Raw genomic sequence first — 57068 nt, forward strand, 5'->3', positions numbered from 1 at the left:
GAACACCTGCGCCGCGCCTGCGAGGACTCCCTGCGCCGGCTGGGCCTGGAGGAACTGCCGCTGTACTTCCACCACCGGCCCGACCCCAAGGTGCCCTACGCCGAGAGCATGGGCGCGCTGCGCGACCTCCACGAAGCCGGGCTGATCCGACGGGCCGGGATCTCCAACGCGGACCCTGAACAGATCCGGCTGGCCCACGGCATCCTCGGTGACACCCTGGTGGCGGTGGAGAACCAGTTCTCGCCCGCCTTCCGCTCCAGCGAACCCGAGCTGGCGCTCTGCGAGGAACTGGGGCTGGCCTTCCTCGCCTACGCCCCGTTCGGAGGGATGCGTCAGGCCAAGGAACTCGGCGCGCCGTACGCCCCCTTCGAGGAGGTCGCGCGGGAACGCGGCGTCAGCCCCTACCAGGTCGTGCTCGCCTGGCAGTTGCACAGGTCGCCGACGGTCATCCCGATCCCGGGGGCGAGTCGGCCGGAGTCGGTCCGGGACTCCGCCGCGGCGGTGCGGCTCGACCTCGGTGCCGAGGAAATCGCCCGGCTCGACGGCGTGGGGACGAACGAGGCCTGAGACGGAGCCGGGACGACCGGGGGCTACGGGAGTCCCGGTCGCCGGGGTCGACGACCTCAGGGACGAGGGGCCGACGGATCCGGAACCTCCACGAGTTCGACCCGGACGCGGTCGGGGTCGAGCACATAGACCACACGCCGCCCCTCCAGCGGACCCTCCCCCGCGGTGATCGGCTCCGAGAGGATCGGGACTCCCTCCGTACGCATCCGTTCCAGGACCTCGTCGAGCCCCTCCACGTCCACAGCCAGGTGCACAGAACCGGCCCGGCCGTGGTCCGGGTCGGTCACCACCGTCGACCCGCCGACGTACTGGAGGAGTTCGACGAGCGCCACCCCGAGCGGGAGACGGACGAAGGCCTGGCGGACCACGACGCCCCGGTACCCGGTCACCGCGTCGATCCTCGGACCGCTGCGCTCCCAGACACCGACCGTGGTGCCTCCGAGCACCCGCGCGTAGAAGTCCAGCGAGCGCTCCAGATCACCGACGGTGATTCCCACATGGTTGACGGAACGGGTCACGGCAGCCTTCCTCATCCGGTCCGGCGTGAACGCCGTAAGCGTACCTATCAAACGCTTGGTCAAACCCTGTCTTCCGGAAACGGGCCGCCGAGCCGTAATGTCAGCTAACCAAACAGTCGCTTGTTTCAGTTCCGGAACGGCCGGGAGGAGCCGCGTGATGGCCGGACCTTTCATCGACCTGCGGGACAAGGTCGCTTTCGTGACCGGAGCCGGGCAGGGGCAGGGCGCGGAGCACGCTCGGACCCTGGCCGGGCTCGGCGCCCGGGTCGTCCTCACCGATCTCGACGAGCGCGGCCCCCGTGCCGTGGCCTCGGAGATCGGCGGCGAGACCCTGGTCTGCCCGCTCGACGCGGGCAGCGCCGACGCCTGGAGCGAGGCGATGAACCGGGCCGGCGAGCGGTTCGGCCGCGTCGACGTGCTCGTCAACAACGCCGGCATCAGCATCCGGGAGCCCCTCGCCGAACTGACCGAGGAGAGCCTGACGGCCACGCTCCGGGTCAACCTGGTCGGCGCCGTGCTCGGTATGCGGGCGGTCATCCCCCTGATGCGCGGGCGAGGCGGCTCCATCGTCAACATCGCCTCCACCGCGGGTCTGGTCGGCTACCCGGGCGGCCTCGCCTACTCCGCCTCCAAGTGGGCGCTGCGTGGGGCGACCAGATCCGCGGCCGGCGAACTGGGCGCGCTCGGCATCCGGGTCAACTGCGTCTGCCCCGGCGCGATCGACACCGCGATGATCTCCGAGGAGACCAGGGCGGGCGGCGGAGCGGTCGCGGGACAGCCGATTCCCCGCGTCGGCACGCCCTCCGAGGTGGCCGCGATGGTGGCCTTCCTCGCCAGTGACGCCGCTCGTTACTGCACGGGCCAGGACTTCGTGGTGGACGGCGGACAGACGTCGTAGCGTCGAGGAGGGAACCGGGTGGGGCAGCGAGAGCGGGAGCGGCTGGTCGAGGCCACGCGGTCACTCGTCCGCGCCGTGGCCGTGACGGAGGTGGCCGCCGAGGAGATGGAGCGGGTCACCGAGGCCCTGTCGTCCCTGACCCGCACGCTGGAGAAGCGGGCCGGGGAGCGGTGCGTGCCGCTGCCGGTGGCGGAGACGGTCGGGGTGGAGCGGGTCGTGCTCGACCGTTACAACCCGGTGTACGTCCCGCTGGAGGTCAGCTTCTCGCGCGGCACGGCGGAGGCCACCGTCGTGCTCGACGCCCTCCGCGAGGGCCCCACGGACTCGGTGCACGGCGGAGTGAGCGCGCTGCTGATGGACAACATGCTCGGCATCGTCGTGCAGTCCACGGGGCTGCTCTGCGTCACCGGCACGCTGACGCTCCGCTACCTCGCGCGCACCCCGCTGCAACGGCCGCTCCGGCTGCGTTCCGAGATCGCGGCGCACTCCGGGCGGAAGGTGACTGTGCGCGGGTGGATCAGCCACGAGGAGGTGCGCACCGTCGAGGCCGAGGCCGTGTTCGTCGAGGTGTCCCGCCGCTGACGTGATCAGAGCACCGACAGTTCCTCGGCGAGGGCACGGAGAGTGTCCTTGGGGAACGAAGCGCCTGACATGGCGGCGAGGGATATCAGTGACGTGGTCCCGATCATCTGGAGCAGTTCCGTGTCGACCAGGGTCGGTGCGTGAGTACGAAGAACCTCGACGGCCGCAGGGTCCGAGACCAGTGCGGCGAGCGGAGTACGCAGGGAGAAGCGGCCGCTTGGATAGTCCTCCGGCCGGGGAAGGGGCTCCTGGGCCCGCTCGGCCTGGTCGCGCTGTGCCCGCACCAGGAGGTGGGCCTTGGTCGCGGGCCCTTCCGTGGGCAGTCCGAGCCGCTCGTACTGGCTGGGCGGGGCGTCGTTCGCGCGCAGCAGGTCGAGGAGGAGGTTCGCCATCCGCAGTTCCTGCACGTCGTCGACCACGGGGGTGCGTTGCCCGGGATCGGTTCGCAGGTCGAACAGGAGCGTGCCGAACTGGAAGGGGTTGAAGAACGTCCGCCCGGCCACCCGAACGGTGCGTACGCCTTTGGTGAAGGAGAAGGGCTCCGCGAGTTCGATGTCGGCCAGTTCGTCGGGGGTGAAACGGCCGCGCATGTGGGTGGGCATCAGCGTGTGCTCGAAAAGCGGTGCGTTGTCCGCCGAAACCGGTGCGCGCATGTAGACGTACCGGCCGTCTGTGACGTTGACGTGTCCGCCATGGATTCCGAACAGGCCGGCTTCGCGCACGGGTTCGTCGGCGGCGACCGGAAGGGGCAGACCCTGCATGTCGGCGGGCCGGTCCACGCCGAAGAACTCCAGCAGTGTGGGAGCCAGGTCGATGGTCTGGACGAGCGAGTCACGGCGTTCGCCGGCGCCGCCCGTTCTGGGGTCCCAGACGAAGAGCGGGAGGTGTACGAGCTCGTTGTACCAGGGCTGTACCGACTTGCCCCACCAGTTCTTCTCGCCGAGGAGCAGACCGTGGTCGGTGTTGACGATCAGCAGCGTGTCGCGCCACAGATCCAGTTCGTCCATCAGGTCCAGCACACGACCGAGTGATCTGTCGCACATGGACAGCAGCGCCGCGTACTCGAACCGGGCGTGCTGCACCTGCTCGTCCGTCTCGGCGACCTGCCGGTAGTCGGGCCAGTCGAAGTGCGGACCGGCGTAGTCGTGCGGGTAGAGGTCCTTGTACTGCTGGTGGCTGAAGAACGGCTCGTGCGGATCGAAGGTCTCGATCTGGAGGAACCAGCGGTCCTCGTCGTGGTTGGTGCGGATGAACTCCACACCGGCGTCGAAAGTGCGTGTCTGTGGGTGACGGTCCTCGGTCTGCATGTACTGCCGGTTCACCCAGTCCTGGCGGTAGCCCTCCTGCCGGAATGTCTTCAGGTCGTGCTCCGGCATGGGTGGTGCGGCGACCTGTCCCTTCCAGGCGTCGCCTTCCTGACCGCGGAAGAACTCCCAGGTGTTGTAGCGGCCGTGGTAGGTCGCCCCGCCGTCCTCCCAGTAGTGCGGGTGGTCGCTGGCCAGATGGGTGTGGACACCGCCGCGTTTGAGGAGTTCGGGCATGGAGTCGTCGAACGGCTCCAGCGGGCCCCAGCTGCGGTGCAGGAAGTTGTGGCGCCCGGTGTGGATCTCCCGCCGGGCGGGCATGCAGGGCATGGAGCCCGCGTAGGAGTTGTCGAAGGTGACGGCCCGTTCGGCCAGCCGCGCGAAGTTGGGGGCGTGGGTCCAGTCACAGCCGTACGGCGGCAGCATGTGACGGTTGAGACTGTCGAACATGACCATGATGGCTTTCATGCCGGGTCGCTCCTACGGTGGTGGATCGGTCGTGCTTGGTCGAGTCGGCTGATGTGCTCGCGGTGTGCGCCGTGAACGACGGCCCTCGCGGTCCGCGCGTCGGCGCCCCTAGCTGTCCGCAGCACATCGGAATCCGGTGTTCCCGCTGGAGGCATCGGGCTCGTTGGCGGTGCGTGCGGCTACCCGGTAGCGGTTGCAGTAGGACACGTGACACAGGTAGGAGCCCCCGCGCAGCGCCTTGGCCACTCCGTGGGAAGGCCCGGCCGGGTTCACGGCCGGACCGCGGCTGTGGTCGGCTGCCCACCAGTCGGCGCACCACTCCCAGACGTTGCCCGCGACGTTGTACAGACCGTGGCCGTTGGGCTCGAAGGCGTCCACCGGGGCGGTGCCCCGGTAGCCGTCGGCGGCGGTGTTCTTGGTGGGAAACTGTCCCCGCCAGATGTTGCAGCGGTAGGAACCGCCCGCGTCGAGTTCGTCTCCCCAGGGGTAGCGGGCCTGCTCCAGACCTCCGCGGGCGGCGTATTCCCACTCGGCCTCGGTCGGCAGCCGCTTGCCCGCCCAGTGCGCGTAGGCGGCGGCGTCGTTCCAGGAGACGTGCACGACAGGGTGGTTCCCACGGCCGTCGAGTCCGCTGCCCGGGCCCTCCGGACGGTCCCAGGTCGCCTCACCGACCGCGCACCACCACGGGACGCCGGGCGGGCGGGGCGACACTCGGCGCAGCCGTCCCGGGAGGAACCCCGCGAAGACGAAGGACCAGCCGATGCGCTGCGCCTCGGTGGTGTAGCCGGTCTCGGCGACGAACCGTGCGAACTCGTCGTTGCTGACCGCGTGGGCGTCGACCCGGAACGGGTCCACCCGCACGCGGCGCACCGGTCCCTCACCGTCGCCGGGAAACCCCTCGGCGTCGTCGGTGCCCATCAGGAACTCGCCGCCGGGCAACTGGAGCATGGGGGCGGGATCCGAGCGGTGGGCACGTTGTCCGGGCAGGACCCCGGAACTCCGCCCGGGTCGTTCCGGGCGCCTCGGCGTACAGCAGCCCGGACCGCGGTCCTCGTCGCTCATCCCCGGTTCTCCCCGGCTGGTACGGCCGGGTGGCCGTCGACCGTCACCACGGCTGCGAGCCGCCGGGAGACGGCCGCGATCCGCTCGGGTGGGAGGAGATCCGGCAGGAATCCGCTGAGGAGGGACAGCGGAGCCTGACAGCAGCGCTCGAATTCCGCAAGGGCGACCAGGTCCGGGAGTTCCTCCTCCAGAATGATCCTTCCCTGGCCGTCGGCGTAGATCTCGCCGAGCAGGGTGTTCTCCACGGACCAGCCGGCATCCGGTTCGGGCTCCTCGTCCGGCGTCATCGTCGAGGCCCAGTCACCCCAGGGACTCTGCGCACTGCCGACACGCTGGGTGGCTTCGTAGTAATGCGCCAGGCCGTCACGGCGCAGATACTCCTCACCGGCGAGGAACTCGTCACCGAGTCGCTCCAGCCACCGGTCCAGTTCTCCGTCGAGACGGTCGCGCTCGGATCGCGCATCGGCGCGGTGACACAGGTTGTTCATCTGGTACGGATCGGCCACGTTGTCGTAGAGCAGCCACGGCCCGTTCCGGGTCCGCACGTACGTGTACCGCTCGTCGCGGACTCCTCGGTACTCGCCGAAGCCGTACTGCCGCATCGTCGCGAAGGGAACGGGTGCGCCGAGGAAGGCCGAAGTCGGCTGAGGTGCGCGCCGGTCCAGCACATCGGTGCCCTGGACTCCGGCGGGCACCGGCAGGCCGGCGAGCCCGAGCAGGGTCGGCATCAGGTCCGGCGAGTTGAAGAGGACCTGGCTACGGGCCGGCGGAAGGGTACCTGCGTGACGAATCAGCAGGGGCACCCGTACGGCCTCCTCCCAGGGGGTGAGCTTGTGCTCAAGCCCCTGGGAGAACAGCATGTCGCCGTGGTCCGAGGTGAAGACCACGATCGTGGACCGGTCCTGGCCCGTCTCCTCCAGCGTCGACATGAGCAACCCGACGCAGTCGTCGACGGCGGCGATGTGGGCGTAGTAGCCACGCAGGTCGGTCTCGGCCTCCTCGCGCCGCGCGTCGGGAACGTTGGCGCGCAGCGTGATCGGCCGGTCGCGGTACCTGGTCGCGTACGGGGCCGGTGCGGAGTCCAGCGGGAAGTGCGGAGGGCCGTAGGACACCACCATGAAGAACGGTTCGTCGTCGGTGCGCCGCCGCAGGTAGGCGCAGGCGTCGGCGGTCTGCGCGATGGCGTCGTACCCGTCCCAGTAGCGCCGGGTGTCGTCGTCGCCTTCGAAGTAGACGGAACGGTTGTAGTCGTGCGTGCACTCCGCGGACTTCCAGTACCGGAAACCGAACCTCCCTTCCGGCGGGATGTAGCTCTCCCTGCGCTCGAAGCGTCCGCCGGGACTGCCGTGCAGATGCCACTTGCCGATGTGGGCGGTGTCGTAGCCGGCGGCCGCGAACACCTCGGGCAGGGCCCGGGTGGCCGGTCGCAGGGGGACGTCGTTGATGAAGACGCCGTGGGTGAGCGGGTACTGGCCGGTCAGGAACGACGCCCGCGAGGGGCAGCAGATCGGCGTCCCGGCGATCGCCTGGTCCAGGCTGAGGCTCTCGGACGCGAGCCGGTCCAGGTGGGGCGTACGCGCGTTCTCGTCACCGGCATGGCCGAACGCCTGGGCCCGCCACTCGTCCGTGATGATCAGGAGGACGTTCGGCCTCTGTCCGGTCATGGTGCTTGCCTTGCCTCTCGTGACGGCGGAGCGTGGACAGGTCCTGCGGTTCGGCCGACCGGCAGATACCCGAACAGAGGCTTCGTTCGGTTCACGCCGGGGCGTCGCGGCCTTCCCGTAGGCGGACACAGTGCCCCCGGCTCCGTCGTCACGGGTGGCGCCGGGTGTCCGTCAGGCCAGGAGGGCACGGTGGCGGCGGGGGCCGCACCGAGATTCTCGATACGGCCTTTGCGACAGGAAGGATCGGTACCGGCGTCCACGACGCCCCTGTGGTGCGCGAACCCGTTGGTGAGACCGCAGAAGCGGGACCGGTCGGCGGCGGGTCGTCGCGATCCACCGCGTGAGTTCCACCGGGCCATCGGGACGCCGGCCACGATCAGGACGCCCTGGTGACGGCGGCGGTGAGTCGTATGTCGGCGGAAGAGCGCCCCACGCTCAGCCAGTGCGCTTCGGAACGCGCAACCCAGCCGCCGTCCGCCCAGGCGGCGAGCGTCCGCGCCGACACTCTCAGGGTGGCTACGACGGCCTCGCCCGAGCCCGCCTCGACAGTGGCGAAGCCGACCAGTCGCCGTGGCTCGCTGCCGTCGGCAGGCTCCAGGTAGGCCTGGACGACCTCGCGACCGGCCCGCCCACCGGCGTTGCGGACGGTGACCCGGACGGTGAGTCCTCGGGCCAGGTCACCGGTGAGGACGAAGTCCTGGTACTCCCAGGTGGTGTACGACAGTCCGTGGCCGAAGGGGAAGAGCGGTGCGGCACGGTCGGCGTCATACCCGCGGTAGCCGATCCGGCCGCCCTCCGCGTAGTCCAGAACTCCGTCGACGGGCTGGGTGGACAGGACCGGCACATCGGCCTCGGCAGCCGGGAAGGTGGTGGGGAGCCGGCCGCCGGGTTCGGTGCCGGTGAGGATGTCGGCGATGGCGTCGCCGCCTTCCTGACCGGGGAACCACGACCACAGGAGCGCGGCCGGCCGTTCGGCCCACGGGAGGAGGAAGGGGGCGCCCGCGTTGACGACGACGGCCGTACGGGGGTTGGCGGCGCAGACCCGTTCGACCAGTTCGTCCTGGCGGCCGCGGAGGGCGAGCGTCGTACGGTCGGCGTTCTCGGCTTCCGTGTCGGCGTCGCTGCCGACCATGAGGATCACGACGTCCGCTTCCGCAGCGGCGGCGACGGCGGCGTCCAGCTCCTCCTCGTCGGTCCCGCGAGGCGTGTCGTACCCCAGGCCGAGCAGGGTGATGGGGTAGGGGAGGTTGCGCTGTGGAGCGACCCGCAGCATGACCTCCGTCTCACCGCGAACGGCGGGGAAGGTGAAGGTGTGTGACGGGGGGTTGAGCAGCAGCGCGGCAATGTCGTCGCCGTCCTGGAGCTGCTCGTACGTCTGCGGCGGCTGCCCGGGGACGTGCAGGGTGAAGTGTCCGGTGCCGACGACCGACAGCCGGTGGGTGCCGGAGTCGTCGAGGCTGAGCCGGGTCCGCACGACCAGGTGGTCGACGTCGTCTCCGAGAATGACCGGGAACCAGACGTTGGCGGGATCCCGGTGTTCGTCGGACAGCAGACCGCCGTCGGCGGCCCGGTACTCCAGGCGCACGCCGGGCTCGCCGTCGACCGGGTCGGTGGCGGTCGTGCCGTCGAGCGTCAGGAGCTTGGCGTGCGGGAAGACGCCCTGGTGGACAGTGATCTCGACGTCTTCGCCGAGCACCCGGCGCAGTCCTTGGAGCGGCGTGACGACGCGTTCGGGTGTCACGTGGGCGCTGCCGCCGCCCTGCGCGGCGAAGCGGACCGCGTTGGGGCCGATGAGCGCCACCTTGCGCAGGCCGGAGGGGTTCAGGGGCAGCAGTCCGTCATTGCGCAGCAGGACCGAGCCGGTGACCGCCAGATCCCGCATGCGGGTGTGCACGCCTTCGGGAACCGGTGCCGCCTCCGGTGCGCGGACCCCGTCCAGGGCCCCGGTCCGGGCCGCCAGCCGCAGGATCCGCAGCACCTTGTCGTCGATCACCGTCTCGGGCACCTGCCCCTTTTCGACGGCGGCGATCAGCGCGTCGCCCCAGGGGCCGTCCGGACCGGGCATCACGAGATCGAGCCCGGCCAGGGCGGAGGCCTCGGTGGAGCGGACGGCCTGCCAGTCGGAGACGACGACGCCGTCGAAGCCCCACTCCTCCTTCAACACCCCGGTCAGCAGTGCCCCGTTCTCGGTCATCGTCGTGCCGTTGACCGAGTTGTAGGCGGCCATCACGACCCAGGCGCCGGCCTCCTGCACCGCCGCCTCGAACGGCGCCAGGTACGTCTCACGCAGGGTCTTCTCGTCGATCCGGGCGTCGTACGTCATACGCTCGGTCTCCGAGTCGTTGCCCACGAAGTGCTTGACGGTGGCGGCCACGCCCGTCGACTGCACGCCCTTGACGAAGCCGACCGTCGTCCGGGCGGTGAGGAGCGGGTCCTCCGAGTAGCACTCGAAGTGCCTTCCGCCCAGGGGTGAGCGGTGCAGGTTGACGGTCGGGGCGAGCAGGACGTGGATGCCCATCTCCCGTGCCTTCAGCCCCATCAGCCGACCTGCCTCGTACGCCGTGTCCTCGTCCCAGGCCGCGGACAGTGAGCTGGGGCTGGGGAAGAGCAGGGCGGGCGGTGTGTCGCCGCCGAAGGACGTGCCGCGGGGGCCCACGGGCCCGTCGGACAGGGCGAGGGAAGCGAGGCCGGCGGCGGCGACCGGTGTCAGGGTCCAGGCGTCGCCGCCGGTGAGCAGGGTCACCTTCTCCTTGAGGGACATGGCGCCGAGGCGCCTGGTGAGGTCCGCTTCGTCGACCGGGTTCCGAGGGGTCATGAGGGGACGTGCCTTTCGTGTGACGGGTGAAGATTCCGGGACCGCCGTAGCGGGGCAGTGGTCGCACGGCGGTCCCGGGGTCCGGTGGGGCGCTCAGCCGGTGACGGCTGCTCCCTCGTCGACGTCCTGTGCCTTCCGCAGCCGCGGCACGAGCGCCACGGCGAGCAGTCCGAGCACCGCGAGGCCGGCGGCGAGGAGCATGGCTCCGCGGTAGCCGTCGTCGAGATAGAAGCGGGTGCCCTGAAGGACGGTGCTGTGCTTGGCGAGCGTCACGTAGACGAGCTGGGTGATGACGGCCGTGAACACGCCCTGGATCATGCCCTGGAGTCCGTTGGCGGTGGCCTGCTCCTCGGGTGTCACGGCTTCGATGATGAGGACGGGCGCCGACGAGACGATCATGCCCAGTGCCAGGGCGGTCACCGTGCCCAGCAGCATCAGCTGGGTGTCGCTGTAGTGCCACTGGCGCTGGAGGAGGAAACCGGCCGCGGCGAGCAGGGCACCGAGTCCCAGGGGGAGACGGGCATCGAGTCTGCGCAGGGCCACGCCGGTGCCGAAGCCGGTCAGAAGGATGAGAACGCTGGACGGGATGCCGATGACCGCGTAGTGGGTGGCGGTCATCCCGAGGCCGTCGGAGACCTGTGGGATCTTGGGGAAGAGGACCAGCAGCTGGCCGATGATGCCGGTACCGAAGACGGCGGCGGACACCAGGGCGGTAGCCAGCAGAACGCTCCACACGGAACGCCTGGCCATCATGCCGAGCTTGAAGAGCGGGTGCGCGCTCCTGATGTCGCTCACCACGTACAGCAGCACGGCGAGGATCCCTCCGATGATGAAGGCGAGGGTGGTGGAGTGGGTCCAGCCCTGCTCGCCGCCCTTGCCGACGCCGTAGGTGAGGGCAGCCGCGCCGCCGCCGAGGAGGGCGCCGCCGAGCCAGTTCACCTTCGTGCGGGCCACCCGCTGCGGGGTCTCGGGCACCACGAGGAACAGCAGCAGCAGCCCGACGGCCGTGGCGCCGGCCAGGGCCCAGAGCACGCCGCGGAAGCCGAAGTCGTCCAGCAGCCAGCCGGTCAGGAAGGGACCGCCGAGGGCGACGAAGGCGATGCCGCCGCCGATCATGCCGCTGGCGGTGCCGACCTGCTTGGGCGGGAAGATCTCGCGGACGGACGCGTAGGCGAGGGCGCCGATCGGACCGTAGAAGCCCGCGATGCCCCGGCCGACCAGGAGCACGCTGTAGTTGGTGGCGAGAGCGGCGACGATGTCCCCGACGAGGCCGAGCAGGGTGATGACGATCATCACGTTCCGCTTGCCGTAGAAGTCGGAGAGTTTGATGACGAACGGGGCGACGACCGTGGCGGTCAGCGCGTTGACCAGGATGAACCAGCCGATCGCCGTGGTGTGGAAGTGCTGGGCGACGGCGGCCTGGGCGTTACCGCCCAGCAGGCCGGCGAGGGACAGCAACTGGGTCGGCCACATCAGGGCGAGCGCGATGAGTGCCAGCCGGACGCCGAGGCCCCCGCCGCCGGAGGAGGACGCGGCCGGCGCCGATGCGGTCACGGGGGGCGGGGAAGGAGTGGTGGAAGAAGACACGGCTCTGTGACCTCTCGTCGCGGGGCGGGACCGCGCGGCTCGGCGGTCTCGCGAAGGTGATCGGGCCGGGCGGAGGGAAGCCCGGAGACGACATGCGGTCGGCACGGGAGCGGCCATGGCGGCACCCGCTGCGCTGTCCGGGAGCGCGGAGGGTGAAGCGCCCTGGGACATTGGAACCATTCAGTTCCATGGCAGCCATGGCAGGGAACCGGAACCCCGGCCGCCCGCCCGCCCCACACGGTCGTTGCCGTGTGCGGTCGGAGTGGACGGTGCGGAGCGCGCTTCCCCGTACCGAACACCCGGACCGTTGGGACACATGACGAGCACCTGGTTCACATTTCAGAAACCTAGCGACGTTCGGGATTGATGGCTAGGGTTTCGGCCAAACATTCTGAGCTGTTCCGCGGAGGGCCGACCGCCATGGGCGGGCCGGCGAACAGGACGAGTCCCTCGACGAAGAGCGTGTCGGCGACGAACAGCAGGTTCTCCGGCCTGTGGTCCGGTTGGCGCCACTCGTTGGCCGCCCGGTGACGGGGATCGCCGAGCCCGCTGCCCCGGGCCTGGTCAGCGGGGACTTCATGGCGCCCTCTCCGAACCGGCCGTGGGGACCGACCCGACGATGATCCCCACAGGCGAGGGACCGCTGCGGCTCTCGGCGATCCGTGCCGCATCCCGCCGGGTGCCGGCCTACGAGCCCTCCGTCCGCACGGACGCGGGCCGGGTCCGCACCACGTCGGATACGCGCTCGCGTCCGCAAGGCCGAGCCCGGATGGCTCATCCGTCATGCCGACCACGACGGCCGACTCGGACGCGACGACCGGTCGTCGCGTACCGCTGACGGTCCCCCCCGCCGGCGGTACGGGCGTCTGCGGCGCATCCGGGTATGGAGGGACGGCGGCGGATCAGGCGAAGGCGGCCACCGAACGGACGATGCTGCCCGGGACCAGGCCGGCACCTCGATCCCCGGCAGAACGAACCGGGCGCTGTCCGATGGTTCATGACGGCCCGGAGCACCCGCCCGGAGGGCCACCCCTCACTCATCGGTCAGGAGGGCATGGATCTCTGCGGCCTGTTCCGTGCTGTGCTGCGCCACTTGCTGGTAGTAGCCGGTGCGGGCGATGCGATACTGCCCGACGGCATTGAGGCTGGCGAGCATCTCCGCCTGTTTGACGGCCATGATGTTGGGGTCGATGACCGAGATGCCGCGCAGGCTTTCGTCCTTCGCCGCCGTGATCTCGTAGCAGGCGGAGACGATGGTGCAGGCGATGACTATCGTCTCCGCGCCGGCTTCCCGCATGATGCGGAGACTGGTGCCATAAGCGTCCTGGGCCACTGCGGCCGGACTCTTGATCATGTCGTCGATGAACCAGCCGACGTGCGAGACGGCCAGGCAGTTCTGTTCCTGGCCGTAGATCCGGACGCGGTCGGCTATCTCGGTGGCCGCCTTGTGATGGCCGGTGACGACGGCGTAGCGGTGGCCGAACGGGCGAGCGTTCATGATCGAGGCTTCGAGCGGTCCAACGACGGGGATGTCGACCAGTTCGCGACACTGGGTCAGACCCGGGTCGTAGCAGCAGCCGATGACGAACGCGTCGAAGCCGTCCCTCTCCGCCCGGATCGCGGCCTTCATGATGCCGACCTCGACCAGATGCTTAGCCGCGAAGTAGTCCATGTTCTCCGGGACGATGTCGAGGTTGCGGACTTCGACTTCGGTGCCGCTCTGGAGCGACGGCGTGAGCACGTCATGGATCAGCTGGTTGTAGGCGGGTGTGCCGAACGGCTTCAGGAAGCAGATACGCATGGTGGATTCCGTTTGATCCGAAGGAAGATGAACGGTGTGTGCCACGGATCGTCACCCGGTCTCCGCCAGGAGCCGGGCCTGCCGGTCCGGACGCCGCGGCTGGACTCCGGCGCATTCGGCCCTTGCCGGTGAGGTGAGGCGGCGGTCGTGGTCCAGTCCCACGACCGGGACCGCCTCGTCGGACGGCGACGGCCTCTCCGGCCTCGGCCTCCAGAAACAGCCGGGCCGGATCGGGGGAACTCATCACGGTGCCACTTTCTTCAGAGGCCGCCACCGAACCGGCGGGTGCGGGCCAAGTTAGCCGCCCAGGGTTCCGACGATGGATTGGTCGGATTCCCGTTCGTGGGGCCCATCGCTGTGAGATGCCCAAAAGGGTCTCAGAGTGGTTCACGTGGTGCGTTGCTCCGGTCAGGCCCCCGGGGCAGAGCCGCTCCGGCGCCTGCCACCAGGCTCGAACCGGCTCGGACCTTGCGGGCACCAGGTGGTGGACTCAGTTCCGCCGAGGCCGAGTTCGACTCCGTACGAGGCCGAAGGCCATCGCCGGATCTCGGACACCGGGATCCGGGGAGGACGTGGGCGGAGGTGGCGGTGCGCAGACCTTTCTCCGCACCGAAGACGCCGAGGACGAGCCGTGCGGGGAATGCGTCCCGGCCGCGCGGGGTGTGGCCGGGTGCGTCGTTGTGGTCGAGGAACGGCCGGTACTCGAACCGGGTCGCGGGGTTCTCCTACGGGAAGGCGACCACGGGGCCCGCGTTGTCTCGATGCGCGTCCTGAAGGAGACCAGGTGCGACACCGAGAGCGGAAGTGTCTGGTCGAGGTCATCCGGCCCCTGGTCCACGCCGTGCCTCAGACCGCCGATGTTCCCCGAGCGCCACTCGGCCGGATCAACCTGGCGCACGTCCTTATGGAGGCGGTGAACGACGGTATACGCCCACCGTTGCCGGGCGTTCCCGTCCAGCCGACCCGCACCCCGCCGCACCGACCGCCGCGGTTGCGCGCCGAGGGCGTGGGGTGCGCCGGTCGCGCGCCCACCGCCGGAAGACGGATCACGGGCCGGAATCTGCGCACCGCCGAGGCCGTGTTCGTCGGGGTTCCACACCGACGACGCACAGGAGGGGCCGTCATCGAGGCGCCGCGCCGAAGGTCTGCCGGAAGAGTCGCTGCCGGTGCTCGTGCGGCTGACCGAACAGCTGGGAGGTGGCATGCGCCCGCTTGAACAGCATCTGGGCATCGTGTTCCCAGGTGATCGCGATCCCGCCGTGCAACTGGACGGTCTCCGAGGCCACCTTGTTCAGAGCCTCGGAGCACCAGGCCTTCGCCAGGGCTCCCCTCGCGGGCAGCTCCGGTTCCCGCCGGGCCGCGGCCCAGGCGGCCGCCCAGGACACCGACCGGGCCGTCTCGACTTCGACCAGCATGTCGGCCATGCGGTGCTTCAGCGCCTGGAACGATCCGATGGGGCGGCCGAACTGTACGCGGTCCTTGCTGTAGGCCACCGTCATGTCCAGGGCTCGCTGTGCGGCGCCGACCTGCAGCGCGGTCACGGCGACGGCGGCGATGTCGTGCAGCGTCGCGAGCCGACCGGCCGCATCGAGGGCGAGCGCGGTGGCCGGTGCGCCGTCGAACTCCACCCGGGCCAGACTCAGAGTGGAGTCCATCGCCGGAGTGGACGTACGACGGACCCGGTCGTCAGTGGCATCCACCTCGAAGATGCCCACCCGTCCCGGTCCGCTCGTGGCGACGACCAGGAGGGTGTGGGCCGCCACCCCGTCGAGGACCAGCGTGGTCGTTCCGGACAGCGACCACGTGTCCCCGCCGACCGCACGCACGTCACTGCGATCGGTCCGCCATCGGCCGTCCTCCCCAGCCCAGCACACGGCCGCCAGCCGGGTGCCCTCGGCGATGCCGGGCAGCAGCCGGGCGCAGGCCTCCCCGTCGCCGCTCAGCAGGAGGGCCTGGGCGGCGAGTACGCCCGAACCGAGCAGCGGGGAGGGCGTGAGCGCGGCTCCGAGCTGTTCCAGTACAACGTGTGTCTCGACCAGGGTGAAGCCGGCGCCGCCATACGCCTCAGGCACGGCCAGGCTCGCCGCGCCCACCTGCTCGGACAGTGTGCGCCACAGGCCCTCGTCGTATCCCGGGGCCTGTGCGACTGCCGCGCGCACAGCCCCGCTGCCACTGCGGCGGGCCAGCAAGTGGCGCACCGTCGCAGCTAGTTCGTTCTGTTCCTCGGTGAGCGCGAACGCCATCCGGACGCCCTTCGGGTCGGTTCCACAGCGGGTGTCGGCAGTCGGGTCTCACGCGCTTCCCGCGGCCTGCCGGCCCGAGTCCCGCATCGCCCTCGCGTCCAGGCCGGCCAGGGAGTCGACGTCGACCTCGGCGTTGTGGGCGTGCGCGGCGTGGTGCAGGCCGAACACGGAGTCCATGCCGGAGCGCATGCCCTGGAGGTCCTCGGCCTGGTTGATCGCCTTCTTGGCCAGGGCAAGGCCGAAGCGGGGCATGGCGCTGATGCGCTCGGCGATCGCGAACACCGTGGACTCCAGCTCCTCGCGGGGCACCACGTGGTTGACCATGCCCAACTGGTGGGCACGCCGCGCGTCGAAGCGGTCCCCGGTGAACAGGAACTCCTTGGCCGCGCGCGGGTTCATCACCCAGGGGTGGGCGAAGAACTCGACGCCGGGAATACCCATCCGCACCACGGGGTCGCAGAAGAAGGCGTCCTCGGAGGCCACGATGAAGTCACAGGACCAGGCCAGCATGAGTCCGCCCGCGATGCAGGCGCCCTGCACCATGGCGATCATCGGTTTGGGGATCTCGCGCCAGCGCCGGCACATCCCCAGATAGACCTCGGACTCGCGGGCGATCCGGGAGTCCACGCCCTGCTTGTCGGTGTGGTCCCACCAGATGACGGCCTTGCGCTCGAAGGTCTCGTGGATGTCCCGGCCCGGCGTGCCGATATCGTGCCCTCCGCTGAAGTGCTCACCGTTGCCGGCCAGGACGACGACCTTCACCCGGTCGTCGTCGACGGCCCGGGTGAAGGCGGCGTCGAGGGCGTACGTCACCTTCGAGTTCTGCGCGTTGCGGTACCGGGGCCGGTTCACCGTGACCACGGCGACCGTTCCGCGCACCTCGTAGGTGACGACCTCCTCATCCGCCTTCCCGGCTTCCTCTGCTTCCTCTGCGGTACGGCTCTCGGCAGTGGACATGCCAGCTCCTTCACAGGGACCCTGAGCGTTGACCAAACAAGTGCTTGGTGGGGTAGTGTAGGCGACACCCCGCTCCCCGACCAGCAGCAAAGGGAACCGACGGCCTCTTCGAGGGGGAATCGTGGATCTGGCCCACTCAGCGCAGGACGAAGCCTTCCGCCTTGAGGTGCGGGACTGGCTGCACAGCGAACTGTCCGGCGACTTCGCCGGTCTCCGGGGGCGCGGCGGCTCCGGCCGTGAGCACGAGGCATACGAGGAACGGCTCGCATGGGACCGGCACTTGGCCACCCACGGCTGGACCTGCATCGGCTGGCCGGAGGAGTACGGGGGCCGCGGACTCTCGCTGACCCGGCAGGTGGTGTTCCACGAGGAGTACGCCCGTGCCGACGGCCCCGCCCGCGTCAACCACCTGGGCGAGGAACTGCTCGGCCCGACTCTGATCGCATTCGGCACCCAGGAGCAGAAGGACCGGTTCCTGCCGCGCATCCGCGCGGTGGAGGAGCTGTGGTGCCAGGGCTACTCGGAGCCGGGTGCGGGGTCCGACCTCGCCTCCGTGTCCACCAGGGCGCGGCTGGAGCCGTCCGGCGACCCGGACCTGCCGGACCAGTGGGTGATCGACGGCCAGAAGGTGTGGACCTCGCTGGCGCACCTGTCCGACTGGTGCTTCGTCGTGGCCCGCACCGAACCCGGCTCCGTACGGCACGCGGGGCTGTCCTACCTGCTGGTGCCGATGCGGCAGGACGGCGTGGACGTACGGCCGATCAACCAGCTGACCGGCACCTCCGAGTTCAACGAGGTGTTCCTCGACGGCGCCCGCACCGACGCCTCGCTGGTAGTGGGCGCGCCCGGCGACGGCTGGAAGGTGGCCATGGCCACCCTCGGCTTCGAGCGCGGTGTCTCCACGCTGGGCCAGCAGATCGGCTTCGCCCGTGAACTGGAGACGGTGGTGGAGCTGGCCCGGCGCACCGGGGCGATCGACGACCCGGCGATCCAGGACCGGATCACCCGCGCCTACATGGGACTTGAGGTGATCAGGCTCAACGCGCTGCGCATGCTGGCGGATTCGGGCTCGCGGGGTCCTGAGGCGTCCATCGCCAAGCTGCTGTGGGGGACCTGGCACCGCGGCCTGGGCGAGCTGGCCATGGAGGTGGCGGGGGCCTCCTCGTTGACCACCGAGGGGCCGCCGTACGAACTCGACGCGTTCCAGCGGCTGTTCCTGTTCAGCCGGGCCGACACCATCTACGGCGGCTCGAACGAGATCCAGCGCAACATCATCGCCGAGCGGGTGCTCGGCCTCCCCAAGGAGCCGAAGGCATGAACCCGAGAAGAGCGGAGCAAGCGCCGCCCGCGTACGTACCCGGACACGGGCTGCTCGCGGAACGGACCGTGGTGGTGACCGCCGCGGCCGGCGCGGGCATCGGCGCCGCGGTGGTGCGCCGTTGTCTGGAGGAGGGGGCGCGGGCGGTGGTACTCGGCGACGTGCACGAGCGCCGGCTCGCCGAGTCCCGGGACGAACTGGCCAAGGAGTTCGGCGCGGACCGGGTGGCGAGCGTGGTCTGCGATGTGACCGACGAGGCGCAGGTGACCGCGCTGCTGGACGCGGCCGAGCCCTTCGGCGGGGTCGACGTGATGGTCAACAACGCGGGCCTGGGCGGCACCCGTTCCGTCCTGGAGATGACCGACGAGGAATGGTCCAGGGTCCTGGACATCACCCTTACCGGCACCTTCCGCTGCGTCCGGGCGGCCGGCAAGCGGATGGTCAGGGCCGGACGGAAGGGCGTGATCGTCAACAACGCCTCGGTGGTCGGCTGGCGCGCCCAGGAGGGACAGGCGCACTACGCGGCGGCCAAGGCCGGGGTGATGGCCCTCACCCGCAGCGCGGCGGCGGACCTGGCCGGGCACGGCATCCGGGTCAACGCCGTGTCGCCGAGCCTGGCGATGCACCCGTTCCTGGCGAAGGTCACCACCCCGGAGTTCCTGGAGGAACTCAAGGGCCGGGAGGCGTTCGGCCGGGCCGCCGAGCCCTGGGAGGTGGCCAACGTGATGGTGTTCCTGGCCAGCCCTTACTCCTCGTACATGACCGGTGAGGTCGTCTCCGTGAGCAGCCAGCACGCGTGAAGTCCCGGATCACCCGAAGACCACCGGAGAGAAGATCACCGGAGAAGGAGGAAGACCGTGGCCGAGGCCTACATCATCGACGCCGTGCGCACTCCTGTGGGGCGGCGCGGCGGTTCGCTGTCCGAGCTGCACTCGGCGGACCTCGCGGCGCACGTGATCGGCGCTCTGATCCGGCGGACGGGTGTGGATCCAGGCGCCGTGGACGACGTCATCCTGGGCTGCAACGACACGATCGGCTCGCAGGCCGGAGACATCGCCCGGACCGCCTGGCTGGTCGCCGGGCTTCCCGACCACGTGCCCGGCGTGACGATCGACCGGCAGTGCGGTTCGAGCCAGCAGGCGGTGCACTTCGCGGCGCAGGGCGTGATGTCCGGCACCGCGGACCTGATCGTGGCCGGCGGGGTGCAGAACATGTCCGCGATCCCGATCTCCGCGGCGATGACCGTCGGCGAGCGGTACGGCTTCACGACGCCGTTCGCCGAGTCACCGGGCTGGCGGAAACGCTACGGCGACCAGGAGATCTCGCAGTTCCGCGCCGCGGAGATGATCGCCGAGAAGTGGCGGTTGACCCGGGAGGAGATGGAGTCCTTCGCCCTGCGCAGTCACCGGCGGGCGGTGGCCGCCATCGAACAGGGGCGCTTCAAGAGCGAGACCGAGCCGGTCGGGGAGTTCGACACCGACGAGTGCCCGCGCCGTGACACCTCGGTGGAGAAGATGGCCTCGCTCGCTCCGCTGCGCGAGGGCGGACGGATTACCGCCGCGCTGGCCTCGCAGATCAGCGACGCCGCCGCGTCCCTGCTGGTGGCCTCCGAACGGGCCGTACGCGAGCACGGCCTCACACCGCGCGCCCGTGTCCACCACCTGTCGGTGTACGCCGACGATCCGGTGTGGATGCTGACCGGCCCCATCGCGGCCACCCGACGCGCCCTGGACAGGGCCGCGATGACGGTCGAGGACATCGACCTGTTCGAGGTGAACGAGGCGTTCGCCTCCGTGGTGCTGGCCTGGGCCGCGGAGACCGGTGCCGACCTGGACAAGGTCAACGTCAACGGCGGGGCCATCGCCTTGGGCCACCCCATCGGCGCGACCGGCACGCGGCTGATGACCACGCTGTTGAACGAGTTGGAGCGCACCGGCGGACGCTACGGCCTGCAGGTGATGTGCGAGGGAGGCGGCCAGGCCAACGTCACGATCCTCGAACGCCTCTGACCGGAGGACGACCTGTCCGGGGCCGGGCTGCGGGGGAACCCCGCACACGGCCTCCGGCCCGGGTAACGGCCAGGGGGCACCGTGCCGTTGCACGACGGCCGACGTGTCGGCACGACGGCACGACGAGCGTTGACAGGCCCGGCAGGGCACGCCGTCGGTTTCGCTCAGGCGGCGTGCGGGACATCCAGCGGCGCCTCGGCCGGGTAACCGCGAGGGGCCATGGCATGGACATCCGTCAGCAGCGCGACGAAGTCGCGGTCGTTCATCGGGTCCGAGGGCGTGGTGAACCGTACTCCGCGTGCCTTCAGGTCGGCGATCAGGATCTCGAAGACCTGGTCGAACGTGAGGTCGTCGGTGTGGTCGAGATAGCGGGTCACGTCGGCCAGGTCGTCGAAGACGAGCGCGGTGTAGTGGAACAGCGAGCGCGAGTCGCGATGCGCGAACCGCGTGATCTGTGTGTCGCCGTCCTTGACGATCCAGTCCTCGCCGTCCGCCGACAGCAGTGAGCCCATGGTGAGGGCGGGCAGGTCACGCCGGTCGCGCGGGCCGCCGGCCTCGCGGCGGTGGTACATCCGGGAGTTGTCCGAGAGGACCGCCGTGTTGTGGAACGGCGCCGGTATCCGGCTCGGCGCCTTGTCCGGTCCCTGCGGCCAGTAGGTGAACCCGCCGTCGGTGCCGGAGTCGTAGAAGTAGGTGATCACCTGGCCCGACCTGACCTCCCAGGCGTCGAACAGACCCGATTTGGCCATGACGCTCATCAGCCATGTCGGGGCGTTGACCGAGCTGATGCCGCGCCAGTTCCCGCTGTCGAAGTGCCCGGCGTCAAAGCTGTGCGAGGGGCCGCACAGGTTGAACAGCATGTGGTGGGCGAAGCCGTAGCGTGCGTTGTGCAGCCGCAGTACCGGGTCGAGGAGCCTGCGGCTGAAGTAGATGTCGTGGACGGCCTCGTGCAGTACCGCGCCCTCCCTGGCGAGGTAGCCCCGGAAGACGGGGGCGGTGAAGTCCGAGAGCCTGGCGCCGGGACGACGGTCTTTGGCGCCGGACACCGCGAGGTACTCCTCGGCGGACGAGAAGTGGTGAGCGAGCACGAGCGGCCAAGGCCCGTCCCGGCGCACCACACCGAAGAGGGTGTCCACTTCTTCAGGGGTGTAGAAGTCCTGGATGATCTCGGGCGGGGCGACGGGCGTCAGGGGGTGGGCTGGTGCGGTGGCCATCGGCGGTCCCTTCCCGAGGGTGGTGTACGGACGGTACGGCCCCGGCGGTGCCGATCGGCCGCCACCGCCGGGAGCCGTTCACAGCGGCTGGACGAGTTCGAGCCGATGCCCCTCGGGATCGAGCACGAAGGCCACCCGGATCCCGAACCCGGCAACTTCTCTGGGCGGCTCCGCCACACTGCCGCCCGCCTCGACCACCCGCCGCACGGTGTCATCGAGATCGGGCACGCTGAATCCGAGGACGGCCTCGCCCGGCACCGGCTTGGGCCGGTTCGGGTAGCACAGCAGCACGAGCGTGGGGTCGCCGCCGCCGGCCTGGGTCATGATGATCTCCTCCAGCGCGTCGCCTTCCTCGCCCTGGCTGAAGCGGTACTTCTCGGCCATTCCCAGCACCGCGGAGTAGAAGGCGAACTGTGCCTCCGGGTCGGTCACCAGGATCTTGCTGAAGTGGAACGGGGATCGTTGCTCATGGCGGCCCTCCTTCCTTCGGAGTATGGCCGCCCCCCAGAGCCACAAACAAGCACTTGCTCAGTTTTGCCCGAGCCGTTGACGCACCGCACACCCGACCGGAAACTAACCAAGCACTTGATTGGTCAGGCGAGCGGTGACCTGCCGGTGCCGTTCCGCCCTCCCCTTCTCCGCCCCGTGTCCATTCCCCCGGCCAAGAGCCTGGGGCGTGCTCCGGTCCCGCCATGGACCGCCGGTACGTCCACCGGGAGCGGACCAGATCTCTGCACCCGCCGCGCACCGTCGCGGCGCGATCGGAAGGCGAGTTCGATGAGCGGACAAAACACGGGCGGACACGCGCCCGCCGAAAGACTGACGATCCGCCACCTGCTGAGCATCGTCGCCGTGTCCCTGGTGATCGGCAACGCCAACTTCGAGTTCACCCTGATCACCGGCGGACTGCCGGACATCGCGGCGGAGTTCCGCACGACCGAGGTCGTCCTGGTGATGACGGTGGTGTTCGTGGCGTCACTGGTGTTCCTGCCGATCACCGGCAGACTCGCGGACCTGTACGGAAAGAAGCGCATCCTGCTGGTGGTGAGCGCCGTGTTCATGGCCGGCTCGGCGCTCTGCGCCCTCACCACCGTGTACTGGTTGTTCCTGGCCGGCCGTGTCCTGCAATCGTCGTTCGTCGTCGCCTACGTCGCCGGTTACGGCCTCATGCGGGACATCCTTCCCCCGCGCCTGGTGCCGCTGGGCGTCGGCGGCATCACGATCGGCACCGGTGTCTCCGTCTTCGTGGGCCCGCTGCTGGGCGGCTGGCTCATCGACAACCACGGCTTCCGCAGCGCGTTCTGGTTCGAACTGTGCTACGCCCTGGTGGCAGCGGTGCTGGTACTGCTGCTCGTCCCGGAGAGCCCGGCACGCGAGCGCAAGAGCGTGGACGTGCTCGGCGGGCTCCTGATGGGCCTCGGCATGGCGGCTCTGGTGTACTGCGTCGTGAAGACCTCGATGACGCCGGTGCTGGTCCCGGTGGGGGTGGTCCTGCTGGCGCTGTTCGTGGTGGTGGAGCGGCGCCGCGAGGAACCACTCGTGAGCATGGAGCTGCTGGGCCGCCCGCAGGTGTGGTGGCCGCTGCTCGCCGCCGGTATGGGCATGTACGCGCTGACGGCGGGCACCACACTGCTGGCCGAGGCGGTGCGCATCCCGCACATCCCCGGTCTCGCCGACCGCGGGCTCGGCTGGACGGCCCTGGAGTTCGGCCTGTACGTCGGCGTGCCGTACGGGCTGGTCGGTGCGCTGACGGGCGTCCCGGCGGGATGGGTGTGCCGCCGCTACTCACCCCGGGCCGCCCTGCTGATCGCGGTGCTGGCGACGACGGCCGGGCTGCTCGTCATGCTGGCCTCGCGGCACGGTGGTGTCGGAGCCGCGGTCACCGCCGCCGTGCTCCAGGGCATCGCGCTCGGCTTCTTCTACACCGCCGCGAACAACCTCGTCATCGAGGCGGTGCCGGCTGACCAGCAGGGCATCGGAACCTCGCTGTTGTACACCGTCCTCGGTACGGCGAACGGCATCGGTTCGGCCGCCATCACGACCATCACGGCCCGCCACACCCGGCTCACGGAGGGATCGGACCACGCGGTGGTCGTCACGGACACCGGCTTCGAGCTGTCGATCCTGGTCCTGCTGGCCGGAGGTGTCGTCTCCGTCGTCCTGACCCTGCTGATGCGGCACGGCCGAACCCCCGCCACGGGCGGCGCGACCGCCGACCTGAAGGCCGGGATGTCACGACCTGGCGCGGTCGCGGGCGGAAGGGCGTGACCCTCGCCGACGACCAGGTGATGCGTGGTCGTCGACCGACTGTCAGCGGCTTCGCTAGACGTCACCGGTCTTCCCCGGGGCCGAAAGCACCGAACAAGCGCATGGTCGGCGTCAGCCAGTCCGCCTTCCCGCCTACGCACCGGACGTGAACCTCGTCGAGCCGCGGCCTCACGGGCGATGTCTCTGAGCGGGACGTGGCTCTCCCCGACACCGACCGCGTGAACCACACCGCCGGAAGGAAATCCGGCCACGTCCCGGTCAGCGGGAATGCCTCTGCTCACCGAAGGCCGGCGGAGATCAGACTGCGAGTGCCCGCGAGATGGTCCGGTGCCGTCGGCCCTGCCGCCGGCGGGAGCGTTCCGCCGACGCACTCGGGCGAGCAGACCACCCGGCCCCGCCGCACCCCACGTCTCAGCGTCTCAGCGTTCGCCACGGAGGAGCACGAGAATGCCCCAGCGCGTCCCCACCCCCGACCCTGATGCCGCCGCCCTGTACGCGCTGCGCCGCTCGCAGCGCGGGGGCATGCGCGAGACGGGGCTGGAGGGTGTGCGCGCCGCGCTGGAAGCCCTGCCGCACCCGGCGGAGCTGCCGAAGATGGCCGAGATCCGGGACCGGGAGATCCCGTGCGCCCACGGAATGCTGCCGATCCGGGTGTACAGCCCGGCGGCGGAGGCCGAGCTGCCCGCGATCGTCTACCTCCACGGCGGCGGGATGGTGATGGGCAGCAACCACTCGTACGAGCCGTTCGCCCGCGCGATCGCCGAGTACACCGGTCACCGGGTGTTCGCGGTGGAGTACCACCTCGCCCCCGAGCATCCGCCGCCGGGCCAGGTCGACGACGCGTGGGCCGCGACCGAGTGGGTGGCCGCGCACGCCTCCGAGCTGGGGGTGCTGCCCGACCGGATCACAGTGGCGGGTGACAGCGCCGGCGGAACGCTGGCCGCGCTCGTCGCACTGCGCGCCCGCGACCGTGGCGGCCCCCGACTGTTCTGCCAGATCCTGATGTACGGCGGTCTCGACCGGGACCTGGGCGCCGACTCGGTGCGGGAACTCGCGGACGCTCCCGGACTCACCCGCGACGACATCGTCTATCTGCACGAACTCGCCCGCGCGGGCCGCCCGGGGCCGGTCGGCGCCGACGAGATACCCGCCTATGCCGAGGACCTCGGTGGGCTGCCCCCGGCAATCATCGCCGTGGGCGAGCTGGACCCGTTGCGCGACTGGTCGGAGCGGTACGCCGCCCGGCTGCGCGACGCGGGCGTCCAGACCACGCTGACCCGTTACCCGGGGGTGGGACACGGCTTCCTCATGCAGCTGTACCACCTCGCACGGGGCCGGCAGGCACTGGCCGAGATCGCCGGCGTCCTGCGGGCGAAGACGGCGCACACCCTGCCCTGGTGAGACACGCGCGCGATCCGGCAGCGCCGCGGCCTCGGCCCCCGGCCTCCCTGTCACTCCCCCGATGCGAGGACCCATGACGATGTCCGTGATCCCCGACGACCGGCCGACCCGGGTGGTGAACCCGGTGCCCGACCCGGACCCCGTGCGGCTGCGCGCCGCGATCGACGCCGTCGAACCGGGTCCCCTGCTGATGACGCTGGTGCACGCGACCGGGGACCGCGCGCTGCTGTCCGAGTTCCGGGACCGGATCGCCGCGGCGAAGGCCGCCGGAGCCGGGCACACGCTCGCCCCCGGCCAGTATCCGAAGGAAGTCGCCGACGAGATCCGGCGGCGCGCGCACGAGATCCTGCCGGACGGTCTGGTCCCCGCGCTGCGGATACCGGACGAGGACCTGTTCCTGGAGATGGTACGGGTGGCCACCGATGACGCGGTCGGCCCCGAGTACGGGCCGTACCTGCGGGAGCAGGCCGGGTTCGAGTACCTGCCCGCGTCGGTCCCGCGGCACCGGCCCGTGCCACCCGGTTTCCGGGTCGCGGTCGTCGGCGCCGGAATGGTCGGCATCAACACGGCCGTGAAGCTCGCCGAGGCCGGCTTCGAGTACCGGGTGTTCGAGGCGGGCGACGACATCGGCGGTACCTGGGCGCGCAACACCTACCCGGGTGCGGCGGTGGACACGCCGAGCCACTTCTACTCGTACTCCTTCGAACTCAACCCCGACTGGTCGAAGTTCTACCCGACCGGCCCGGAGTACCTGCGCTATCTGCACCATGTCGCGGACAAGTACGGGATCCGGGACCACGTCGCCCTGTCGCACCGGGTGCTCGGCTGCGCCTGGGAGGAGGACCGGCAGACCTGGCGGGTGACGGTGGCGGCGCCGGACGGCCGTACCGAGACCTACGAGGCGAACGCGGTGATCACCGCGACCGGGATCCTCAACAGCCCGTCCGTGCCCGAGGTGCCGGGGCTGGAGACGTTCGCCGGGGCGACGATGCACACGGCCGAGTGGGACGACACCGTCGAACTGGACGGCAAACGCGTGGTCGTGCTCGGTACCGGCTGCACGTCCGTGCAGGTCGTGGCGAGCCTCGCGGGGCGGGCCGGGCACCTGGACGTCGTGTTCCGGCAACCGCACTGGATCGCGCCCGAACGCGGCGTGGTGAGCAGGGTCGACGACGCGACCCGCTGGGCGATGCGGCACCTGCCGTACTACCAGCAGTGGTACCGGCTGGTCACCCACTGGTTCACCGCGGACAAGAGCTTCGCGATCCCCCGGATCGACGACGAGTGGTACGCCACCCATGTCTCCTCCTCCCCGGCCAACGACGCCCTGATGCGGATCTGCCTGCGGCACCTGGACGAGCAACTGGGCGACCGGCCGGACCTGGTGGAGATGCTCACCCCGGACTTCCCGCCGTTCGCCAAGCGCATCGTGAAGGACCCGGGGTTCCTGGCCGCGGTCCGCCGCGACGATGTCGCTTTGCACCGCGCCTCGTTCGAGCGGATCGAGCCGGAGGGCGTACGGCTGACCGACGGGACGTTCCTGGCGGCCGACGTGATCATCTGGGCCACCGGGTTCCGGCTGGAGTACCTGGGCTTCCTGGACGTCGTGGGACGCGCGGGGGTCACCCTGGCCGAGCGCTGGGACGGCGGCCGGGACCCGCGCGCGCACCTGGGTGTCATGGTCCCCGGTTTCCCCAACCTCTTCGTCACCGCGGGGCCGAACTCCGCCCCGAACCACGGCGGCGGGCACAACGTGACGAGTGAGGAGCACGTCCACTACGCCGTCGAGTGCCTTCGCCACCTAGTGGACACCGGGCACACGGCGATGGAGCCGGCTCCGGAGGCGACGGACGAGTACAACGCACGCGTCGACACCGAACTGGACCGCACGGTGTGGCAGCACGCCGGTACCGCGAACGGCTACTACCGCAACGCCGCCGGACGGGCCTGGGTCACCTGCCCCTGGCGACTCGTCGACTACTGGACGATGCTGCGCGCCCCCGACCCGGACGCCCTGCTGCTCAGCGGCGGGCCGGTGGCACCGGCCGCCCCGGCGGCGGACTGAACCCCGGCCGCCGCCCGGCGCCCGGCCCATCGCCTCGGACCACAGAAAGGAACCGAACCACCATGGGTATGTTCGACCTCACCGGACACACGGCTCTGGTCACCGGAGCAGGCCAGAACGCGGGGGCGGGGATCGCCCGCGCCCTCGCGGAGCAGGGTGCCGCGGTCGCGGTCAACGATCTCCGCCCAGAACGGGCCGAGGCGACCTGCGCGGAGATCGAGAAAGCGGGGGGCCGGGCCACAGCGGTGCCGTTCGACGTCACCGACCTGGACGCGGTGCGCGAGGGGGTCGGGCGGGCCGGTGAGGTGCTGGGCGGTCCGGTCGACATCCTGGTGAACAACGCGGGCATCCCGGCCGACATGGGCTACGGGCCGTTCCGGGACATCGAGCCCGGACGCTGGCGCGGGCCGGTGGAGATCAACCTGTTCGGGGCGATGAACTGCGTGCACGCCGTGCTGCCCGGCATGCGGGAGGTGAGCTGGGGACGCGTCGTGCAGATCTCCTCCGGCGCGGGCCGGACCGGTCTGGCCATCGGGGTGTCCCTGTACGGCGCGGGCAAGAGCGGTGTCGAGGGCTTCATCCGGCACGTGTCCCAGGAGGAGGCACCGGCCGGGATCACCGCCAACACGCTGGCGCTCGGACTGATGCAGAGCGCCGGTGGCCCCGGGATCGCCGACATCGCAGCGGGCATCCCCGTCGGGCGCCTGGGCCGCCCGGAGGACGTCGGCGCGACCGTCGTCTTCCTCGCCTCGCCGGAGGCTTCGTGGCTGACCGGCCAGACGATCGACCTCAACGGCGGCAGCCACACCCGCTGACTGCCACCGAACGAGCAACGGAAGGGCCGGGATCGTGGACTTCCCGCTGGCAGGCATCCGCGTCGTCGACGTCAGCTCCACGTTCATGGGGCCGTACTGCACCATGCTCCTCGCCCAGTGGGGCGCGGAGGTGGTGAAGGTGGAGCCGCCCGGCGGTGACGTGGTCAGGAAGATCGGAGACGTCCGCGGGACGTCCATGGGACCGGTCTTCCTCAACGTCAACCGGGGCAAGCGCAGTGTGCTGCTCGACCTGAAGCAGGACGGTGGACGTGCGCTGCTGGAGCGGCTGGTGACGCGTGCCGACGTGGTGGTACACAACCTCAGACCGGACGCGGCCGAGCGGCTGGGCCTGTCCGCGGACGCCGTTCTGCGGGTGAACCCGCGTGCCGTGCACTGCGCGTTCCGGGGCTTCGCGGCCGGCGGGCCGTACGCGGACCGCCCCGCCTACGACGACGTCATCCAGGCGGCCAGCGGCATGGCCGCGGTCCAGGGAGGCGCCGGGGGCGCGGAGTACGTGCGTACGGCAGCCGCGGACAAGATCGTCGGGCTGATGGGGGCGGCAGCGGTGCTGGCGGCCCTGCGGGGCCGGGACGTCACCGGCGCGGGCCAGGTGGTCGAGGTGCCGATGCTGGAGACGATGGCGGGCTTCATGCTGCTCGAACAGCAGGGCGGTTGGGTGTTCGACCCGCCCGCGGGGCCCGCGGGATACGCCCGTACGGCCTCCCCGCACCGCAGGCCCTGCCGTACCAAGGACGGGCACCTGGCCGTGATGATCTACACGGACGCCCAGTGGCGGGCGTTCTTCACCTGCATCGGCCGACCAGAGCTCGCCGCCGAGCCCAGGTACCGCACGATCCGTGAACGCACCGAGCACATCGACGAGTTGTACGCGCTGCTCAACACGCACATGGCTACCAGGACGACCGAGGACTGGCTCGCCGAACTGGAGCGGCGGGACATCCCGGCTGGCCGCGTCAACACCCTCACCGACCTGTTCTCCGACCCGCATCTGGCGGCCACCGGCTTCTTCGAGAGCCTCGACCACCCCACCGAGGGCCCGCTGCGGCTGCCCCGGCAGCCCGTCCGATTCGGCCCGGACACCGGGCGGCAGGACCATCCGCTGCACGCCCCCGCGCTGGGCGAGCACAGCCTCGAAGTGGCGCGCGAGGCCGGTCTGGACGAGGCGGAGATCGGGCGTCTCCTCACGTCGGGGGCGCTGGCTCACCCCTCGGACACCGCACACACGGACAAGGACGGCGAAGGACGGCGATGGCAGACCTCGAATACTCCGTGAAGGACCACATCGCGACGATTCTGCTGAATCGCCCCGAACGCAGGAACGCGTTCACCCTGGGCATGGTCGACACCTGGGCCGACTGCCTGCGCCGGGCCGAGGACGATCCCGAGGTCCGTGTCGTCGTCGTCACCGGCGCGGGCGGTTCCTTCTGCTCCGGGGTGGACCTCTCCGACTTCAAGGGAGAGCAGCGTGACCCGCTGGCCGAGAAGGAGTTGCTGACGCGGCGCGTGCACCGCGTCGCCCTCACCCTGGAGGACGTCTCCAAGCCGGTGCTCGCCGCCGTCGACGGCCCGGCCGTGGGCGCCGGGATGGACATGGCCCTGCTGTGCGACATCCGGTTCGCCTCACGTACCGCACGCTTCAGCGAGGGGTACATCAGGGTCGGGCTGGTCCCGGGCGACGGCGGCTGCTGGCTGCTTCCTCGGGCGGTCGGCACCTCGACGGCTCTGCGGCTGCTGTGGACCGGTGACTTCGTGGACGCCGAAGAGGCCCTGCGGATCGGTCTCGTCGAGGCTGTCTTCGAGACGGACGGCCTCCTCGACTCCGTGTACGCCTTCGCCGCGCGTCTCGCCGAACGGCCTCCGGCCGCCGTGCAGATCATCAAACGTGCGGTGCACCAAGGCGCCCGGCACGACCTGCGGACCGCTCTCGACCTCATCTCCTCCCACCAGGCCGTGGTCACGTCGACCCAGGACTCCGCCGAGGCGTACGCCGCCTTCCGGGAGAGGCGTCCGGGAGTCTTCACCGGCCGCTGACGCCCCCGCGCGTCGCACGCCGGCCGGCCACTTCGTCGTACGCCTAGGAAAGGCCCCGTCATGAGACAACCCCCGCCCCTGGAGGCCTGCGCCGAACTGCGCACCCGGGTCAGGGACCTGACCGCGTCCTGGCGTTCCTCCGCCCGCTATGTGCCGCGCAGCGACTCCTGGCTGCGGTCGTTCGACCCAGAGTTCAGCAAGGCGCTTGCCGCGGACGGCCTGATCGCCATGACGTACCCGCGGGAGTTCGGCGGTGCGGGCCGTACGAACGTCGAACGGCTGGCGGTCACCGAGGAGTTGCTGCGGGCGGGAGCGCCGGTCGCCGCGCACTGGATCGGCGACCGGCAGATCGGTCCGGCGATCCTGCGGCACGGCAGCCGTCGCCTCCAGGAGGAGATCCTGCCGCTGATCGCCTCCGCCGAGGCCGTGTTCTGCCTGGGCATGAGCGAACCGGAGGCAGGCTCCGACCTCGCCGCCGTGCGAACGTCCGCGACCCCGGTCGACGGCGGCTGGCTGCTTTCCGGGCACAAGATCTGGACCAGCCACGCCCACCGGGCCACGCATGCCTACGTCCTTGCCCGCACCGCGCGGACGGAACGCAAGCACGAGGGGCTGACCGAGTTCGTCCTGGACATGCGTGCCGACGGTGTCTCGACCACACCGATCGTCGACCTCGCCGGCGAACACCACTTCAACGAGGTGCGATTCGAGGAAGTCTTCGTCCCCGGCCACCGCGTGATCGGCGAGGTCGGCAACGGCTGGCGGCAGGTTGTCGAACAGCTGTCGTTCGAGCGAGGTGGGGCAGAACGGTTCCTCTCCAGCTATCCCGTCCTCACCGAGCTGATCGCCCTGGCGGCCGAGCGGGACGACGCCGAACTCCGGTCGCTCCTCGGCTCGTTGGTCGCGCGGCTGGCTGTGTTGCGGCGCCTGTGCTGGGAGGTTGCCCGGCGCATGGACGCCGGGCAGGCGCCGGTACAGGAGGCGGCGGCCCTGAAGTACCTCGGGAACGCATTCGAGTACGACGTGATCGAGGCTCTGCGCCGTACCGCCGGACACCACGAGCCATCGCCCGAGAGCCTCTTCGGCCAGGCGCTGCTCGCCTCCCCCGGCTTCGGTCTGCGCGGTGGATCGGCCGAGGTCCTGCTGTCCCTCATCGCCCGTCAGGAGACCCGGTCATGAGCGAGTACGCCGCGGAACTGAGGGAGTTGGCGGCATCCGTCCTGCCCGAGGACGGGGGTACCCCGACCGTCGGGCGGGCGCGGGAGGTGTTGGCCGGGGTACGTGAGCTGGGGCTGCCGAGGATCGGTGTTCCCGAGGAACGCGGGGGGTCGGGCGGCACCCTGGACGATCTGCTGGTGGCCGTCGAGGCGTTGGCGGCTCGCGGCGCCGGTGTGCCACTGATCGAGTCCTCGGTGGCGGACTGGGTGATCGGTCATGTCCGGCCGCTGGACGAGGCGTTCGCCGTGACAGCGCTGCTCGACGGGGCGCCGGGGGTGGTCGAGGCCGGGAGCACTCTCACCGGGGAACTGGCGGCCGTTCCGTGGGCGCGGGACGCGTCACTGCTCCTGGCCTGCGGACCGGGACGGGAGCCGCTGATCATCGATCTGCGACACGATTCGGTGGGGCTGCGCGCCAGCGAGAATCTCGCTGGGGAACCGCGCGACACCGTGCTGCTGGATCATACCCCGGCAGTCCCCGTCGCCTCCGGGCCCCGCTACCCGGAGATCCGGGCTCGCCTGGCCCTGCTGTGGTCGGCCGCCGTGACCGGCGCCGCGCACGGGGCATACCGGCTGACCAAGGCATACGTGTCCGAGCGCGAGCAGTTCGGCGCTCCTCTGCTGCGGCTGCCGGCGGTTTCATCAGGGCTCGCGTCGATGAGGGTGCAGCTGATGCAGGCGGACGCGGCACTGGGGCTGGCGCGGGAGGCGGTGGCGGAACCGGGGTGGCTGGACGTGGCTTCGGCCGTGGCCGTGGCGCGTGTCACCACGGCCCGGACGGCGACCGAAGTGGCGCGTGCGGCCCACCAGTTGCACGGGGCCATGGGCATCACGGGAGAGTACCCCCTCCACCACTTCACCCGTCGGCTGTGGGCGTGGCGGGACGCCGTGGCCACCGAGCGGGAGTGGGCCGACACGCTCGGCAAGCGGGCAGCGGACCTGGGCGAGGACGCGGTCTGGACCCGGCTGACGGCATCCGGATCGTAGAAGAGGCGAGGTCCGGGCTTCCCGAACCCCGCCCCCCCGGCCGGGCCAACCGGGTCGTGCGGCTCGAACACCGGGCCGCGGGGCGCCCCGCGGCCCGACCGGCCGTCCTGGTCAACGGTCCGGACGAACGCTTGACCGCCGGTCAGAGGACTTCCCGACGACGCTGTACGGCCGACGGCTGCACATCACCGTGCTCGACAACCGGGGCACCGGGCTGTCGACGAGGTTCCACGCGCGCGGCGGCCCGGACCCCGCGGCCGTGGGCCAGGGCGTCGGCCGCCGACGAGACACCTCTCGCACCCTGCATGCCGTCATCGGACAGGGCCGACGACATCGCTGGGCTGCCCCGGCACCTCGGACTGGCCTCCGTGTCCATCATCGGACTGACGCAGGCCGCCGCTCGGAGTCCCGCCTCGTACTACCGGCGGGCAATGAGGGCGACCGACGCTGGGCCGGGCCGGGCCGCTAGGAGATGGGCGAGTTGAACGCGTTGCGCTCCCGGCCCGGCCCGGTGAAGACGAAGTCCAGTTCGACCACCGAACCGAACAGGCTGAGCCCGGTCGCGAACAGGTCGGTACGGATGTGCACCTGGGCGCCGTGCCGTCCGTAGGCGTACTCCTCGGTCTGTGAGAACACCGCGGAGGCCGCCATGCGCTCGTCGATCTCCCGGTCACCGTCCTCGCCGCGGGCCTTGAGGACCTGCAGCCCCTGGATGCGCGAGGCGAACTCCGGGTGCGCCGCCACCTCGGCCCGCAGTCCGGTCACCGCGGCTTCGAGGTCCTCCAGCCTGCTGTAGTGCAGCCCGAAGTGCAGATACGACTCCGGCCACCTGGCCCGCTGGTCGAGGAAGGCGGTCAGCGCCGGGTGGGCGTCGTCGGTGCCGAGGCCCAGCTGTTTCGCGATGACGGTCTCCAGTTCGAGCTGGGCCGGCTTGAGGGCGAACAGGTAGACGATGTTGTCGGCGCGGGCTGGTGTGTCCCGGTCCATGGCGATGACGTAAAGCGGCTCTTCGGAGAACTGGTTGGGGAACTCCTGGACCCGGGCTCCGAGCAGTTCGAAGAACCGGGTCGCGAGAGCCCGCTCTCCCGGACGGAAGTGGAGGGCGAGATGCCCGAGGCTCGCACTCGGTGCGGGCACCGTTCCCGCCGGTACGCGATCGTTCGCGGTGTTCGTGGGCGCCATGTCCGGCTCATCTCCTCGTGCTGCGGATACTCGGTGGGGGCCCGGTCGCCGTGGAACCGGACCGGGTTCATTCGGGCTGCGGCGCCGCGAACCGGCTGCGCGGAGGGGCCGGTGCCCTTCGCGCGGTGAGCTGTTCCGCGCGGTCCCGCATGGCTCCGAGCACCGAGTCGGGCTGCGTGACGATGTAGAACTCACCGTCGGCGGCCTGCCGCAGAATGGTCGCGGCAGCCTCCTCAGGGCTGATGGCCCGCTCGCGGACCCGGAACATCGCCTCGCGCTCCTTCTCGGCCGCGCCCAGGTCACCGCCGTCGACACCGCCCGCGTCGTCGAAGATGCGCGAGGTCACGGCCCCGGGCAGCACGGCGCTCACCCGGATGTGCCGGGCGCCGGCGAGTTCGACCTCCTGGTACAGGCACTCGGTCATGGAGAGCACGGCGTGCTTGCTCATGATGTACGGCGTCTGCAACGGCCACGCCGTCACCGAGCCGATGGAGGCCAGGTTGAGCACCCACGCGGACTCGGAGCGGGCCAGGAGGTGCGGCAGGAAGGCGCGGATGCCGTGGAACACGCCGCTGATGTTGACGGCCACGAGCCGCTCCCAGTTGGCCACCGGAGTGTCCCAGAGGTAGCCGAACTGCTGTATTCCCGCGTTGTTGACGAGCAGCCGGGGCGGCCCGGACTCCTTGACCACCCGGTCGGCCAGATCCTGTACTGCGGCGGCGTCACGTACGTCGACGACGGCCGGTGTGGCCTGCCCGCCGTCGGCCGTGATGTCGGCGCAGGTACGCTCCAGCGCGGCCCGGTCGACGTCGGCGAGCACGACGTTCATCCTGAGCGCGAGCGCGGCGTGCCGGGCCAGCCCGGCACCGATGCCGGCGGCCGCGCCGGTGATCACTGCGGTGCCGCCGCCGAACACCTCGACTGAGCTGGCCATCGCATCTCCTTCTTCCGTTCTCCTGACATGGGTGCGTGCGTCGGGTGTGACGAGTCGCGGTGGCTCACCCGCGGGCCGCCGCCCGCCCGGCCCTGCGGCCGAAGAAACTCCCGTCGCCCAGGGAGACACCGCTGGCGTACCCGCCCGCGGCGACGCCGGCGGCCGTGCGGCCCGCCGCGTACAGCGCCGCGATCGCCTCGCCGTCGACGTCGAGAACCGCTCCGCCGGCGTCGGTGCGCAGCCCGCCCAGGGTGAAGCCGGAGGTCTGGCCACGCACGTCGTAGACCCCGTAGGGCGGACGCAGCGGCCGTACCCACGGGGCGGCCTTGTGGTGGACGGGGTCGCGCCCGTCGGCGGCGTGCCGGTTGTACAGGGTGACCGTCGCGGCCAGCGCGCCGGGCGGCACCTCCATCGCCTTCTCCAGCTCGGCGAGGTCGTCGCCGACCCAGCGGGGCTGGGGCGGTGGCAGCATCGACGCGGTGGGGCGGTCGGCCGCCGCGGCGTCGGCGCCCTCCTCGTCGATGACGACGAAGCCCTGGCTGGCATGGTGCATCAGCAGTTCCTGACCGATCCGCCCGGGGTAGGTGTCCTCGTTGATCACCCGCTCGCCCCTGGCGTTGACCACGATGCCCCGGATCATCAGACCCGGGTCGGTGTGGACGGCGGCCTCGCAGGCCCACAGATGGGCGACGTCCGCGCCGATGGCCTGGGCGGCCCGGATCGCCCGGCCGTCATGCTGCTCCACGGCCGACCCGGGCCGTCCGCGGAGCACCGGGACGTGCCGGTCGACCATGTCCGCGTGGTAGGTGAAGCCGCCAGCGGCCAGCACGACACCGCGCCGCGCCCGGATCGCCACCTCCTCGGCGAGACTGCGCGCGATCACCCCGCTGACCCGGCCGCCGTCGGCGACCACGAGCCTCTGGAAGCGGGTGTGGTAGCGGACCCGCGCACCGGACTCCTCGGCGGTGGCGGCGAGATGCCTCATGAGCTCGTACCCGGCTCCGCGTTCACCCGTCCGCTTGTCCGCCATGCGCGGCAGGTGTCCGCGAGGCGCCGGCGGAGCAATGTCGGCGAACGGGTGGGCGTTCTCCCCACCGGAGTACATCAGGCCCTCGTCACCGGGCGGTTCCCAGGCGGGGCGGTCGAAGAAGGCCGCCCGGAACGGCACTCCGCACCGCGTCAGCCAGTCGAAGTGCTCGACGCTGTGTTCCGCGTACTCCGCGAGCTTGGCGGTGTCGGCAGCGGGCCCCATGGCCGCCTCCAGGAAGCGGTACATGGCTTCCGGGGTGTCATGGAACCCACAGGCCCGCTGCAGGGCGGTGCCGCCGCCGAGATAGACGAACCCGCCCGCGAGGACTGCCGCGCCGCCCCATCCACCGGCGTGTTCAATAAGGAGCACATCGACCCCTTCGACCGCGGCTCCGATCGCGGCGGCCGCCCCGGCGACGCCGTATCCGACGATCACGACGTCGGCCTCGCCGTCCCAGTGACGCACCTCGCGGGCGTGCCGCGGTCGCGCCGTCATGCGGACCACCCCGGTGAACCGACCGCCGAGGGTCCCCGTCTCGCACGGTCGGGGAAAGGCCGACGCTCCTGAGTGATCCGCATCCCGGCTCCCTTCTCCGGTCCACTTCCCTACCGGCGCGTACCGCGACGCGTCCCCCGCGGCTCTCACTGAGCGGGAGCCGGAGCGTGCGAACGGGTTCGGGAGCGGCGGCGTTGACGCGCGCGGACAGATTTCCCTACGCTCCGCTGACCAAGCGAGCGCTTGATTGGAAGGTGCGATGGACCAGCAGGAACCGGAGCCCGCCGGCGTCTGGCGGGGCTGCGATCTCGGCAGCAGGACGATCTCCTACGACGAACGTGACGCGATCCTCTACGCCCTGGCCGTGGGCGCCCGCCCGGCCGACCACCTCGACCTGGTCTTCGAGCGCGGGCTGCGCGTACTCCCCACCTTCGCCCTGACACTCGCCCAGTGGGCACCGGACGTGCTGGCGGACCGGGGCGCCTTCGGCGGCGCCACCGCACTGCACGGCGCCCAGCGACTGACGGTTCGCCAGTCGCTGCCGCCCGTCGGGAAGTTGACATGCTCGGCCACCGTCTCCGAAGTGTGGGACAAGGGCGGGGCCGCGGTGTTCGAGGTGGCGGTGGACAGCGCGTACTTCCACGCGGTCTGGTCCGTCTTCGCGCCCGGCCGCGGCGGGTTCGGCGGCGAGCGGGGGCCGGGGCGTCCGCCCGCACCCACGGGACGGCCGACCCACCGGACCGGGCTGGAGACGTTCGCGACCCAGGCCGCGCTGTACCGGCTCACCGGCGACCGGCATCTCATCCACGTCGATCCCGCCGCCGCGGCGGCCATCGGGCAGCCCCGCCCGATCCTGCACGGGCTGTGCACCCTGGCGGGCACCGCGCTGCGACTGGCCGACACCCTCGGCGCCCACCCGGCCGACCTCACCGAACTGGAGGGCCGGTTCGCCGCCCCGGTCCTGCCCGGCGAGGCGCTCTCCGTCGCGGCCTGGGAGAACGCGGAGGACGCCGCCTTCGAGGTCACCCGCGACGGCGAGCCCGTGCTGTCCGGGGGCCGGGTCCGCTTCGGCGGGCCGTGACCCGCGACGGACTACGAAACCAATCAAGCGCTTGGTAGAGTGCGATCCGCGGCACCGGCAGATGACCGCCCGAGCGCACCGACCGGACCGCGAACGCCCGTGGCCCGCCGGGCGTCGGAGGCGCAGGCCCCCGACGCCCCATCCCTCTGCCCACTGGGCCCGCCCCAGGGGCGGCGCGAGAAGGAGATCCGGTATGACCGCCCCCACCGCACCCGTCCATCCCGCCCTGCACACCCCGCTGTGCGACCTGGTCGGTGTCCGCTATCCGATCGTGCAGACGGGGATGGGCTACGTCTCCGGACCCGAGCTGACCGCGGCGACCGCGGCGGCCGGCGGCCTGGGCATCCTGGCGAGCGCGACCCTCACCCTGGAGCAGACCCGTGACGCGATCCGTGCCATCCGGGAACGCACCGACGCGCCGTTCGGTGTGAACATGCGCGGCGACGCGCCCGACGTCCTGGAACGCGGCCAACTCCTGGTGCGCGAAGGCGTACGGATCGCGTCCTTCGCACTCGCCCCGAACGAACGCGTCATCCGTACGCTGAAGGACTCCGGCCTGATCGTCATCCCGTCGATCGGCGCCCGCCGCCACGCCGAGAAGGTCCAGGCGTGGGGGGTGGACGCGGTCGTCGCACAGGGTGCCGAGGGAGGCGGCCACACCGGCGGTGTGCACACGTCGATCCTGGTGCCGCAGGTGGTGGACGCGGTGGACATCCCGGTGATCGCGGCCGGTGGTTTCCGGGACGGCCGCGGCCTGGTGGCCGCGCTCGCCCAGGGCGCCGTGGGCATCGCGATGGGCACCCGCTTCCTGCTGACCAGCGACAGCACCGTGCGCGACTCGGTCAAGACCGAGTACCTCAGCCGCTCGGTCACCGACACCGTCGTCACCCCCGTGCTCGACGGCATCCCCCAGCGGGTGCTGCGCACCGCCCCGGTGGAGCGGCTGCTGCGGGAGCGGGCACCGGCCCGCCTGGCCCGGTCGCTGCGCCACGCGATCGCCTTCCGGAACGTGTCGGGCACCTCTTGGTCCGACCTGATCCGCGAGGGACTCGCGATGCGCCGCAGCCACGACCTCGGCTGGTCCCAGGTCCTGATGGCCGCGAACACGCCGATGATGCTGCGGGCCAGCATGGTCGACGGCCGAACCGACCTGGGCACCCTGGCCTCCGGCCAGGTCGCGGGCGTCATCGACGACCTGCCCAGCTGCAAGGAACTGATCGACCGGATCATCGCCGAGGCCGACTCCGTCCTCACCCGTCTGACCCGCACCGGCGCCGAGCGGTGACCACGACCGACCGGCCCTCCCCACCGACCCCCTTGACAGCAGGAGAACGTATGGGCACCGAACTCGTCCGGACCACCGTCGACGATCGCGGCGTCGCCGAGGTGGTCGTCGACTGCCCGCCGGTCAACGCCCTGCCGGTGGCGGGCTGGTACCGGCTCGCGGAGACCGTCGAACAGCTCGGCCGCGACCCGGACACCCGGGTCGTGCTGCTGCGGGCCGAGGGCCGCGGCTTCAACGCCGGCGTGGACATCAAGGAACTCCAGGCCGACAGCGGCCACGCCGCCATCATCGGCGTGAACCGCGGCTGCTTCGCGGCGTTCGCGGCGATCTACGACTGCGCGGTACCGGTCGTCTCCGCGGTCCACGGCTTCTGCCTGGGCGGCGGAATCGGCCTGGTGGGGAACTCGGACGTGATCGTCGCCGCCGAGAGCGCCTATTTCGGGCTGCCCGAGGTGGACCGGGGCGCGCTCGGCGCCGCGACGCATCTCTCCCGGCTCGTCCCGCAGCACAAGGCCCGCGCCATGATGTACACCTGCGCCACCGCGAGCGCGGCCGAACTGCACGCTTACGGCTCCGTCCTGGAGGTCGTGCCGGACGACCGGCTGCGTGAGCGCGCCCTTGAGCTGGCGGGCGAGATCGCCGGGAAGAACCCGGCGGTGATCCGCGCAGCCAAGGAGGCGTTCAACGGCATCGACCTGTGGGACGTCAAGCGCAGCTACCGCTACGAGCAGGGCTTCACCTTCGAGGTCAACCTCTCCGGCGTCGCACACCAGGTCCGCGACGGCTTCGGCCGACCCGCCGACGGAAAGCGGTGAGCCGTGGACCTCACCTGGAGCCCCGAGGAGGAGGCCTTCCGCGAGGAGGCGCGCACGTGGCTGGCACACAACGTCCCGAGGACCCCGCTGCCCTCGGGTGACACCCGGGAGGGCTTCACCGCCCATCTGGAATGGGAGCGGACGCTGTTCGAGGCCCGCTGGTCGGTGGTGTCCTGGCCCGGGGAGTACGGCGGGCGGGACGCGACGCTGTGGCAGTGGCTGATCTTCGAGGACGAGTACTACCGGGCTGGCGCGCCCGCCAGGGTGACACAGAACGGCATCTTCCTGCTGGCCCCCACCGTCTTCGCGTTCGGCACCGAGGAGCAGCAGCGGCGCGTCCTGCCCCGGATGGCCGCGGCCCAGGACCTCTGGGCGCAGGGCTGGTCGGAGCCCGGCGCGGGCAGCGATCTGGCGGGCACCCGCAGCCGGGCGGTCCGCGACGAGCCCGCCGGCGGCTGGCGGCTGACCGGCCAGAAGACCTGGACCACCCGCGGCGCCTTCTGCACACATCTCTTCGGCCTCTTCCGCACCGACCCGGACGCCGAACGCCACCACGGCCTGACCTACTTCCTGGTCCCCCTGGACGCACCCGGCGTCACGGTCCGCGGCTTCGAACGCCTCGACGGCGACGAGGGGTTCGCCGAGGTCTTCCTGGACGACGTGTTCGTGCCCGACGCCGATGTGCTCGGCGGTGTCGGCGAGGGCTGGCGGGTCGCGATGGCCACCACCGGATCCGAACGCGGGCTGACCCTGCGCTCCCCCGGCCGATTCCTGCACGCCGCCGACCGGCTCCTCGACCTGGCCCGCACCCGGGCCGACGGCCCCGGCACGCACCGGGACCGGGTCGTGCAGTCGTGGATCGAGGCACAGGCGTACGAGCTGTTCACTCTGGAGCAGGTGACCTCGATCGTGGAGGGGCGCCAGATCGGCGCGGAGTCCAGCCTGAACAAACTGTTCTGGTCACAGCTCGACATCGCCCTGCACGAGACGGCCATGGACCTGCTCGGCCCGGAGGCCGAGACCGACGGCCCCTGGAGCCGGGGCTTCCTCTTCTCCCTGGCGGGACCCATCTACGCCGGGACCAACGAGATCCAGCGCAACATCGTCGCCGAGCGGCTGCTCGGCCTGCCGAGGAGGTGACCGCGAACCATGCGCTTCGCCGTAGCCGAACAGGACACCGCCCTCGCCGAGGCGGCCGGTGAGGTACTGGCCAAACAGGTCGACGCCGACCGGATCCGGGCCGGGTGGCCCGATGGGCAGGTCGGGAGCGTCGACGCCGTGTGGCGCACCCTCGCCGAGGTCGGCGTCACCGCGGCACTGGTCCCCGAGAGCGCCGACGGCCTCGGGCTCGACGAGAACGCCCTGCCGCCGCTGATGGAGGCCCTCGGCCGCAGTGGTCTCCCGGTGCCCGCCGCCGAGACCGTGGCGGTCGGCGCCCCGCTGCTCGCCGCAGTCGGCGCACCCGAACTACCGTCGGTGCTGGCGGGCTCGGCACTGCTGACGGTCTCGCTCGCCCCCGGCGCCCCGGTGCCGTTCGCGGCCCGCGCCGACCTGATCGCCGTCCCCGGCGACGACGGACTGCGGCTGTACACGCGCGACGAGGTGCGCGCCGAGCCGGTCGACTCGGTGGACGGATCACGCCGGTTGGCCCGGGTCACCCCGCAGGCGGGTTCCGGGCGGCCGCTCGCCGAGGGTCCCGAGGCACTCGCCGCGGCCCGTCGACGGGGCGTCCTGGCGACCTCGGCCCTGCTGATCGGTCTCGGCGAGCGGATGCTCGAACTGACCGTGGCCTATGTGCAGCAGCGCCGCCAGTTCGGCGTGCAGGTCGGCTCGTTCCAGGCGGTCAAGCACGCCCTCGCCGGCGTGGAGGTGGCACTGCGGTTCGCGCGTCCGGCAGTCCTCGCCGCGGGCTGGGCCCAGGCGTCCGGCGACCCGGAGGCCGGGACGCGCACCGCCATGGCCAAGGTGCTGGCCTCCGACGCGGCCCGCAGGACCGCGCGTACGGCGATCCAGTGTCACGGCGCCATGGGGTACACCACCGAGTACGACCTCCACCTGTACGCCAAACGGGCGTGGGCACTGGCCGCGGACTGGGGCGGCACTGCCGAGCACCGGGACTTCATCGCACGACGGCTCGGACTCACCGGCGTCAGCGGACCGACCGAGGGAGCGGGAACGTGAGCGGAATCTGCCAGGACCGGGTGGTCGTCGTCACCGGCGCGGGGCAGGGCCTGGGCCGGGAGCATGCCCTGGCCCTGGCCGCCGCGGGCGCCCGGGTCGTCGTGAACGACCTGGGGGAGACGGCGAAGGCCGTGGCCCACGAGATCACCGCAGACGGCGGCACCGCGGTGGCCGACCTCGGCGACGTCAGCGACTGGGACTACGCGGAGGGGCTGATCACCCGCGCGGTCCGTGAGTTCGGCACTCTGGACGCGCTGGTGAACAACGCCGGCCTCAACCGGGACCGGATGCTCGTCTCCATGACGGAGGCCGAGTGGGACCTGGTCCTCAAGGTCGACCTCAAGGGCCACGCCGCCCCGCTGCGGCACGCCGCCGCGTACTGGCGGGAACGCAGCAAGCAGGGCCGTCCGGTCGACGCCCGGATCGTCAACACCAGTTCCGGCGCCGGGCTGATGGGCAGTGTCGGACAGGGCAACTACGGGGCCGCGAAAGCGGGCATCGCCGCGCTCACCGTGATCGCGGCGGCCGAACTGGCCCGCTACGGAGTCACCGTGAACGCCGTCGCACCCTCCGCACGGACGCCCATGACCGAGGCGGTGGAGGCGTTCGCCGAGAAGATGCGGGTACCGGAGACCGGCTTCGACATCATGCACCCGGGCAACGTGTCGCCGCTCGTCGTGTGGCTGGTCTCCGCCGAATCGGCCGATGTCACCGGGCGGGTCTTCGAGGCCGAGGGCGGGGCGATCGGCGTTGCCGACGGCTGGCGCCACGGCCCGGAACGCGTTCTCGACCGCCGCTGGCTCTCCGGTGAGATCGGCCCGGCGGTCCGCGAGATGCTCGCCGAGGCACCGGCGCCGTCGGAGGTCTACGGAGCCTGAACCCGCACACACGTGAGTACGACGCCGGCCGGTGTTGCCATCGGGCGGCGTCGTACTCACGTGTGTGCGGGTTCAGTGGCCGCTCGGCGCCAGCGTGTCCCGCGGTATCCCGTGGCTTCCCCGGAAGTAGAGCAGCGGTCCGTCGTGACGCTCCACGCGCAGCTCTTGCACCCGGCCCACGACGATGTCGTGGTCACCGCCGTCGTGCACGGCTTCGATCGTGCAGCCGAGCCACGCCAGCACACCGTCCAGGACCACGGTCCCGCCGGGCGAGCGCCGCGAGCCGACCGCGTCGAACTTGAGGCCGGTGCTGCTGCCGAACGCCTCGCAGGCCTCGTGCTGGTCCTCGGCGAGGATGTTCACCCCGAAGCGGCCGGACCGGCGGATGCGCGGCCAGCTCGTGGAGTTGTGCCCCGGGCAGAACAGCACGAGGGGCGGGTCGAGGGAGAGCGAGGAGAACGACTGGCAGGCCAGACCGAGCCGGTCGTCACCGTCCACTCCGGTGATCACCGTCACTCCGGTGGCGAACTGCCCCAGGACGGTGCGGAACATCCGTGCGTTCGCGCTGGGCAGCATGGGAACTCCTTCGGTGTCCGGTGAGCGGGACGGCTCAGTCGTAGACGACCTCGACACGGTCCGTGAGCGGTACCGCCTGGCAGGCGAGGACATAGCCCTCCGCGAGGTCTTCCTCCTCCAGCACGGTGTTGCGCAGCATCTTCACCTCTCCGTCGACCACCCGGCAGGCGCAGGCGCTGCACGCGCCCTCCCGGCACGAGAAGGGGGCGTCGACGTCCTGTGCCCGCAGCAGGTCGAGCAGTGTGGTGCGGGCCGGCCAGGGGAACGTCCGGCGTCGGCCGTCGAGTTCGACGGTCACCGTCGCCGTCTCCGCGGCGTCGGCGGGCAGTTGCGCCGGGCTGGCGGTCAACATCGCGAACGGGTCCGACGCCAGCGACCGGTACTCCTCGGTCAGGACCCGGGTGCGGTCGACGCCCAGGTGTTCCAGCGCCTCGGCCGCCGCCCGCATGAAGGGCGCCGGACCGCAGAGCAGCGCGGCGTCGGGTGCGGCCCAGGGCCGAACCAGTGCTGCCAGCCGTGCCGCGTCGGGCAGTCCCTGGAGCGTCTCCAGCCAGTGGAGCACTTGGAAGCGGTCCGGGTACGCCTCGGTGAGGCGCCGCAGTTCGGCCGCGAAGATCACCGACCGGTCGTCGCGGTTGGCGTACACCAGCAGCGCCCTGCCGCCCTCCTGGACCCGCGCCCGCAGGATCGACATGACGGGGGTGATTCCGCTGCCCGCCGCGAACAACACCAGGTTCCGGTGGTCCGACGCCGGCGTGAACCGGCCGGCCGGGGGCAGTGTCTCGACCGTGTCGCCGGGGCGGAGCCGGTCGCAGATCCAGTTGGACGCCATGCCGCCGGGCACCCGCTTGACCGTGATGGTCGGGCGGGTGTCCCCCGGTGCGCTGGACAGCGAGTAGCAGCGGGCCACCCACCCGTCCGGCGCCGGGATCCGCAGGGTCAGGAACTGGCCCGGTCTGTGGCGCAGTTCGGTGCCTTCCCCCGCGTCGAAGGAGACGGACACCGCGTCGTCCGTCTCCGGGGTGACCTCGGCCACCCGCAACGTCAGGATCGGGTCGGTCACTGGTCGACCACCGCCAACGCCCCGTCCCGTACCGCTCGTTCGATCGTCGCCCGCAGCCGTGTGCACGTGGGTATCACCGCGGTCCGGGGACGCCCGGCGACGGCGAGCACCTCGGCGAACTCCGCACAGTCCTCGGCGCCGTCGGGCCACTGCACCGAGGTCTGCGCCAGGCTGCTCTTGCGTACCAGTACCGTGGTCGGGCAGGCCCCGCACTCCAGTGCCTGCACCTGTGTGGTCCTCTCCGGGTCCGCGAGCGGCACCGGTGCGTGCGCGCTCACGCCGGCCTGAGCGGCACGCCGCCCTGGCGCTTGAGGTTGTCCTCGACCTCCCGGGTCCAGAACTCCACCGCGCGATCGGTGTCGAGTTCGAACTCAAAGCGGTTGGTCATCTCCGGGGTGACGTCCCCGACGTCGACGTAGAACTGCTCGTACCAGCGTCTGAGCTGGTAGACCGGGCCGTCCTCCTCGCACAGCAGCGGGTTGTCGATCCTGGTCTTGTTCCGCCAGATCTCGACGTCCTGCAGGAAACCGGCCTCGACGCCCTTGGCCGTGGCCTCGGCGATGGCTCGGGCGGCCTCGTCCGACTGGTCCGGCTGCTTCTTGACGACGCAGCCCCACTGGAGCACGAAGCTCGTAGGGCTCACCGGGTAGTGGCAGTTGATCAGCACGGTCTCGGTGTTGATGAGCCCGTTGGAGCCGTACAGCCAGTCGATCATGTACGAGGGACCGAAGTACGTCGCCTCCGAACGGCTGACCCTCCGCTCCTCGCCCTCCGCCTTGGAGTAGCTCGTGCCGAAGCTGACATCGTCGCGACCCGTGGAGTGCATGTACTGCGTGGCGAGGTGTCCCTCGAACACGTTCTTGAAGTACACGGGGAACGAGTAGTGCACATAGAAGAAGTGGGCCATGTCGACCACGTTGTCCACGATCTCGCGGCAGTGGGAGCCCTCGATCAGGATCGAGTTCCACGTCCAGTCCGTCCACTCGTCCGAGAAGGCGGCGTCGATCCGCGGGATGTCCAGCTCGGGCGGCGGGGGGTTGCCCTGGGGATCGTGGTAGACGAACAGCTGCCGGTTCTGCTCCAGGACGGGCCAGGACTTGGTACGGGCCCGCGGCGGCACCCGCCGTGCGTACGGGATGTCCGCGCAGCGTCCGTTGCCTGCCCAGCGCCAGTCGTGGAAGGGGCAGGCGATCGCGTCGCCCTTGACCGTGCCCTGGGTGAGGTCGCCGCCCATGTGGGGGCAGTAGCCGTTGAGCACCTGGAGCTTTCCGGCGGTGTCCGCGAAGACGACGAGTTTGGTGCCGAACGCCTGCACGGCGTGCGGCTTGCCGTCCCGGAAGGTGTCGGCGAGCCCCAGGCAGTGCCAGCCCCGCGCGTACCGGACGGGGGGTGCCCCGGCCTCGATGACGCGGACACCGTCGTCCGACTCGACTGTTGCCATCGCTCCTCCATGTGTACGCGGGGTTGGGGCCGTCGTCGCAACTCGGCACGACGCCCCCATGGCCTACGGAGCGTCGCTCCCGATCGGCATCGTGCGAACCGGACGGCAGACCCAGGAAGGCCAGCTCCCGCTGACCGGGACGAACGGGCGGCCCGCCCCGAGGGCTTCTCGACGTCCGCGGCCCGGCTCCAGATGAGCCGGGTGCGCTCGGTGTCTTCATGACGTGCCCTCGCGGGTCAGGGCGGTGCGTCGGGCATGGCCCTCGGGCTGCCGGGGTGGCGGGACCGCGGGGGCACGGGCCCGTGCCGCCCGTCGCACGGACGGCCGAGGCCGGCGGGCACAGGGCCTCCCGCCCGTTCCGAAGAGACCTGCCGCCACGGCCTGTCGGACGGGAGCACGGAGAGCGGAGACGGAGGCCGGGCCGGTCCCGGTCAGCGGGAAACGCGTGCGGCGGCCCGTTCCCGACCGCCCTAGCTTCGGGCCGACCGGACGGCGGCTCCGCGAGGGGCGGTTCGCGGCGAGGATCGGAGGTTGTGATGGCGCACGAAGTGGTCCGCCGAATCGAGGAGGTCTCGGCGCTCCTGGCGGCGACGGCCCCGGAGACGGAAGGTCTGGGAAGGCTGTCCGACAAGAGCGTGGAGCTCATCCGAGAGGCGGGGGTGATGCGGCTGCTCCAGCCCCGGGACTTCGGCGGCTACGCGGCCCACCCCGCGGACTTCGCCGAGGCGGTCATGGCGGTGGCACGGAACTGCGGGTCCACCGGCTGGGTGTGCGGTGTCGGCGGGGTGCACCCCTGGGAGATGGCGCTGATGGACCGCAGACTGCAGGCCGAGGTGTGGGGGGACGACCCCGACACCTGGATCGCCTCCCCCTACGCACCCCAGGGCATCGCCACGCCGGTCGACGGCGGCTATGTGCTGAAGGGGCGCTGGAACTTCTCGTCCGGCACCGACCACTGTGACTGGATCTTCCTGGGCGCACTGGTCGCCGGCCCCGACGGCACACCACAGCAGCCGCTCAAGGGGCTGCACGTCGTACTGCCCCGCTCCGACTACACGATCGTCCCGGACTCCTGGGACGTGATCGGCCTGTGCGGCACCGGCAGCAAGGACATCGTCGTCGACGGCGCGTTCGTCCCCGACTACCGCACCATCGACAGCGCGGAGGTCGCCGAGGGCGAGAAGGCCGCCGAGCGCGCCGGCCGCTCCGACACGGTGTACCGGCTTCCGTTCTGGGCGATGTTCCCGCTGGGCATCACCGCGGCCGTGATCGGCATCGCCGAGGGCGCGCTCGCCGCCCATCTCGACTACCAGCGCGAACGCGTCACGGCGATGGGCACGAAGATCAAGGACGACCCGTATGTGCTGTCCGCGATCGGGGAGGCCGCCGCCGAGATCGGTGCCTCCCGCACCCAGCTCCTCGACGGCATCAGCCGGTTGTACGACAAGGCCGACGGTGGGCAGCCGATCACGTTCGAGGACCGCGCGGTCGTACGACGCAACCAGACCCGGTGCGCCTGGCGGGCGGTGGCGGCGGTCGACGAGATCTTCGCGCGTTCCGGCGGGAACGCGGTGCGCAGGCACAACGTCATGCAGCGCTTCTGGCGCGACGCGCACGTCGGCCTCCAGCACGCCATCCACACCCCGGGATCGATCTACCACACCGCCGCTCTCACCTCCATGGGCATCGAGCCCGAGGGAGGGCTGCGCGCTCTGATCTGAGCCCGCGGCCCTTCGCACGACCCGATACACCGACCACCGCACGCGGACGAGAACAGGGGATCATCATGGGCGACATCAGCTCGCTGGGCTACGTCAGGGTCAGGGCCTCCGACATGACGGCCTGGCGTTCCTTCGCATTCGAGACGGCGGGCTTCGCCGAGGGCAGTGGGCCCGAGCCGGGGGCGCTGTACCTGCGTATGGACGAACGCGCCGGACGGATCGTGATCCTGCCCGGCGAGGAGGACCGGGTCGAGGCAGTGGGCTGGGAGGTCCGCGACCATCTGGCGCTCACCCGGGTACGGCAGGCGGTCGAGGCGGCGGGGACCGGCACCAAGCCCCTGTCCCAGGAGGACTGCGACCTGCGCCGGGTCGAGGCGGGCTTCGCCTTCGAGGCCCCCGGTGGCACGCCGGTCGAGATCTTCCACGGGCCGGCCCTGGACCACAGCCCGCTCGCCACCCCGTACGGCAACCGGTTCGTCACTGGCAAGCTGGGCGCAGGGCATGCGGTGGTGCCGGTGAGTGACCTCGACGGTGCCTTCCGCTTCTACACCGAGACCCTCGGCTTCCTGCCGCGCGGCGCGTTCCGGCTGCCCGCCCCACCGGAGTTCGGGCCGGTCCGGCTGCGGTTCCTCGGGGTCAACGCCCGTCACCACAGCCTCGCCCTGCTGCCCTCGCCGGACCTCAAGGCCCCGGCGCTGGTGCACATCATGGTGGAGTGCGAGACGCTCGACGAGGTCGGGCGGGCCCTCGACCGGGTCCTCAAGGCGGGCTACCACCTCTCGTCCACGCTGGGACGGCACACCAACGACAAGATGATCTCCTTCTACGTGCGCACGCCCGGCGGCTGGGACCTGGAGATCGGCTGCGAGGGCACGCTCGTCGACGAGGACTCCTACACCGCCGAGGAGATCACCGCGGACAGCTACTGGGGCCACGCCTGGGACTTCAGCTGACGCTGCACCGCCCATCGCCCGGTATCAGGCCCGGGAAGCCCTGGCTTCCCGGGCGGTTTCGTTGAACGGGACCGGACCTCGCGCCCGAGGCCGGGACCTCCGAGTATCGCCGCGAACAGATCGAGATCCGCCCGGAGGCACCACCATGACCACCACACCTTCCGTCCCCGGCGCCGACCGGCCCGCCGACGTCGGCGCCTCGCGACCGCGCGAACCCGACACCGCCGCCTGGGACGAGGAGGTGGACCTCCTCGTCGTCGGCAGCGGCGCGGCCGGGATGACCGGCGCCATCTCGGCCCACGACGCCGGCCTGTCCGCCCTGGTCGTCGAGAAGGCCGCCGTGTTCGGCGGTTCGACGGCGCTGTCCGGCGGCGGCGTCTGGATCCCCGACAACCCGACGCTGCGGACCGTCGGCCGGGGTGACTCCCGGGCCGAGGTACGGCGATACCTCCAGGCGGTGGTCGGCGACCGCGTCCCGGGCGAACGCCTGGACGCCTATGCCGAACGCGGACCCGAGGTCATGGAGATGCTGCACCGCGTGAGCCGCCACATGGAGTTCAGCTGGTGCCCCGGCTACTCGGACTACCACCCCGAGGAACCCGGCGGACGGCCGATGGGCCGCACCATCGAGCCCCGGCCGATCGACGGCCGGCTGCTCGGTGAGGACGAGGCACATCTGAAGGGTCTGGACGTCCCCGCGCCGATGGGTCTGTGGCTGACCGGCTACGAGGCGCGTGTCCTGATGATGGTCCAGCGCGACCTGAAGTCCTGGCGGATGCTTCCGGTGGCCGCCTGGCGTGTGGTTTCCAACCTCTTCCGGCGCCGCCGAATGAAGACGCTGGGCGCGGCGCTCGTCGCCCGTCTGCGCCTGACCATGAAGGATCTCGGCATCCCTCTGTGGCTGCGGGCGCCCGTGACCCGCCTGATCGTCGAGGACGGGCGGGTGACCGGCGCCGTGGTCGAACGCGCGGGCCGCGAACTGCGGGTGCGTGCCCGTCACGGCGTGCTGCTGGCCACCGGTGGGTTCGACCACGACACGGTGATGCGCGAGACTCACCTGCCGGCGCATGGCCGAACCGACCACAGCATGGGCGCGCCCTCCAACACCGGCGACGGCCACCGGCTGGGAGGGCAGGTGGGTGCAGCCACGGACCTGATGGACGACGCGTGGTGGATGCCGGGCATCGCCCTGCCCGGCGGCGGTGTCTTCCCGCTGGTCTCCGAGCGCTGCATCCCGCCGATGATCATCGTGAACTGCGAGGGCCGCCGTTTCACCAACGAGTCGGCGCCGTACGTCAACTTCGTGCACGCCCAGCTCGACGGCGGGTTCGTCCCGTTGTACGAGATCTTCGACGCCAAGGCGCGCCGTCGCTACCAGTTTGCGGGCGTGCTGCCCGGCCGGGACTTCCCGAAGGAATGGTACGACAGCGGACTCGTCACGAAGGCGAAGACCCTGACGGACCTCGCCCTGGCGATCGGTGTGCCCGCGAGGACGCTGAAGGAGACCGCAGAACGCTTCAACACGTTCGCGCACGAGGGCAAGGACCGGGACTTCGGCCGTGGTGACAGCGCGTACGACCACTACTACGGGGACCCCACGCTCCCCAATCCGGTGCTCGACACCATCGACGGCGGGCCCTACTACGCCGTCCGGATCGAGGCGGGCGACCTCGGCACGAAGGGAGGTCTGGTCACCGACGCGGCCGGACGCGTACTGCGCGGGGACGGCGGCGCCGTCGGGGGACTCTACGCCGCGGGCAACGTGTCCGCCTCGGTGATGGGCAACGACTACGCGGGGGCGGGCGCCACGATCGGTCCCGCCATGGTCTTCGCCCATCTCGCCGCGCTGGACGCCGCGGCGCGCGCCGGACAGGCGGCGTTGAGCCAGGAGGTCTCAGCGGGGTGACTACAATCCCGACGGCCCCGCTCCCCTGACGCGTACATGGGGAGCGGGGTCTCGGCTTCCGGGGCGGACGGTCGCCGCACGTGGAGCCGTGGCAGCCGTGGTGTGCCCGGGCTTTGGGAACCCGTACGCCTGCGGACCGCCTTCAGGACGCGTGCTGCCCCAGCAGGCTCCGCGCGGCCAACGCGACCTGGTACCGCCCGGTGCCGGGAGAGGTCCGCCCGCTCAGCTCGGAGAAGAGCACGCCCCACCAGCCGTAGACGAGCATGCGCACAGCTGTGACCCGCTCCACAGACGGGTCCTTTTCGCCGAGCGTGCGCAGGATCGCACCGTAGAGGCGGGACTCGGCCACGGGTGCCTCCGGCTGCGACGGGTCGGCGTAGTTGGCCGAGGTCGCCCGGACCATCGACCCGCACAGCGTCGGGTGTTCCATGAGACGGCGGGTCAGGGCGACTAGCCGCTCCCCCACGATCTCGACGGGGTCCCCGTCCTGCGCCGGCCACTCCTCGTCGACGAAACGCTCCACGCGCGCCGCGTACACAGCGGCGAAGAGCTGTGTCTTGGACGGGAAGTAGCGGTAGAGCGTGGTGAGCGACACGTCGGACGCGTCCGCGACCTCCTGCATCTGTACCTGCTCGTACGGGGTGCGGGCCCCCAGTACGGCCGCCACGTCCAGAATCCGGTGCCAGCGGGCCACCTGTCGCTGGGAGGAGGGCGACGCAGGCCGGCGCGCTTCGGTCAGTCGTGGCACAGGTCCGCGCTCCTCGCCGTCCGTGGTCCGTTCCCGCCAGCATAGGGGCGGCCCGGCCCCCGGCCGAGCGTGCTCCGGGCCTTCAGGAGTCGTCGCCAGGCCGGGTGAGGAAGGCCAGCACCGCGCTCTCCCAGGCCTCCTTCTGTTCGATCATCACCCAGTGTCCGCAGTCGGGGAGCACGTGCAGTTCCGCCCTCGGCATGGTCCGCATGGGCAGCAGGGCCATGTCCAGGGGGCTGACCCGGTCGTCGCGTCCCCAGGTGACGAGGGTGGGCGCGGTGATCCGGTGCAGCATCGCCCAGTACGGGGGCCGCTCACCGGCCTGGGCGGCCGCCATGCTCGCGGCCAGGGCCTTGCGGCCGTACATCCTGCGGGCGGCGGCCAGCGTCTCCGGATCGGTGGCCTGGGTCCAGCGCTCCTCCACCATCTCGTCCGTGACGACCGAGGGGTCGTACACCATCGAGTGCATCCATCGCACCAGGGCTTCGCGGGTCGGGTTCTCCGTGAAGTCCATCAACAGGTTGATGCCCTCGCCGGGCGACGGACTGAACAGGTTCCGTCCCAGACCGCCCACGGTCACGATGCGCCGGAACAGGCCGGGATCGGCGATCGCCAGGTTGGCCGCGACGATGCCGCCCATCGAGTTGCCCACCACGTCGACCCGTCCGAGGCCCAGCCCGGCCAGGAACCGCACCACGGCCTTCGGCGCCGCCACCATGGGGTGCTCGTCGGTGGGGTCGCTGACTCCGAAGCCCGGCAGCTCCAGGACGAGACAGCGGAAGTGGCGGGCGAACGCTGCGAGGTTGCCCCGGTAGTTGCGCCAGCCGGTCACGCCGGGGCCCGATCCGTGCAGGAGCAGCAGGGGTGGGCCGTCCCCGGCCTCGTGATAGCGCAGTACGCCCTCGTCGGTGGGGAGTTCGCGCAGGGTCCTCGCGTGGTCGAGCATCTCGGTCGTCTCGGTCATGATCGTGGCCGCCTCAGTCTCGGGGACAAGGTCGTAGCGGACGTTAACGGCGCCCGGACGGCACCGCGGCGGCGCGCTCCCGCCCAGCGGGACCCGTGCCCGTCCGTCCCGGCGACCGGCGTCACGCGCCACTTGCCGACGCGAGCTCCACGGGGGTCCGCTGTGCCGCGCCGACGCGGGCCGGAGTCATGTCGATGCCCAACCGCCATGACTCGGAGCCGAGTTCGTCCATGACACTGCGGGCCGCACCGAGCGCGAGCGGCGCGAACCGTTCCAGGGGGTCCTGTATCTCGCCCACCAGCGAGAGCGCTCCGACGGGGCCGGCCGGCCCGCGCAGGGCGATGCCGATACAGCCGATGCCGGTGAAACACTCGCCTCGCTCGTAGGCGAGTCCGTGACGGCCCCGGATCCGGCCGAGCTCCTCGTGGAGCTGGACACGGCCGACGATGCTGCGTTTCGTGCGTGAGGCGAGACCGCTTCCGTAGTCCTGGTCCAGCCGCTCGGGCGTGAGCCAGGCGAGCATGGCCTTTCCCAGCGCGGTGCAGTGGGCCGGCGCCCGCCCGCCGACTCGCGAGGGGACGTCGACCGCGGACCTGCCACCCACCTTGTCGAGGTAGTACACCTCGGTCTCGTCCAGCACCGCGAGGTGCACCACCAGCCCCGTGCGCAGGGCCAGCCGGTGCAGTGTCGGGGCGGCGGCGGCCCGCAGCGCGCTGTGGCTGACCTCCCGGCCGCCGAGCCCGAGGGCGCGGTGGCCGAGGCGGTAGCCGGTCGTCATGTGCTCCAGCCAGCCCACACCCACGAGCTGGTCGATGATCCGGTGCGCCGTGGAACGCGGCAGACCGGTCTGTCCCGCGATCTGCTCCAGAGTCAGCCTCAGCATGGGGCGCTCGAAGAGATCCATGATCAATGTGATCCGCTCGACCATCGACGGGGGCAGTGCCTCCCGCTGGGGCGTGGACCCGGCAATGCCACTCAGCTCTGAGTTCATGCCAGCACCTCTCAGCGAAACCAGAATGAAATCCAGTTTTGACGCTAGCAGCGAGCTCTGCACCTGAAAAGGTTTCGGTCAGGAGGAAGTTGATGAACCCGCACGCAAACGACGCGGGGCGGGAGCGGCTCTGCCGAGCCGCTCCCGCCCTGCGTCCCACCGGCCGCGGCCGGCTCACCCGGTGCGCCGCGCCCTCACGAAGTCCAGGGCGATGTCGACGATCATGTCCTCCTGGCCGCCGACCAGCCCCCGGCGCCCCACCTCCAGAAGGATCGTGCGGGCGTCGAGGCCGTAGCGCGCGGCCGCGGACTCGGCGTGGCGCAGGAAGCTGGAGTAGGCGCCCGCGTACCCGAGCGTGAGCGTCTCCCGGTCGACGCGGACCGGCCGGTCCTGCAACGGTCGTACGATGTCGTCGGCCGCGTCCTGCAGGGCGAACAGGTCGCAGTCGTGCTTCCAGCCGTGCAGGGTGGCCACCGCGACGAACGGCTCGATGGGGCAGTTGCCCGCCCCGGCGCCCTGCCCGGCAAGCGATGCGTCCACGCGCATCGCGCCCTCCTCGACCGCGGTCACCGAGTTGGCGACCGACAGGGACAGGTTCTCGTGGGCGTGGATGCCGATCTGGGTCGACTCGTCCAGCACGTCGCGGTAGGCCCGGATGCGCTCGCGGACGCCCTGCATGGTCAGGCGCCCGCCGGAGTCGGTGACGTAGACGCAGTGCGCGCCGTACGACTCCATCAGGGCCGCCTGGCGTGCCAGTTCGGCGGCCGGTGCCATGTGGGACATCATCAGGAAGCCGGAGACGTCCATGCCGAGTTCGCGGGCGCTCGCGATATGCTGGGCCGCGACATCGGCCTCGGTGCAGTGGGTTGCCACCCGGACCGAGCGGACACCGAGGGCGTAGGCCCGTTTCAGTTCGGCGATGGTGCCGATGCCCGGCAGCAGGAGCGTGGTGAGGACCGCGTTCTCCAGGACCTCCGCCGCTGCCTCGATCCACTCCCAGTCGCTGTGGCTGCCGGGTCCGTAGTTGAGGCTGCCGCCGGCCAGTCCGTCGCCGTGGGCCACCTCGATGGCGTCCACTCCGGCGGCGTCGAGGGCCCGCACGATGCGGGCGACGTCGGCGGGGTCGATGCGGTGCCTGATGGCGTGCATGCCGTCCCGCAGGGTGACGTCCTGGATGTAGAGACGGGGCGCGGCGGTGTCGGTCATCGGGTCACCTCGGGGAGGGCGCGCTGGGCGACGCGTTCGCCGACGCGCAGGGCGGCGGAGGTCATGATGTCGAGGTTGCCGGCGTAGGCGGGCAGGTAGTGCGCGGCGCCCTCGACCTCCAGGAAGACGCTGACCTTGGTGGTGACCCCGGGGGCGCCGGACGGCAGCAGGGTGTGCACCGGCTCGTCCGGCGGCACCGGGGTGAACTGGACGTCCTGCTTGAGACGGTAGCCGGGCACGTACTCGGCGACGGCCGCCACCATGGCGGTGACCGAGTCGATGACCTCCCGCTCGTCCACGCCACCGGTGAGGCAGTAGACGGTGTCCCGCATGATCAGCGGCGGTTCCGCCGGATTGAGCACGATGACCGCCTTGCCGCGCAGGGCACCGCCGACAGAGGCGATGGCCGCCGAGGTGGTCTCCGTGAACTCGTCGATGTTGGCGCGGGTGCCGGGACCCGCCGACCGCGACGAGATCGAGGCGACGATCTCGGCGTAGGCGACGGGCGTGATCCGGCTGACGGCGTGCACGATCGGGATGGTGGCCTGGCCGCCGCAGGTCACCATGTTGAGGTTGGTGCTGGAGGCGTCCAGGTGCTCGTCCAGGTTGACCGGCGGCACCACATAGGGGCCGAGGGCCGCCGGGGTGAGGTCCACCAGGACCTTGCCGTGCGGCGCGAGGCGTTTGGCGTTCTCGACGTGTGCCTTGGCGGAGGTGGCGTCGAAGACGATCGCGATGTCCTCGAACCCCTCCATGGCGATCAGTCCGTCCACCCCCTCGGCGGTGACGGGCACCTTGAGCCGGGCGGCGCGGGCGAGCCCGTCCGAGTCCGGGTCGATGCCCACCATGGCGGCCATCTCCAGCCGTTCGGAGAGCCGCATCACTTTGATCATCAGATCGGTGCCGATGTTGCCCGAGCCGATGACGGCGACCTTGGTCTTCTTCACCTCGACCTCACTCAGTGGTGGTGAACGTGGCGGACACGGAACCGAGCGCGGAGATGCCGGCATGCACGACGGCTCCCGGGCCGACCGGCACCAGGGGGCCGAGGGCCCCCGAGAGCACGACCTGTCCGGCGCGCAGCGGGTCTCCGAAGTCCCGTGCGGTGCGGGCGAGCCAGAGCAGGGCTTCGAGCGGGTCGCCCAGGCAGGCGGCCCCGTCGCCCGTGGAGGCCTCGCGGCCGTCGAGGGTCATCCGCATGGTGACCTCGCGCGGCTCGAACCGGTCCAGCGGCACCCGCTCGGGTCCCAGCACGAACAGACCGGACGAGGCGTTGTCGGCGACCGTGTCCGTGATCGCGATGTCCCATCCCGCGATCCGGCTGTCCACGATCTCCAGTGCGGCGCGGGCATGGTCCACCGCCGCGCGGACCCGATGCAGGTCCAGCTCCGGGATGTCCAGATCGGCGCCGAGGACGAAGGCGATCTCGGCCTCGACCCGGGGCTGGAGCAGCCGCTCGCTGGGCACGGCCGCGGCCCGGTCGGACACGTCCATGTCGTCGAAGAGCATCCCGAAGTCCGGCCGGTCCACGCCGACCTGACGCTGCACGGCCGCCGAGGTCAGGCCGATCTTGCGGCCGGCCACCCGCGCGCCGCGGGCGAGCCGCTCATGCGCGAGGTGCTGCTGCACGGCGTACGCGGCGGCGACGTCCGTCGGCCCCAGGAGGTCACGGACGGGGGCGCAGGGACGGCGCTCCGCCTCGGCGCGGGCCAGCCGCTCGGCCGCCGCGGACAGTACGGCCGGGTCCGCCGCGGTGTCCCCCGGGCTCCCGGCCTCGGTCGAGCCGGGTGGAGCCCCGGCCTGCACACGCTCCGCCATCCGGTCCCTCTTCCTCGTGTTCCCCGGCGCTGTCGCCCGGCACGGAGACGCCCTGCTCCGCGCCGTCCACACTGATCTCCGCCGGCCGCGGCGGGCCACGGAAGGTTTCGCTCAGTGGGACCGATCTCGCGGAGCAGGACGTCACTCCCTGGCTCAGCCGCCTGTGGCCAGTGCCTTCTCCGTCACGGCGGGGGCCGGCCCGGCGGCGGTGCGCCGGAACACCGTGGCGATCAGCAGCGCCCCGAACAGGGCAAGGCCCACGGCCAGGAACAGTCCGTCCCGCAGACCGTCCTCGCTGTATACGACACTGCCGGCCACGACCGCGCGGACGTTCTCCGCGAGAATCGTGAACAACACGACGGGTACGACCGCGGAGAATCCGCTCTGACAGATCTGGACCACGCTGGAGACGGCCCCCTGTTCCTCGGCCGGGGTGTTCTCGATGACCAGGTTCGGTGTCGCCGCGTACCCGAGGCCCGTTCCGACGCCCGCGACCGCCGCCCCGAACGCCGTGGCGCCGACGGTCCCGTGCGAGAACGCGAGGAGCAGCGCGCCGACGGTGAAGACGAGCAGTCCGGCGCCCAGCAGTGCGCGGGCGCCGACCCGCCGGACCAGCAGGCCCACCAGCAGGCCGCCCACGACGATCGCGGCGGCGTTCGGTGAGGCCACCCGCGCGAAACCGGTGGCACTCAGCCCGAGACCGTAGTCACCACCCGCAACCCTTGGCGTCATACTCATGATCGGCAGGAGGCTGGCCGTCACGACGGATGTGCCGTAGACGAGCCCCGAAACAACCGCAGCGGCCACGATCGGCCGACGCGCGAGCACCGCCAAGTCGACCAGCGGCCGGCTCACCCGCCGCGCGCTCACCAGCCAGCCTGCCAGCATGACCAGCCCGAGCAGACCCAGCAGCAGGGTGCGCGCCGAGCCCCAGCCCCACTGCGGACCGAAGCTGACGGCAACCAGGACCGCCGCCGCTCCTCCGCCGAGCAGGAGGGCGCCGAGTAGATCGAGCCTGGCCGTCGCCCGTACCGGCGACTCCGGGGTGGTCAGGGGAATGGCGACGGCCATCACCGTGACCCATATCAGGTCGAAGACGAAGACGGACCGCCATCCCCAGGTGTCGAGCAGCCAGCCGTTGAGGAACGGTGTGATCACGGCGGCGAGGCCGAGTCCGCCGGTGCAGATGCTCACGGCGAGCGGCACGGTGCGGGGCGGGTAGACGTCGCGGATCAGGGAGTAGCTCAGGAACAGGCAGGCGATCAGGGCTCCCTGGAGGAGCCGGCCGACGATCAGGAGGCCGTACCCCGGAGCTGTTGCGGCGACCAGGGAGCCGAGCCAGCCGATCCCGAGGGCGGCGAGCAGGACGCGGCGCTTGCCGTACAAGTCGGCCAGGCGGCCGAGCAACGGGCTGGCGACGGCCCCGAACAGGAGCGAGGCGGTGAGCAGCCAGCCCGCCTGGGTGGTGTGGAAGTGTGCCGCGATCCCGGGGAGCGCGGTCGCGACCTTGGCATAGCTCAGGGAGACGATCTCCATGACCATGGCCATGAAGAACAGGGAGACCGCGAGGCGGGGGGTCCACCCCTCGGGGACGGGTGCGGCGGATGCGGATGATGCGGTGGCGCCTTGGCCGGTACTCATCGTCGAGCCCTCCAGGACAGTGCGGACCGGCCTGCGGAAAGCGGCCACAGACCGGACGGAATGGAGGCAAAGAGTGAGTGCTGTCCGTTTTTGATCACGCATACCGGTCCCGTTGAGTGGGAGTGATCCGGCCATTCCCATGACGACGACGCTCGCTCAGTCCCGTACGTCTCGTCCCGTCCCATGGCACGTCCCGTCCGGTGCCGTCTCGCCCGTGAACGGCCCACGTCGCTCCGGAGCGACCACATACGTCCACGACCGCGAACCGAGCAGCAGCCGGTGACGCGGGCCGGGCCGCTCCAGGGGGACCCCTTCGGCATGCGCGACGTCACCTGCCCACACCAGGA

The 57068-nt window shown here is 71.2% G+C and carries 49 protein-coding genes (2 of these 49 cut by a window edge); 23 read left to right on the forward strand and 26 right to left on the reverse strand.

The features are described from left to right. Positions 1 to 567: the 3' portion of an aldo/keto reductase gene (locus tag ACGF5O_RS45560; protein ID WP_393815891.1), read on the forward strand. 261 nt of this gene lie to the left of the window's left edge; only the last 567 of its 828 coding nucleotides appear in the window; its start codon lies beyond the left edge, outside the window; the stop codon is at positions 565 to 567. A gap of 56 nt (positions 568 to 623) precedes the next feature. Here the strand turns inward: ACGF5O_RS45560 and ACGF5O_RS45565 are convergent, their stop codons facing one another. After that, positions 624 to 1085, reverse strand: a complete 462-nt coding sequence (locus ACGF5O_RS45565; protein WP_393815831.1) for a VOC family protein — start codon at positions 1083 to 1085, stop codon at positions 624 to 626. Between the two features lie 157 nt (positions 1086 to 1242). On the opposite strand from ACGF5O_RS45565, the gene ACGF5O_RS45570 reads away from it, so the two are divergent. Then, positions 1243 to 1983: an SDR family NAD(P)-dependent oxidoreductase gene (locus ACGF5O_RS45570; protein ID WP_393815832.1), complete on the forward strand. Its 741-nt coding sequence runs from the start codon at positions 1243 to 1245 to the stop codon at positions 1981 to 1983. A gap of 18 nt (positions 1984 to 2001) precedes the next feature. After that, a complete protein-coding gene (locus ACGF5O_RS45575; protein ID WP_393815833.1) occupies positions 2002 to 2565 on the forward strand; it encodes a PaaI family thioesterase in 564 nt (187 codons plus the stop codon). A 5-nt stretch (positions 2566 to 2570) separates the two neighbouring features. Here ACGF5O_RS45575 and ACGF5O_RS45580 read toward each other — a convergent pair whose 3' ends face one another. The 8 genes from ACGF5O_RS45580 to ACGF5O_RS45615 form a co-directional block, all read right to left on the reverse strand. Then, positions 2571 to 4337: a sulfatase gene (locus ACGF5O_RS45580; RefSeq protein WP_393815834.1), complete on the reverse strand. Its 1767-nt coding sequence runs from the start codon at positions 4335 to 4337 to the stop codon at positions 2571 to 2573. A 108-nt stretch (positions 4338 to 4445) separates the two neighbouring features. After that, entirely contained in the window at positions 4446 to 5399 is a 954-nt protein-coding gene (locus tag ACGF5O_RS45585; RefSeq protein WP_393815835.1) for a formylglycine-generating enzyme family protein, read from the reverse strand. After that, on the reverse strand, positions 5396 to 7063 hold the full coding sequence (locus tag ACGF5O_RS45590) for a sulfatase (RefSeq protein WP_393815836.1): 1668 nt from the start codon (positions 7061 to 7063) through the stop codon (positions 5396 to 5398). Before ACGF5O_RS45590 ends, ACGF5O_RS45585 begins: the two co-directional genes overlap by 4 nt. Before the next feature lie 376 nt (positions 7064 to 7439). Further along, positions 7440 to 9878 carry a beta-glucosidase gene (locus ACGF5O_RS45595; protein WP_393815837.1) on the reverse strand — a complete coding sequence of 813 codons (2439 nt, stop codon included), beginning with the start codon at positions 9876 to 9878 and terminating at the stop codon, positions 7440 to 7442. 93 nt (positions 9879 to 9971) lie between these two features. Then, positions 9972 to 11432, reverse strand: coding sequence for an MFS transporter (locus ACGF5O_RS45600; RefSeq protein ID WP_393815838.1), 1461 nt, complete (start codon positions 11430 to 11432; stop codon positions 9972 to 9974). Positions 11433 to 12498: 1066 nt separating this feature from the next. Further along, positions 12499 to 13266 (reverse strand): aspartate/glutamate racemase family protein, encoded by a 768-nt coding sequence (locus tag ACGF5O_RS45605; RefSeq protein WP_393815839.1) that lies wholly within the window; start codon positions 13264 to 13266, stop codon positions 12499 to 12501. Between the two features lie 1121 nt (positions 13267 to 14387). Continuing rightward, entirely contained in the window at positions 14388 to 15509 is a 1122-nt protein-coding gene (locus ACGF5O_RS45610) for an acyl-CoA dehydrogenase family protein (protein WP_393815840.1), read from the reverse strand. A 48-nt stretch (positions 15510 to 15557) separates the two neighbouring features. After that, entirely contained in the window at positions 15558 to 16466 is a 909-nt protein-coding gene (locus ACGF5O_RS45615; protein ID WP_393815841.1) for an enoyl-CoA hydratase, read from the reverse strand. A gap of 121 nt (positions 16467 to 16587) precedes the next feature. On the opposite strand from ACGF5O_RS45615, the gene ACGF5O_RS45620 reads away from it, so the two are divergent. The 3 genes from ACGF5O_RS45620 to ACGF5O_RS45630 are packed head-to-tail and all read left to right on the forward strand — an operon-like array spanning position 16588 to position 19793. Further along, complete coding sequence (locus ACGF5O_RS45620; RefSeq protein WP_393815842.1) at positions 16588 to 17784, forward strand: acyl-CoA dehydrogenase family protein; 1197 nt, start codon at positions 16588 to 16590, stop codon at positions 17782 to 17784. After that, entirely contained in the window at positions 17781 to 18584 is an 804-nt protein-coding gene (locus ACGF5O_RS45625) for an SDR family oxidoreductase (RefSeq protein ID WP_393815843.1), read from the forward strand. Before ACGF5O_RS45620 ends, ACGF5O_RS45625 begins: the two co-directional genes overlap by 4 nt. Positions 18585 to 18641: 57 nt before the next feature. Next, positions 18642 to 19793 (forward strand): acetyl-CoA C-acetyltransferase, encoded by a 1152-nt coding sequence (locus ACGF5O_RS45630; protein ID WP_393815844.1) that lies wholly within the window; start codon positions 18642 to 18644, stop codon positions 19791 to 19793. A 164-nt stretch (positions 19794 to 19957) separates the two neighbouring features. Here ACGF5O_RS45630 and ACGF5O_RS45635 read toward each other — a convergent pair whose 3' ends face one another. Together ACGF5O_RS45635 and ACGF5O_RS45640 are read right to left on the reverse strand one after the other, a co-directional pair. Beyond that, the gene (locus ACGF5O_RS45635; RefSeq protein WP_393815845.1) at positions 19958 to 21007 is read right to left on the reverse strand and encodes a hypothetical protein; all 1050 of its coding nucleotides are present in this window, start codon (positions 21005 to 21007) and stop codon (positions 19958 to 19960) included. Between the two features lie 78 nt (positions 21008 to 21085). Continuing rightward, on the reverse strand, positions 21086 to 21439 hold the full coding sequence (locus ACGF5O_RS45640) for a VOC family protein (protein WP_393815846.1): 354 nt from the start codon (positions 21437 to 21439) through the stop codon (positions 21086 to 21088). Between the two features lie 345 nt (positions 21440 to 21784). Here ACGF5O_RS45640 and ACGF5O_RS45645 point away from each other — a divergent pair, with 345 nt between their 5' ends. The 8 genes from ACGF5O_RS45645 to ACGF5O_RS45680 all read left to right on the forward strand — a co-directional run bounded on the left by ACGF5O_RS45645 (position 21785) and on the right by ACGF5O_RS45680 (position 31812). Further along, positions 21785 to 23275 carry an MFS transporter gene (locus ACGF5O_RS45645; RefSeq protein WP_393815847.1) on the forward strand — a complete coding sequence of 497 codons (1491 nt, stop codon included), beginning with the start codon at positions 21785 to 21787 and terminating at the stop codon, positions 23273 to 23275. 447 nt (positions 23276 to 23722) lie between these two features. Next, positions 23723 to 24676 carry an alpha/beta hydrolase gene (locus ACGF5O_RS45650; protein WP_393815848.1) on the forward strand — a complete coding sequence of 318 codons (954 nt, stop codon included), beginning with the start codon at positions 23723 to 23725 and terminating at the stop codon, positions 24674 to 24676. Positions 24677 to 24749: 73 nt separating this feature from the next. After that, entirely contained in the window at positions 24750 to 26741 is a 1992-nt protein-coding gene (locus tag ACGF5O_RS45655) for a flavin-containing monooxygenase (protein WP_393815849.1), read from the forward strand. 62 nt (positions 26742 to 26803) lie between these two features. Next, positions 26804 to 27556, forward strand: a complete 753-nt coding sequence (locus ACGF5O_RS45660; RefSeq protein WP_393815850.1) for an SDR family NAD(P)-dependent oxidoreductase — start codon at positions 26804 to 26806, stop codon at positions 27554 to 27556. A 34-nt stretch (positions 27557 to 27590) separates the two neighbouring features. Next, positions 27591 to 28850, forward strand: a complete 1260-nt coding sequence (locus tag ACGF5O_RS45665; RefSeq protein WP_393815851.1) for a CaiB/BaiF CoA transferase family protein — start codon at positions 27591 to 27593, stop codon at positions 28848 to 28850. After that, on the forward strand, positions 28826 to 29608 hold the full coding sequence (locus ACGF5O_RS45670; RefSeq protein WP_393815852.1) for an enoyl-CoA hydratase/isomerase family protein: 783 nt from the start codon (positions 28826 to 28828) through the stop codon (positions 29606 to 29608). The genes ACGF5O_RS45665 and ACGF5O_RS45670 overlap by 25 nt, the downstream gene beginning before the upstream one ends. A 60-nt stretch (positions 29609 to 29668) precedes the next feature. Further along, positions 29669 to 30787 (forward strand): acyl-CoA dehydrogenase family protein, encoded by a 1119-nt coding sequence (locus tag ACGF5O_RS45675; protein WP_393815853.1) that lies wholly within the window; start codon positions 29669 to 29671, stop codon positions 30785 to 30787. Beyond that, the gene (locus tag ACGF5O_RS45680) at positions 30784 to 31812 is read left to right on the forward strand and encodes an acyl-CoA dehydrogenase family protein (RefSeq protein WP_393815854.1); all 1029 of its coding nucleotides are present in this window, start codon (positions 30784 to 30786) and stop codon (positions 31810 to 31812) included. Before ACGF5O_RS45675 ends, ACGF5O_RS45680 begins: the two co-directional genes overlap by 4 nt. A 465-nt stretch (positions 31813 to 32277) precedes the next feature. Here ACGF5O_RS45680 and ACGF5O_RS45685 read toward each other — a convergent pair whose 3' ends face one another. The 3 genes from ACGF5O_RS45685 to ACGF5O_RS45695 form a co-directional block, all read right to left on the reverse strand. After that, the gene (locus ACGF5O_RS45685) at positions 32278 to 32994 is read right to left on the reverse strand and encodes a hypothetical protein (RefSeq protein ID WP_393815855.1); all 717 of its coding nucleotides are present in this window, start codon (positions 32992 to 32994) and stop codon (positions 32278 to 32280) included. A gap of 67 nt (positions 32995 to 33061) precedes the next feature. Further along, a complete protein-coding gene (locus ACGF5O_RS45690; protein ID WP_393815856.1) occupies positions 33062 to 33928 on the reverse strand; it encodes an SDR family NAD(P)-dependent oxidoreductase in 867 nt (288 codons plus the stop codon). 64 nt (positions 33929 to 33992) lie between these two features. Then, positions 33993 to 35453 carry an FAD-dependent oxidoreductase gene (locus ACGF5O_RS45695; RefSeq protein ID WP_393815857.1) on the reverse strand — a complete coding sequence of 487 codons (1461 nt, stop codon included), beginning with the start codon at positions 35451 to 35453 and terminating at the stop codon, positions 33993 to 33995. A 259-nt stretch (positions 35454 to 35712) separates the two neighbouring features. On the opposite strand from ACGF5O_RS45695, the gene ACGF5O_RS45700 reads away from it, so the two are divergent. From ACGF5O_RS45700 to ACGF5O_RS45725, 6 genes are all read left to right on the forward strand, one after another. Beyond that, entirely contained in the window at positions 35713 to 36534 is an 822-nt protein-coding gene (locus ACGF5O_RS45700) for a MaoC/PaaZ C-terminal domain-containing protein (RefSeq protein ID WP_393815858.1), read from the forward strand. A 193-nt stretch (positions 36535 to 36727) separates the two neighbouring features. Further along, entirely contained in the window at positions 36728 to 37819 is a 1092-nt protein-coding gene (locus ACGF5O_RS45705; RefSeq protein WP_393815859.1) for an NAD(P)H-dependent flavin oxidoreductase, read from the forward strand. A 50-nt stretch (positions 37820 to 37869) separates the two neighbouring features. After that, positions 37870 to 38634, forward strand: a complete 765-nt coding sequence (locus ACGF5O_RS45710; protein ID WP_393815860.1) for an enoyl-CoA hydratase family protein — start codon at positions 37870 to 37872, stop codon at positions 38632 to 38634. 3 nt (positions 38635 to 38637) lie between these two features. After that, the gene (locus ACGF5O_RS45715) at positions 38638 to 39774 is read left to right on the forward strand and encodes an acyl-CoA dehydrogenase family protein (RefSeq protein ID WP_393815861.1); all 1137 of its coding nucleotides are present in this window, start codon (positions 38638 to 38640) and stop codon (positions 39772 to 39774) included. Positions 39775 to 39783: 9 nt separating this feature from the next. After that, positions 39784 to 40815: an acyl-CoA dehydrogenase family protein gene (locus ACGF5O_RS45720; protein ID WP_393815862.1), complete on the forward strand. Its 1032-nt coding sequence runs from the start codon at positions 39784 to 39786 to the stop codon at positions 40813 to 40815. Beyond that, positions 40812 to 41693, forward strand: coding sequence for an SDR family oxidoreductase (locus tag ACGF5O_RS45725; RefSeq protein WP_393815863.1), 882 nt, complete (start codon positions 40812 to 40814; stop codon positions 41691 to 41693). The genes ACGF5O_RS45720 and ACGF5O_RS45725 overlap by 4 nt, the downstream gene beginning before the upstream one ends. Positions 41694 to 41765: 72 nt before the next feature. Here the strand turns inward: ACGF5O_RS45725 and ACGF5O_RS45730 are convergent, their stop codons facing one another. From ACGF5O_RS45730 to ACGF5O_RS45745, 4 genes are read right to left on the reverse strand one after another with little or no spacing between them, the layout of a single operon-like run. Next, a complete protein-coding gene (locus tag ACGF5O_RS45730) occupies positions 41766 to 42269 on the reverse strand; it encodes a flavin reductase family protein (RefSeq protein WP_393815864.1) in 504 nt (167 codons plus the stop codon). A gap of 34 nt (positions 42270 to 42303) precedes the next feature. After that, positions 42304 to 43332, reverse strand: a complete 1029-nt coding sequence (locus ACGF5O_RS45735) for a 2Fe-2S iron-sulfur cluster-binding protein (RefSeq protein ID WP_393815865.1) — start codon at positions 43330 to 43332, stop codon at positions 42304 to 42306. Continuing rightward, positions 43329 to 43559, reverse strand: coding sequence for a hypothetical protein (locus ACGF5O_RS45740; RefSeq protein WP_393815866.1), 231 nt, complete (start codon positions 43557 to 43559; stop codon positions 43329 to 43331). Before ACGF5O_RS45740 ends, ACGF5O_RS45735 begins: the two co-directional genes overlap by 4 nt. 47 nt (positions 43560 to 43606) lie before the next feature. Further along, positions 43607 to 44773, reverse strand: a complete 1167-nt coding sequence (locus tag ACGF5O_RS45745; protein ID WP_393815867.1) for a Rieske 2Fe-2S domain-containing protein — start codon at positions 44771 to 44773, stop codon at positions 43607 to 43609. Positions 44774 to 45309: 536 nt separating this feature from the next. Here ACGF5O_RS45745 and ACGF5O_RS45750 point away from each other — a divergent pair. The 3 genes from ACGF5O_RS45750 to ACGF5O_RS45760 all read left to right on the forward strand — a co-directional run bounded on the left by ACGF5O_RS45750 (position 45310) and on the right by ACGF5O_RS45760 (position 49353). Beyond that, entirely contained in the window at positions 45310 to 46494 is a 1185-nt protein-coding gene (locus ACGF5O_RS45750; RefSeq protein ID WP_393815868.1) for an acyl-CoA dehydrogenase family protein, read from the forward strand. 65 nt (positions 46495 to 46559) lie between these two features. Beyond that, positions 46560 to 47447, forward strand: a complete 888-nt coding sequence (locus ACGF5O_RS45755; protein ID WP_393815869.1) for a VOC family protein — start codon at positions 46560 to 46562, stop codon at positions 47445 to 47447. 145 nt (positions 47448 to 47592) lie between these two features. Further along, on the forward strand, positions 47593 to 49353 hold the full coding sequence (locus ACGF5O_RS45760; protein WP_393815870.1) for an FAD-binding protein: 1761 nt from the start codon (positions 47593 to 47595) through the stop codon (positions 49351 to 49353). 142 nt (positions 49354 to 49495) lie between these two features. Here ACGF5O_RS45760 and ACGF5O_RS45765 read toward each other — a convergent pair whose 3' ends face one another. From ACGF5O_RS45765 to ACGF5O_RS45800, 8 genes are all read right to left on the reverse strand, one after another. Continuing rightward, positions 49496 to 50101: a TetR/AcrR family transcriptional regulator gene (locus tag ACGF5O_RS45765; RefSeq protein ID WP_393815871.1), complete on the reverse strand. Its 606-nt coding sequence runs from the start codon at positions 50099 to 50101 to the stop codon at positions 49496 to 49498. Between the two features lie 82 nt (positions 50102 to 50183). Beyond that, positions 50184 to 51065 carry an alpha/beta fold hydrolase gene (locus tag ACGF5O_RS45770; protein WP_393815872.1) on the reverse strand — a complete coding sequence of 294 codons (882 nt, stop codon included), beginning with the start codon at positions 51063 to 51065 and terminating at the stop codon, positions 50184 to 50186. A 121-nt stretch (positions 51066 to 51186) separates the two neighbouring features. After that, positions 51187 to 52056 (reverse strand): IclR family transcriptional regulator, encoded by an 870-nt coding sequence (locus tag ACGF5O_RS45775; protein ID WP_393815873.1) that lies wholly within the window; start codon positions 52054 to 52056, stop codon positions 51187 to 51189. Positions 52057 to 52230: 174 nt separating this feature from the next. Further along, complete coding sequence (gene dmpG / locus ACGF5O_RS45780) at positions 52231 to 53262, reverse strand: 4-hydroxy-2-oxovalerate aldolase (RefSeq protein ID WP_393815874.1); 1032 nt, start codon at positions 53260 to 53262, stop codon at positions 52231 to 52233. Next, entirely contained in the window at positions 53259 to 54209 is a 951-nt protein-coding gene (locus ACGF5O_RS45785; RefSeq protein WP_393815875.1) for an acetaldehyde dehydrogenase (acetylating), read from the reverse strand. The genes dmpG and ACGF5O_RS45785 overlap by 4 nt, the downstream gene beginning before the upstream one ends. A gap of 7 nt (positions 54210 to 54216) precedes the next feature. Continuing rightward, the gene (locus ACGF5O_RS45790) at positions 54217 to 55080 is read right to left on the reverse strand and encodes a 2-keto-4-pentenoate hydratase (protein WP_393815876.1); all 864 of its coding nucleotides are present in this window, start codon (positions 55078 to 55080) and stop codon (positions 54217 to 54219) included. Positions 55081 to 55233: 153 nt separating this feature from the next. Next, entirely contained in the window at positions 55234 to 56721 is a 1488-nt protein-coding gene (locus ACGF5O_RS45795; protein WP_393815877.1) for an MFS transporter, read from the reverse strand. A gap of 156 nt (positions 56722 to 56877) precedes the next feature. Next, positions 56878 to 57068, reverse strand: partial view of an NUDIX domain-containing protein gene (locus ACGF5O_RS45800; protein ID WP_393815878.1) — the 3' portion only. It continues 544 nt past the right edge of the window; only the last 191 of its 735 coding nucleotides appear in the window; its start codon lies beyond the right edge, outside the window; the stop codon is at positions 56878 to 56880.

This window comes from Streptomyces sp. NPDC048291 (assembly GCF_043201715.1).
In the GTDB taxonomy this organism is placed as follows: domain Bacteria; phylum Actinomycetota; class Actinomycetes; order Streptomycetales; family Streptomycetaceae; genus Streptomyces.

Bases quoted from the DNA above. Each gene is read 5' to 3' on its own strand.
- ACGF5O_RS45730 (WP_393815864.1), bottom strand. From the start codon at position 42,269: ATGCTGCCCAGCGCGAACGCACGGATGTTCCGCACCGTCCTGGGGCAG.
- ACGF5O_RS45625 (WP_393815843.1), top strand. From the start codon at position 17,781: ATGAACCCGAGAAGAGCGGAGCAAGCGCCGCCCGCGTACGTACCCGGA.
- ACGF5O_RS45710 (WP_393815860.1), top strand. From the start codon at position 37,870: ATGGGCACCGAACTCGTCCGGACCACCGTCGACGATCGCGGCGTCGCC.
- ACGF5O_RS45650 (WP_393815848.1), top strand. From the start codon at position 23,723: ATGCCCCAGCGCGTCCCCACCCCCGACCCTGATGCCGCCGCCCTGTAC.
- ACGF5O_RS45645 (WP_393815847.1), top strand. From the start codon at position 21,785: ATGAGCGGACAAAACACGGGCGGACACGCGCCCGCCGAAAGACTGACG.
- ACGF5O_RS45580 (WP_393815834.1), bottom strand. From the start codon at position 4,337: ATGAAAGCCATCATGGTCATGTTCGACAGTCTCAACCGTCACATGCTG.
- ACGF5O_RS45720 (WP_393815862.1), top strand. From the start codon at position 39,784: ATGCGCTTCGCCGTAGCCGAACAGGACACCGCCCTCGCCGAGGCGGCC.
- ACGF5O_RS45705 (WP_393815859.1), top strand. From the start codon at position 36,728: ATGACCGCCCCCACCGCACCCGTCCATCCCGCCCTGCACACCCCGCTG.
- ACGF5O_RS45615 (WP_393815841.1), bottom strand. From the start codon at position 16,466: ATGTCCACTGCCGAGAGCCGTACCGCAGAGGAAGCAGAGGAAGCCGGG.
- ACGF5O_RS45750 (WP_393815868.1), top strand. From the start codon at position 45,310: ATGGCGCACGAAGTGGTCCGCCGAATCGAGGAGGTCTCGGCGCTCCTG.
- ACGF5O_RS45755 (WP_393815869.1), top strand. From the start codon at position 46,560: ATGGGCGACATCAGCTCGCTGGGCTACGTCAGGGTCAGGGCCTCCGAC.
- ACGF5O_RS45745 (WP_393815867.1), bottom strand. From the start codon at position 44,773: ATGGCAACAGTCGAGTCGGACGACGGTGTCCGCGTCATCGAGGCCGGG.
- ACGF5O_RS45635 (WP_393815845.1), bottom strand. From the start codon at position 21,007: ATGGCCACCGCACCAGCCCACCCCCTGACGCCCGTCGCCCCGCCCGAG.
- ACGF5O_RS45700 (WP_393815858.1), top strand. From the start codon at position 35,713: ATGGACCAGCAGGAACCGGAGCCCGCCGGCGTCTGGCGGGGCTGCGAT.
- ACGF5O_RS45695 (WP_393815857.1), bottom strand. From the start codon at position 35,453: ATGACGGCGCGACCGCGGCACGCCCGCGAGGTGCGTCACTGGGACGGC.
- ACGF5O_RS45670 (WP_393815852.1), top strand. From the start codon at position 28,826: ATGGCAGACCTCGAATACTCCGTGAAGGACCACATCGCGACGATTCTG.
- dmpG (WP_393815874.1), bottom strand. From the start codon at position 53,262: ATGACCGACACCGCCGCGCCCCGTCTCTACATCCAGGACGTCACCCTG.
- ACGF5O_RS45590 (WP_393815836.1), bottom strand. From the start codon at position 7,063: ATGACCGGACAGAGGCCGAACGTCCTCCTGATCATCACGGACGAGTGG.
- ACGF5O_RS45790 (WP_393815876.1), bottom strand. From the start codon at position 55,080: ATGGCGGAGCGTGTGCAGGCCGGGGCTCCACCCGGCTCGACCGAGGCC.
- ACGF5O_RS45795 (WP_393815877.1), bottom strand. From the start codon at position 56,721: ATGAGTACCGGCCAAGGCGCCACCGCATCATCCGCATCCGCCGCACCC.
- ACGF5O_RS45680 (WP_393815854.1), top strand. From the start codon at position 30,784: ATGAGCGAGTACGCCGCGGAACTGAGGGAGTTGGCGGCATCCGTCCTG.
- ACGF5O_RS45660 (WP_393815850.1), top strand. From the start codon at position 26,804: ATGGGTATGTTCGACCTCACCGGACACACGGCTCTGGTCACCGGAGCA.
- ACGF5O_RS45770 (WP_393815872.1), bottom strand. From the start codon at position 51,065: ATGACCGAGACGACCGAGATGCTCGACCACGCGAGGACCCTGCGCGAA.
- ACGF5O_RS45570 (WP_393815832.1), top strand. From the start codon at position 1,243: ATGGCCGGACCTTTCATCGACCTGCGGGACAAGGTCGCTTTCGTGACC.
- ACGF5O_RS45655 (WP_393815849.1), top strand. From the start codon at position 24,750: ATGACGATGTCCGTGATCCCCGACGACCGGCCGACCCGGGTGGTGAAC.
- ACGF5O_RS45595 (WP_393815837.1), bottom strand. From the start codon at position 9,878: ATGACCCCTCGGAACCCGGTCGACGAAGCGGACCTCACCAGGCGCCTC.
- ACGF5O_RS45690 (WP_393815856.1), bottom strand. From the start codon at position 33,928: ATGGCCAGCTCAGTCGAGGTGTTCGGCGGCGGCACCGCAGTGATCACC.
- ACGF5O_RS45605 (WP_393815839.1), bottom strand. From the start codon at position 13,266: ATGCGTATCTGCTTCCTGAAGCCGTTCGGCACACCCGCCTACAACCAG.
- ACGF5O_RS45760 (WP_393815870.1), top strand. From the start codon at position 47,593: ATGACCACCACACCTTCCGTCCCCGGCGCCGACCGGCCCGCCGACGTC.
- ACGF5O_RS45675 (WP_393815853.1), top strand. From the start codon at position 29,669: ATGAGACAACCCCCGCCCCTGGAGGCCTGCGCCGAACTGCGCACCCGG.
- ACGF5O_RS45585 (WP_393815835.1), bottom strand. From the start codon at position 5,399: ATGAGCGACGAGGACCGCGGTCCGGGCTGCTGTACGCCGAGGCGCCCG.
- ACGF5O_RS45775 (WP_393815873.1), bottom strand. From the start codon at position 52,056: ATGAACTCAGAGCTGAGTGGCATTGCCGGGTCCACGCCCCAGCGGGAG.
- ACGF5O_RS45610 (WP_393815840.1), bottom strand. From the start codon at position 15,509: ATGGCGTTCGCGCTCACCGAGGAACAGAACGAACTAGCTGCGACGGTG.
- ACGF5O_RS45685 (WP_393815855.1), bottom strand. From the start codon at position 32,994: ATGGCGCCCACGAACACCGCGAACGATCGCGTACCGGCGGGAACGGTG.